This window comes from uncultured Campylobacter sp., assembly GCF_938039245.1.
In the GTDB taxonomy this organism is placed as follows: domain Bacteria; phylum Campylobacterota; class Campylobacteria; order Campylobacterales; family Campylobacteraceae; genus Campylobacter_A.
Genome location: NZ_CALHVN010000060.1, coordinates 1 through 40853, shown reverse-complemented (window position 1 = coordinate 40853; position 40853 = coordinate 1). Strand labels below are relative to the sequence as shown.

Annotated in this window: 35 protein-coding genes, 1 tRNA gene and 2 pseudogenes; 18 read left to right on the top strand and 20 right to left on the bottom strand. The window is 43.6% G+C overall.

Translation table 11 applies throughout. The features are described 5' to 3' along the window. Positions 1–371: 371 nt before the first annotated feature. The gene (locus Q0218_RS10720) at positions 372–2462 is read left to right on the top strand and encodes a TonB-dependent receptor (protein ID WP_297969453.1); all 2091 of its coding nucleotides are present in this window, start codon (positions 372–374) and stop codon (positions 2460–2462) included. A gap of 32 nt (positions 2463–2494) precedes the next feature. Then, positions 2495–3301 (top strand): alpha/beta hydrolase-fold protein, encoded by an 807-nt coding sequence (locus Q0218_RS10715; protein WP_297969451.1) that lies wholly within the window; start codon positions 2495–2497, stop codon positions 3299–3301. A gap of 403 nt (positions 3302–3704) precedes the next feature. Here Q0218_RS10715 and Q0218_RS10710 read toward each other — a convergent pair whose 3' ends face one another. The 4 genes from Q0218_RS10710 to Q0218_RS10695 are packed head-to-tail and all read right to left on the bottom strand — an operon-like array spanning position 3705 to position 10083. Continuing rightward, positions 3705–4463: a hypothetical protein gene (locus Q0218_RS10710; protein ID WP_297969449.1), complete on the bottom strand. Its 759-nt coding sequence runs from the start codon at positions 4461–4463 to the stop codon at positions 3705–3707. A gap of 14 nt (positions 4464–4477) precedes the next feature. Beyond that, positions 4478–6217 carry an ABC transporter ATP-binding protein gene (locus Q0218_RS10705; protein ID WP_297969447.1) on the bottom strand — a complete coding sequence of 580 codons (1740 nt, stop codon included), beginning with the start codon at positions 6215–6217 and terminating at the stop codon, positions 4478–4480. Continuing rightward, positions 6207–7955 carry an ABC transporter ATP-binding protein gene (locus tag Q0218_RS10700; protein WP_297969446.1) on the bottom strand — a complete coding sequence of 583 codons (1749 nt, stop codon included), beginning with the start codon at positions 7953–7955 and terminating at the stop codon, positions 6207–6209. Before Q0218_RS10700 ends, Q0218_RS10705 begins: the two co-directional genes overlap by 11 nt. Before the next feature lie 31 nt (positions 7956–7986). Further along, on the bottom strand, positions 7987–10083 hold the full coding sequence (locus Q0218_RS10695; protein ID WP_297969444.1) for a TonB-dependent receptor: 2097 nt from the start codon (positions 10081–10083) through the stop codon (positions 7987–7989). 114 nt (positions 10084–10197) lie between these two features. Here Q0218_RS10695 and Q0218_RS10690 point away from each other — a divergent pair, with 114 nt between their 5' ends. After that, on the top strand, positions 10198–11145 hold the full coding sequence (locus tag Q0218_RS10690) for an AraC family transcriptional regulator (protein ID WP_297969442.1): 948 nt from the start codon (positions 10198–10200) through the stop codon (positions 11143–11145). Between the two features lie 76 nt (positions 11146–11221). Here Q0218_RS10690 and Q0218_RS10685 read toward each other — a convergent pair whose 3' ends face one another. The 3 genes and pseudogenes from Q0218_RS10685 to Q0218_RS10675 form a co-directional block, all read right to left on the bottom strand. Beyond that, positions 11222–12016, bottom strand: a complete 795-nt coding sequence (locus tag Q0218_RS10685; protein WP_297969440.1) for a class I SAM-dependent methyltransferase — start codon at positions 12014–12016, stop codon at positions 11222–11224. Then, positions 12013–12747, bottom strand: coding sequence for an ABC transporter ATP-binding protein (locus tag Q0218_RS10680; protein WP_297969438.1), 735 nt, complete (start codon positions 12745–12747; stop codon positions 12013–12015). The genes Q0218_RS10685 and Q0218_RS10680 overlap by 4 nt, the downstream gene beginning before the upstream one ends. After that, a pseudogene (locus Q0218_RS10675) lies at positions 12747–13748 on the bottom strand (iron ABC transporter permease). The gene Q0218_RS10680 and the pseudogene Q0218_RS10675 overlap by 1 nt, the downstream one beginning before the upstream one ends. 253 nt (positions 13749–14001) lie before the next feature. On the opposite strand from Q0218_RS10675, the pseudogene Q0218_RS10670 reads away from it, so the two are divergent. The 9 genes and pseudogenes from Q0218_RS10670 to Q0218_RS10630 form a co-directional block, all read left to right on the top strand. After that, positions 14002–14584, top strand: a pseudogene (locus Q0218_RS10670) (transposase); the annotation flags it as partial. Between the two features lie 644 nt (positions 14585–15228). Next, a complete protein-coding gene (locus tag Q0218_RS10665; RefSeq protein ID WP_297969436.1) occupies positions 15229–15360 on the top strand; it encodes a hypothetical protein in 132 nt (43 codons plus the stop codon). Positions 15361–15702: 342 nt separating this feature from the next. Next, on the top strand, positions 15703–15936 hold the full coding sequence (locus Q0218_RS10660) for a hypothetical protein (protein ID WP_297969435.1): 234 nt from the start codon (positions 15703–15705) through the stop codon (positions 15934–15936). Between the two features lie 277 nt (positions 15937–16213). Continuing rightward, entirely contained in the window at positions 16214–16447 is a 234-nt protein-coding gene (locus Q0218_RS10655) for a hypothetical protein (RefSeq protein WP_297969433.1), read from the top strand. Beyond that, positions 16444–16881, top strand: coding sequence for a PIN domain-containing protein (locus tag Q0218_RS10650; RefSeq protein ID WP_297969431.1), 438 nt, complete (start codon positions 16444–16446; stop codon positions 16879–16881). The genes Q0218_RS10655 and Q0218_RS10650 overlap by 4 nt, the downstream gene beginning before the upstream one ends. An 837-nt stretch (positions 16882–17718) precedes the next feature. Then, a complete protein-coding gene (fdhD, locus tag Q0218_RS10645; protein ID WP_297969428.1) occupies positions 17719–18501 on the top strand; it encodes a formate dehydrogenase accessory sulfurtransferase FdhD in 783 nt (260 codons plus the stop codon). Further along, on the top strand, positions 18494–19261 hold the full coding sequence (locus Q0218_RS10640) for a LysR family transcriptional regulator (RefSeq protein ID WP_297969426.1): 768 nt from the start codon (positions 18494–18496) through the stop codon (positions 19259–19261). The genes fdhD and Q0218_RS10640 overlap by 8 nt, the downstream gene beginning before the upstream one ends. A 27-nt stretch (positions 19262–19288) precedes the next feature. Next, positions 19289–19477, top strand: a complete 189-nt coding sequence (locus Q0218_RS10635) for a hypothetical protein (protein WP_004320751.1) — start codon at positions 19289–19291, stop codon at positions 19475–19477. A gap of 175 nt (positions 19478–19652) precedes the next feature. Then, positions 19653–20978, top strand: coding sequence for an aminotransferase class V-fold PLP-dependent enzyme (locus tag Q0218_RS10630; protein ID WP_297969422.1), 1326 nt, complete (start codon positions 19653–19655; stop codon positions 20976–20978). 199 nt (positions 20979–21177) lie between these two features. On the opposite strand, the gene tupA is transcribed toward Q0218_RS10630, so the two are convergent. Continuing rightward, positions 21178–21996 (bottom strand): tungstate ABC transporter substrate-binding protein TupA, encoded by an 819-nt coding sequence (tupA, locus tag Q0218_RS10625; protein ID WP_185897887.1) that lies wholly within the window; start codon positions 21994–21996, stop codon positions 21178–21180. 73 nt (positions 21997–22069) lie between these two features. On the opposite strand from tupA, the gene tupB reads away from it, so the two are divergent. The 6 genes from tupB to fdh3B all read left to right on the top strand — a co-directional run bounded on the left by tupB (position 22070) and on the right by fdh3B (position 28498). After that, positions 22070–22762 carry a tungstate ABC transporter permease TupB gene (gene tupB, locus Q0218_RS10620; protein WP_297969419.1) on the top strand — a complete coding sequence of 231 codons (693 nt, stop codon included), beginning with the start codon at positions 22070–22072 and terminating at the stop codon, positions 22760–22762. A gap of 93 nt (positions 22763–22855) precedes the next feature. Further along, entirely contained in the window at positions 22856–23809 is a 954-nt protein-coding gene (gene tupC, locus Q0218_RS10615) for a tungstate ABC transporter ATP-binding protein TupC (RefSeq protein WP_297969417.1), read from the top strand. A gap of 299 nt (positions 23810–24108) precedes the next feature. Further along, entirely contained in the window at positions 24109–24834 is a 726-nt protein-coding gene (locus tag Q0218_RS10610) for a molecular chaperone TorD family protein (protein ID WP_297969415.1), read from the top strand. Further along, positions 24821–24997 (top strand): twin-arginine translocation signal domain-containing protein, encoded by a 177-nt coding sequence (locus tag Q0218_RS10605; RefSeq protein WP_297969413.1) that lies wholly within the window; start codon positions 24821–24823, stop codon positions 24995–24997. Before Q0218_RS10610 ends, Q0218_RS10605 begins: the two co-directional genes overlap by 14 nt. A gap of 47 nt (positions 24998–25044) precedes the next feature. After that, positions 25045–27855: a molybdopterin-dependent oxidoreductase gene (locus Q0218_RS10600; RefSeq protein WP_297969457.1), complete on the top strand. Its 2811-nt coding sequence runs from the start codon at positions 25045–25047 to the stop codon at positions 27853–27855. Position 27856: 1 nt separating this feature from the next. Beyond that, the gene (gene fdh3B / locus Q0218_RS10595; RefSeq protein ID WP_054196286.1) at positions 27857–28498 is read left to right on the top strand and encodes a formate dehydrogenase FDH3 subunit beta; all 642 of its coding nucleotides are present in this window, start codon (positions 27857–27859) and stop codon (positions 28496–28498) included. 202 nt (positions 28499–28700) lie between these two features. Here fdh3B and Q0218_RS11985 read toward each other — a convergent pair whose 3' ends face one another. The 12 genes from Q0218_RS11985 to Q0218_RS10530 all read right to left on the bottom strand — a co-directional run bounded on the left by Q0218_RS11985 (position 28701) and on the right by Q0218_RS10530 (position 40813). Then, positions 28701–30944, bottom strand: a complete 2244-nt coding sequence (locus Q0218_RS11985; RefSeq protein ID WP_366517447.1) for a molybdopterin-dependent oxidoreductase — start codon at positions 30942–30944, stop codon at positions 28701–28703. A 181-nt stretch (positions 30945–31125) separates the two neighbouring features. Continuing rightward, positions 31126–31407 (bottom strand): hypothetical protein, encoded by a 282-nt coding sequence (locus Q0218_RS10580; protein WP_297969411.1) that lies wholly within the window; start codon positions 31405–31407, stop codon positions 31126–31128. After that, positions 31388–32344 (bottom strand): hypothetical protein, encoded by a 957-nt coding sequence (locus Q0218_RS10575; protein WP_297969409.1) that lies wholly within the window; start codon positions 32342–32344, stop codon positions 31388–31390. Before Q0218_RS10575 ends, Q0218_RS10580 begins: the two co-directional genes overlap by 20 nt. A 41-nt stretch (positions 32345–32385) precedes the next feature. Further along, positions 32386–32598: a hypothetical protein gene (locus tag Q0218_RS10570; RefSeq protein ID WP_297969407.1), complete on the bottom strand. Its 213-nt coding sequence runs from the start codon at positions 32596–32598 to the stop codon at positions 32386–32388. Positions 32599–32918: 320 nt separating this feature from the next. Then, positions 32919–32993, bottom strand: a tRNA-Asn gene (locus Q0218_RS10565). Between the two features lie 363 nt (positions 32994–33356). Then, positions 33357–34262, bottom strand: coding sequence for a radical SAM protein (locus Q0218_RS10560; RefSeq protein WP_297969405.1), 906 nt, complete (start codon positions 34260–34262; stop codon positions 33357–33359). 544 nt (positions 34263–34806) lie between these two features. Continuing rightward, complete coding sequence (locus Q0218_RS10555; RefSeq protein ID WP_297969404.1) at positions 34807–36759, bottom strand: methyl-accepting chemotaxis protein; 1953 nt, start codon at positions 36757–36759, stop codon at positions 34807–34809. Positions 36760–36776: 17 nt separating this feature from the next. Continuing rightward, positions 36777–37799: a uroporphyrinogen decarboxylase gene (gene hemE / locus Q0218_RS10550; RefSeq protein WP_297969402.1), complete on the bottom strand. Its 1023-nt coding sequence runs from the start codon at positions 37797–37799 to the stop codon at positions 36777–36779. A 51-nt stretch (positions 37800–37850) separates the two neighbouring features. Further along, entirely contained in the window at positions 37851–39158 is a 1308-nt protein-coding gene (locus tag Q0218_RS10545) for a dicarboxylate/amino acid:cation symporter (RefSeq protein WP_297969400.1), read from the bottom strand. 85 nt (positions 39159–39243) lie between these two features. Next, a complete protein-coding gene (locus Q0218_RS10540; protein WP_297969398.1) occupies positions 39244–39678 on the bottom strand; it encodes an Rrf2 family transcriptional regulator in 435 nt (144 codons plus the stop codon). An 81-nt stretch (positions 39679–39759) separates the two neighbouring features. Continuing rightward, positions 39760–40395 carry an NAD(P)H-binding protein gene (locus Q0218_RS10535; protein WP_297969396.1) on the bottom strand — a complete coding sequence of 212 codons (636 nt, stop codon included), beginning with the start codon at positions 40393–40395 and terminating at the stop codon, positions 39760–39762. Between the two features lie 43 nt (positions 40396–40438). Further along, positions 40439–40813, bottom strand: a complete 375-nt coding sequence (locus Q0218_RS10530; protein WP_297969455.1) for a cupin domain-containing protein — start codon at positions 40811–40813, stop codon at positions 40439–40441. Positions 40814–40853 lie beyond the last annotated feature (40 nt).

Below are 40853 nucleotides of genomic sequence, written 5' to 3'. Positions count from 1 at the left end.
GCTCGAGGCTAGGCGACGAGAGATCGTTTATGGTGAATTTTCACTATAATTTTTAGTTAAAACGTAAAAACGATAGGTTATCCTATCGTTTTTACTGATTTTAAAACCACTTCACCCATCGCGCCTCAAAAGTTAAAAACTTAGTGTCAATGATTTAGCTTTGACTGCGGGATGGATAAAATTTCAAATTTAACATATCTTACAAGCTTTAATACTTGCCTTAAACCCATCTTATTAATTTGGTACCAGACTTTTAGCGACAAATTCTATCTATGTACGATAATTAATATTAATTTTATTCCATATTAGTTATCATTCGCGAAGAAAGATTGATAACTTAAATCAGTATTAAGTATTCTAAAGGATTTTATATGATTGTTTCAAAAAATAAAGCTTTTGCGCCTATCGTTTCGCTAGTGTGCGCAATAAATTTACAAGCAGTAGATAATATAAATTTAGAAGAGGTCGTAGTCACGGCTAGCGGTTTTTCTCAAAACATTAAAAATGCGCCGGCTAGCATTACCGTTATAAAAGGAGAAGATCTTAAAAAAGACAGCTTTACCTCGTTGCATAGCATCGCCTCAAAAGCTCCGGGAGTTAGCGTTATAGGCGGCGAAGACGGGCCCGCCAGCGGTATCTCGATCCGAGGCATGGAAGGTTCGCAAACGCTAGTTCTCATAGACGGCAAAAGAGTAAATTCAAGCGCGGCCAATCCAAAAGGCGGCGCCGGCGATATGAACTCAAATTTTATCCCGCCGGTTGAGGCGATAGAACGAATCGAAATCATCAGAGGACCGATGAGCTCGCTTTACGGTAGCGATGCGGTGGGCGGAGTCATAAATATCATCACGAAGAAAAATTTCGATAAATTTAGCGGCTCCGCGAGTATATCGGGTATCGCGCAGGCTCATAGCGGCATCGGCGATCAGCGTCAGGCGGACTTTTATCTTAACTTCCCGCTTCTTAACAAATATCTCGGCCTTCAGCTTTGGGGCTACAAAAAATTACGCGACGAGGATAGCTATCCGGGCGGATATCAGGAAAGCGATAAGAAAAACTTTAGCGCCAAACTATGGATCACGCCCGACGAATACAATAAATTTTATCTCCTAGCTTCCCAAGAACGCCACGAATACTCGCGCACCGTCGGCAAGACGGCAACCGTAAGGACAAACAGGCTGCTAAATAGTTACGACTACAAAAAAGATAGCTACGGAGTAGGATACCTGGGAAATTTTGAAAACTTAAATGCCGACGTGAGCTACATTTATGACCAAACGAAGCGAACGAGCCTCTTTGATAGCTTAACGCCGGCCGATGTAAAAAACCACAACTTTAACTCCAAGTTTAGCACCTTCCTAGATTCGCATACGCTAACTTTCGGCTATGATTTCAGCAAACAGACGGTTAAAACCACATTTATCGTATCAAATTCGAGCAGAAGCGTGCTGCGAAACCCGAAAGCCTACTCCATGAAAGAGCATGCGGCATTTTTAGAAGACGAGTGGGAGATTTTAGACGACAAGCTTTATTTGACGCTGGGCGGTCGCTTCACGCATAACGAATTTTTCGACGATCATCTCTCGCCGCGTGCATATCTAGTTTACAATCTAAGCGATAACTGGACGCTAAAAGGCGGCGTAGCGACAGGATACAAGACGCCCGACGTCAATCAAATCTCGCCGAAAGTAGGCACCATACAAGGCGGCTGGAGGATAGTAGATTTCGGTAACGCAGACCTAAAACCCGAAAAGAGCCTAACTTATGAAATCGGCGCTTACTACGATAGCGGCGAGGATTTTAGAGGTTCGGTTACTCTATTTAGAAACGAGTTTAAAGATAAAATCCTAGACACCGACGGTAGCAGCATCAACCGTATTCCGGCATTTGGCTCATGCGCTACGGCTCCGCACGTAAACTGCCCGGGCTGGGGAACTTACTTTAACATCGACGGTGCCGACGTCTGGGGCATCGAGCTTAGCGCAGACTACGATATACTAAAAAATCTAAATTTGCGCGGCAACTACACATACAACAACTCCAAAATCAAAACCGGCGATCCGACGATCAATACCCCAAACGGCCCGGTCAAATTTAGCCAGACCAATCTTAGCCGACTAGACGGCAAATCTCTGACCGCAACGCCCGAGCACGCGGCAAATTTGACGCTTACGTATAAGCCTATCGCAAGCGTTAGTACCTTTGCTGGGGCAAACTACGAGAGCGAGCTAACCAGTGTCAAATTCGGTCCCGGCAATAAAGTAAGCGAAAACGACAAGAAGCTTTTTACCGTCGATTTGGGTGCTAGCTGGGAGGTAAATAAAAATTTAAGCTTAAATTTGACCGCCTACAATATCTTTGATAATATCCGCTACGACGAGGGAATGGCCGATGACGGCAACTACTACTGGTATCCTGAAGAGGGCAGGAGATTTTGGTTTAAGGTAAGCGCGAAGTGGTAAGGATTGTTAAATTATTTTTGGGAGCTTTGATTATGATTGCTGCAGCCAGCGCAAAGCCCATTCAGTACATAGAGCCGATAGATGAAAGCGTTTATCGGCTTTTTGATGTTAAATACTCCATACTAGAAAGTGCAGGCGGAGAAATATATAAAATTTTTCAAGCCGTTCCGAAAAACCGCAACGTTTATCCAAAAGCGATTTTTATGCTCGATGCGAATGCGCAATTTTCCGTGTTGCTTAATTTATTTAAAGATTTTACTTCAAACGACAATGTACCGCTTATCATAGGCGTCGGATACGATACGCCGCTAGCCTACGATACCGCAAGGCGAACAAAGGACTTAACGCCTTTAGCCCAAGGCGCTGAATACGAACAAGGCGGCAATGCGGACAAATTTTATAAATTTATAAAAGAGCGGTTAATGCCGTTTGCAGACAAAGAATACGATATAAAAAATAGCGAAAAAATATTTTACGGCCACTCTTTTGGCGGACTATTTTTAGTTTATTCGCTTTTACAAAATGACGGTATATTTGATGAGTTTTTTATAGCTTCTCCGTCTCTTTGGTGGGGAGATTCAAAAATTATAAAGGAGGCCTTAGATAACGACGGTAAACTAAAAATTAGATTAAAGGCGAGTTTTATAAGACTTAGCGTAGGAGAATTAGAAAAAAGGGCGGGCAAAACAGACAAAGAAAATATACTAAAAGCGGCCGATTTAGCTGAAATTCTAAAAAAGTCGGGCGTCAAATACGAATTTAAAATCTACGAAGGGCAAGGACACGGCGACGTAATACCGCTAGTGCTAAAAGATATCGTAAAGTATGTAAGCAAATAATTTAAAGACATTGTTAGAGGCAATTCTTTTTTTAATATCTAAATTTATGCCAAAATACAGAGCAGAAAAACAAAAGTAAATTTTTCTATTAACTCCAATTTGTTTTAATTTAATAAAAACAACCCCTAATAGGGCAATATGTTAATACTTACTTAGCAAACTCAAACGAGTTTGCCGTAAGGTCTTATCTGGCGGCCTATATTTTTCTTTGGCCGAGCAAAAGAAAAATGTGAAAACTTAGACGAAACTTTATAGACCAAAAATAATTTTCGCAGGTAGAACGTCTAAGTTTTTTAATAGGAAGCTTTTAAAGAATTATAGTCAAAAGCCTATCATACGTTATAGATATAATGGCGGCAAAATACCGCTTCGCAAATACTTCTATTACATTCGGCAATTATTATTAAATCTTTTCTTTAATAATCTCCAAAAACCCCAAAATCGCCTTTTGTCCGCCGCGCGTATTGTTAGAGTCGATCAGCTCGCAGCGCGGCAACATTTTTGAAATTTGCATGGCTGCTTCAAACGGCACTTCTTTGTCTTCTTTGGAGTGCCAAACGATAGAGTTTTGCTCGATTTTACCAATCTCAAATCCCAGAGTACGCGCCTGCATCCACGAGTCAAATCCAATGCCATCCATCTGCGGCTCCACGAGGCGTAGCATCGTAGGACTCGCATTTGCATACATATTTTTAGTAGCCGCTACGGATTCGTCGATACTAGCGTTTCGTAAAAATCCGTAAATTTGCTCCAACTGAGCGCCGTTAGTAAAAAGCGGCAAAAGCTCTTTTAAAGCGACAAAAGGGCTTAATAAAAACAAATTTTGCGCCGCCCTTTCGCATGCGGCTGCCGTAGCAAGCGCATAAATAGCGCCCGTAGATTCGCTAAGGACGCTAAATTTAGCTATTTTTATGCCGCTTAAAAACTCCTTCATCCTAAGCCCGAATTTTAATAACGTATCGTCGTTTTTAAAAAGCGAACTTTTAAAATGTCCGCCGCGATATACTAAAATGAGCCTTATTTGATTTTCCTCGCAAAATTTAGCTACGGCCTTTGGCATCTGTGCGAGCATGCCGTGGTGATAAACCAAAACCCGGCTAAAATTTTCGCCCAAATCCTCATAGCTTAAAATTTCGCCGTTTGCGAATTTGTATTCCTTCATCGTTTCTCCTAAATTTATGGATTTATACGCCAAGATTTGACGTTTTGGCTAGCTTGCCACATTTGACGGTATTTTCCGTCTGCGGCGATCAGCTGCTCGTGAGTTCCGCGCTGGATTATTTCCGCGCCGTCAAAAACTAAAATTTGATCCGCGCTAGCGATAGTAGAGAGCCTATGAGCCGCGACTATAACGGTTTTATTTTTTACGAGCTTAGAGATAGCTTTTTGCACCGCAGCCTCGCTGGACGTGTCCAGAGCCGCCGTAGGCTCGTCTAGGATTATGATCGGCGCGTCTTTTAGCATCGCTCTGGCGATCGATATACGCTGAGCTTCGCCGCCGCTGAGTCGTCCGCTTTTTAAGATAGTATCGTAGCCGTGCGGTAAACGCTCTATAAACTCCTCGCAGTTAGCCGCTTTTGCCGCCGCGCGCACCTCATCTAGGCTCGCGTTTGCGCTCATTTTTATATTGTTTATCACGCTGTCTTCAAAGATATAAACGTCTTGAAATACGACGCTTATGAGTTTTAATAGCTCTTTTTGGCTCATATTTTTTATATTTACGCCGCCTATTTTTATATCGCCCGCATTTGCATCGGCGTAGCGCATGATGAGCCTAGTTATAGTCGTCTTACCGCTACCGCTAGCTCCGACTAAGGCCGTAAGACTGCCGGAGGGCAAATGAAAATTTATATTTTTTAGCGCGGGTTTGCCTGTATTCTCGTAAGCAAAATTTACGTTTTCAAATTTTACGTCAAAGGCGCCGGGTTTGCTCAAAGGCTCGTCAAATTTAAGCTCCTCTAACCGCAAAATTTCTTTTACTTTCGTAAAGCTGTTATCTATCAGGTCAAAAACCCATGCCGCCGAAAGAAAAACGCTAAAAGGCTCGGCTAGGCGCGAGAGGATAACTAACGAAGCGGCAAGAGCGGCGAGCGAAATTTCTTCTAGCAAATACAAATAAACGCCTAAAAACAGACTCAAACAAATCAAAATCGCCGTAAGCGAGCCTAGAACAAGCCCGGGAATATCGGCGGAGCATTTAAGCTGTACATTTCTAACTTCGTCGGTAGCGTTTTTTAAATTTAACGCGTTATCTCCCGTTTGATTAATAGCGCGCAAAACTCCTAAGCCTTGGGCGTATTCTAGTATTTGAGACTCCAAGCGAGCGTTAGCCGCGGCTAGCTCTTTGCTTCTAGCGACTGAGATTTTTCTTTTTAGTTTGTAAAGAAACGCTGCGCAAATAGCGCCCAAAAACATAAGCAAAGCAAGCTGCGGAGCAAAAAATAAGCTCGCGCAAATCGCGATCGCTCCGATGATAATAGGCTCTAAAAATATAAGCGGCAAGACGTTTATGAGTTTTACCGCATCGTCCACGCCGCTTGAAAATACGGCGTTTAGCTCGCCGGTTTTATACCTATGTACGCTTTGAAGCGGCACCGCCGTGAGCTTGCGGGCTAAATTTGAGCGCAAGTCATAAAGCGCGTCGATAAAAGGCTCGCTCCTGTCGTAATGCGTACTCATAAATTTTAATACGCAAAAAACTACGCCAAGCGTGCCCAAAACCGCCAAGCAAACGAGCGAATTTTCGACGTCGTTTTCAAGCAAATTTAAAAACAAAAAATAAAACCAGACGTAGAAAAATCCCTGTAAAAATAGCGCCATAGCGCCGCTAATGAAGCTTTTTAGATACTCTTTTTGGCTATTTGCGGCGATTTGCAAAAACGTTTTAAAAAGCTCAAAGATACTTTTAGGCTTCATTATTTCCTCCGTATCGCCAAATTTGCGCGCTTTCGTCGTCGTCCCATAGCTTTTTATACGCTCCGCCCTTTATAAGTTCGTCGTGCGTGCCGCTTTGGACTATTTCGCCGTCCTCAAAAACCAAAATTTGATCGGCGTTTTTTATGGTAGACAAGCGGTGGGCGACGACTATGAGGGTTTTGTTTTTTATCAAATTCGAAACGGCTTTTATGATCTGCTCCTCGCTTTGAGGATCGATAAACGCCGTCGCTTCGTCGAGGATTATTATGGGCGCGTCTTTTAAAATAGCTCGCGCTATCGTAATGCGCTGTTTTTGCCCTCCGCTTAATTTCGCTCCTTTTTCGCCGGCCGGCGTATCGTATCCTTGCGGCAAACTTTGTATAAATTCGTGAATATTAGCCGCTTTTGCCGCTGCGATAACTTCGTCTTTGAGCGCGCCGGGCTTTGCTTTTGCGATATTTTCGTAGATGCTTTCGTTAAACAAAAACGTATCTTGAAAAACGAAAGATACCAAATTCGCCAAATTTGACGGCGCAATCTCTTTTATATTTACCCCGCCGATCAAAATTTCTCCCTCGCTAACGTCGTAAAAACGAGCCGCCAGCATAGCGACCGTGCTTTTGCCAGCTCCGCTTGCGCCTACTAATGCCGTCACGCTGCCTGCATTTGCTTTAAAATTTACGTTTTTTAGAGTAAATTCGTCTTTGCCTTTATACTTAAAATTTACGTTTCTAAACTCGATATCGTTTGAAACGGGGACTCTGGGCGAAGCGCAAATGGGAAGCGCGGCGATACTCATGACCTCTAAAATTTCGCTTGCGGCGAGCTTAGAAATCTGGGCGAATTTACTAACCAGCATCAAAGGCAGTAAAGAATCTACTACGGCGCAACCAAGCATCAGCACGCCCGCTAAACGGCCGATATCAAGCGAGCCGTCTAAAACCGAATACGACCCTACGGCGCTCAAAGCAAATAGCGTAGGCACGGGCGATAAAAGCGTAACTCCTATGCGCGTCGGCGCCGAAGAGCCCTTTATCCACGTGCGTAAATTTGCGTCAAATTCTTTTAGCGCGTTATCAAATCTGCCAAAACTCCCGCTACCCCCGTCAAAAGTACGTAGTACCGGCATCGCTTGGATAAACTCTATAATGCTTGAACCGACAGCGCTCTGGGCGTTTTCGTATTTTTTTAAATTTTCCGCGCCGCCTCTTAAAGCTAGCCTCATCGCGGCGATACCTAAAAACGGCATAATCAAAACTACGGGCAAAAGTCTGGGCTCAAGGATCAAAACGCAAACCGTGCAAGCAAGCGCAGAAGCGGCGCTCCTGCCGATCATCGGCGTCATATCGGCCGTAAAAGCGTGCAAATTTTTTACATCGTCAAACATTATCTTTTTTATCTTGCCCGCACCCAAATTTAGCGCTTCGCCGTAAGGAACGGCGGCTAAATGGCGAGACAAATTTAGGCGTAAAATTCGCTCCAAATCAAACGCGGCTTTATGCGAGATACCAAAAGCGGCCTTTCGTGCGAAAAATTCGCATAAAATAAGCGCGAGCGCCGCGCCTAAAAGCGTAAAATTTATCTTGCTATTTTGTAAATTTGAAAGCGAAAAAGCAAATGCCGTCAAAGCCGAAGCGTAAAACAAAGCCGAAGCCGCTCCCAAAAAAGTCGCCGCCTTGACGCTTTTTGCTACGGGAGCGATAACTTCTTTAAGTAGATTGGGTTTATCGTTTCTCATTAAAATTTCTTTAAATTTATCTCAAATTCGGTTAAAAACTATACCTTACGCCAAGCCCGAATCTCCTAGGATCGTTTAGCTGCACCAGCCCGTAACCGTTGCCGCCCATATACGCCGTTACGTAGGTTTTATCCGTGACGTTTGTAGCAAAGGCGTAAACATCGAAGTCTTTAAAACGATACCCGAGCCTAAGATCAAGCGTGACCCACGAGCCTTGTTTTAGTAAATTTTGCGCGTCAAAATACGTAGCGCCGGCGGCTAACAGATCCGCGCGGGCGTAAACTCCGCTGGGATGAACGTATGAAACGCCCAAATTTGCGTTAAACGCAGGGGTATTTTCTATCTTTTTGCCTACGGCGTTAGGATACTGTGAATTTTGTTTGTATTTGGTTTTATTTATACCAAGAGCGCCGTTTATCTCAAGCTCGCTACTAGCTTGATAGGTCGCTTCAAGCTCGATGCCGTCCGATTTTGCTTTGCCTCCGTTTGCCGTGACGTATTGCGTGGAGTTTATTATCTTATACATATGGATGTCTTTTATGTCCACATGAAAGAGCGTAGCGGCAAATTTTAGCCTATCCTCAAACGCGTTTCCGCGAAGCCCAAGCTCGTAGTTATCGCTCGTTTGAGGGCCGAATTTGTTTTCGTCTCTCCCTCCAAAGCCGGCGAAGTAGTTATATCCGCCCGCTAAATACCCTTGCGAGTAGTTCGCAAAAACGCTCAAATCGTCGTTTAAGCGGTAAATAAGCCCTATTTTAGGTAAAAATTTAGTCCAGCTCGCACTATCTCTAAACTCGTAATCAACCAGTCCGAACATCGGTAGCTGATGCGAATAAGTAGTCTTTTCGTCGATTTTTTTATTGATTTTTTGATATCTACCGCCAAGGCTAAGCGTAAGGTCTTGAATAAATTCGTAATTAACCTGCCCAAACGCCGCTGCCGTAGTAGCTTTCATATTTGAGGGCGTATCTTTTTTTAGCTTTATCATCGGCGTTAAATACTGCTCCCCGCCAAGGTGCGAATATTTGGTCTTTTCGCGTTCGAAATATACTCCGCCGATCCATTTAAATTTGCCCGCGTCCGAGTTTGAAATTTTAAATTCCTGAGTTAGAGTGTCTATTTTTAGATTTTGAAACTGCACGGCCTCGGTATATCGGGGCAAATTTGCAAAATCAGAGTCCCAAAGACTATCGCTGGTCGATTTTTTATGCGTAGTAATAGAGCTAAATTTTGCCGCGTTAAATTCGTAGTCAAACGCTAAAGCTTGCGAAAACGACTTTTGTTCATTCGTCGTCGGCAGGTCGGAATTTGCTCGCTTTGCTTTTTGTCTGCTCATACCGTAAAATATTTCCGAATCGCTAGCTCCGGCGCCCGAGCCTCCCCTAAAAAAGTCGCTATCATCCTTATCGTGCGCTAGCGTAAGCCTTACCGTTAGCCTATCGGTAGGCTTTGCGGTTAGAGCCGCGCTAAATCTATGCCCTACGCTTTTAGAGGCCTTATCGTCGCCGTTAAATTCGTTTTTGATCCAGCCGTCGTCGCTTTTTATAGCGCCACTCAGGCTTAAAAATAGCTTATCGTCTATGAGCGCGCCGTTTGCGTCGAAATTTGACGAGATGTAGTTATAGCTACCGTACTCCGCGCCTATGCCGCCGTTCCATTTATTTTGCGGCTGCTTTGAGATTACGTTTATGACGCCGCCGATGCTATCTTTGCCGTATAGCGCCGCCTGAGGTCCGCGCAAAATTTCTATCCGCTCGAAGTTGGTTAAAAACGCATCGTATCTGCCGTAGGTGCTACTAGTCGGTACCCCGTCGATATAGACGGTAACGGGGTTTGAGTTGGTAAATTCCGATTGATTTACGCCGCGAAAATTTACGCGAGTTTTATTTACGTAAAGCGATTCGTGCATATTTGGGATCTGCCTGATGGCGTCTTTTACGGACTTGATACGTTTTTGTTCGATCTCGTTTTCGTCCATGACGCTGATGCTTTGAGCCACGTCTTTGATGTTTTCTTCCATTTTATTTGCCGAGACCGTTACCTCTTTTAAGCTAACGTTAGAAGCCGCATTTAGCGCACAAGCTGCCGTAACCGACAACAATACCGTAAACCTAGGGATACTTTTCATTTTTATTCCTCTTTGTAAAAAGTTTATTTTAAAGAGCCATTTTATATAATTCGATAATAATTATCAAGCATTTTTTATCCCGATCGGGATTATTTTTTGCGGTAGAGGAATTTTATGTCAAAGATCGTCGAGATGAACAAATTTATCGCCAAATGGCAAGAGGAGCTAAATCTAAAAAGCGACAAATTTGCAGGCGAATTCGACTTTGAGTGTAGCGATTTTAGAGCTAACGTCGAGCAGTTTAATTTACCCTCCGGATTTAGCTATTGCGGTTCGGGTATCGAATTTAGAGACGATACGGCTATGCATACATTTCACGAAGAGGATTATTGTTTTTTGTGGTTTAATACGGGAGATAACCTAATAAAGCTAAAAGACCTACGAACGGACAAGTGCGTAAATTTTGCTCCAAACACCGTCCTAATCGGCAAAACTATTAAAAATTTCGAAGGTGCTTTGAAATATCAAGGCGGTAAAAAATACGCAAATCAGTGTATCCCGGTAAGCAAAACAGCCGCCTTGGGACTGGATATATTTAGCGGATTTGAGGATGATAAATTTAGCTCCATAAGCGTAACAATAAATTTGCGCCAAAGGCTTGTGCTACGCGAACTGGCCGATTCGCGCTTGTATTGCGGGCGATTAAAGGAAATATTCGTAGAATCTAAAATTTTGGATTTAGTTTGCAAAAGCTCGCCGTCCAAGTCGGATAAAAGCGAATTTGACGAGGCAAATTTGTGCGAACACGACGTAAAATCCATATATAAGGCAAGAGAACGGCTACTTTGCGATCTGCAAAATCCGCCTACCATCAAAGAGCTCGCCCGCGCTTGCGCCATAAATGAATTTAAACTTAAAAAAGGGTTTAAAGAAATTTTCGGCACGACTATTTACGCAGCGCTGCAAAACGAAAGGCTAAAAATCGCCAAAGAGCTACTTTTAAGCGGAGATATTAACGTATCCGAAGCAGCAAATATCGTCGGGTATAAAAGCCTCGGACACTTCGGCCAGGCTTTTAAGAGCTATTACGGGGCGCTACCGACGCAGATCAAAAAGCGATAATTTATGCGGTTTTTAAGTTGCCAAGCTTGCATATTTTATTTTTACCTTATAGACAATAATCCACAGCATGACGGCACTATTTATCTACTCTTATGAAGGCCCAGTTCATATATTCTTGTTTTTGCTCAAAGCGGTTGCCGTTAAAGTACTTATTGAGATTATAAACTTCTGGCTCCGTAAGCTCTCTTGAAAGTCCCCATTGTATTTTTTTAACAAGATCGTCGATAGTTTCAGGTATTACATCACCGCATGAAGTTTGTATATATTCTAGCTTTGGAAGATATCCCATTTGGAATAAAATATTTATTAAATATATAAAGTCTGGCCTTTTTTCAATGTTGCTCCCAAGAGCATTTAAAACGTCTTCATTAATGAAACTACCGACTTTAAAAGTAATATAAAGGGCTTTTTTCGTCTTTGAAAGTAATTTCTCTAGGGCTTGTTTTAAGTCATCTACGTCAAGGCAACGAGATGCAAATGTAATATCACACTCAGGTACGTCGCTAAAGTCGTCTTCGAATGCTTTTTGCGCGAATTCAATATTTTTACAATTAAAATCCCGAGAGTTTTGTTCGGCAAATTCTAGCATTTTCGACGAAAAATCATAACCGTAAATTTTATCTACCTTATTTGCTGCGGCTATGCTTAATGCTCCGGCACCGCATGCGAAATCAAGAAGCGTTCTTACGCCCTCAAAATCAACTCTTGAAATAAAGTCTTTAACATAGCCGCTCTTAAGTACGCTCTCGCTAAAGCTTGCTGCCTTAACGTCCCATTTGGCTACTGATTTCCTAATAAAAGAACTATTTGTTCTTTGCTCCTTATAAAGCTTATTAAAATCCAGCCTATCGTAATTAGAAGGTAATATCATAATTTGTCCTCATATTTTTGATAATCTATTCCGTAAATCTTATCTATATTTGATGGATTTATCAATTCATCGCACTTTCCAAAATCTAGTATCTTGCCGTCTTTTAAAAACAATACTAGATTTGAAACAAATTTAGCGTGACGAGGGTAATGAGTAGTTTGTACGAAAGTATACCCCTCGTCTTTTAGCGTCTTTATCATTTCAAGTAGTTTAATTTGATTGCCAAAGTCAAGCCCGGTCGTAGGTTCGTCCATAAAAATAACTTTGGCGCCTTGCACTAAGGTCCTAGCGATATATGCCAGCTGCCTTTGTCCACCGCTTATTCTAGTATAAAGTTCATCTTTTAGCTCTAAAATACCCATTCTTTCCAATGCATAATCGGAAAGCTTTTTGTCGGCAAGGCTAAAGTTAGAAAATAAAGACGTTCTGCACAATGCGCCCATTAATACTATGTCAAATACGCCATATTCATATGACGGGGCATGTGTTTGAGGAACGTAGGCTATAAGCCTTGCAAGTTCTTTTTTTTCGTAATTCCTTACGCTTTTACCGCATATATTTACCGTGCCCTCGAATTTTAAAAATCCAAGCATAATACGTAGAAGGGTGCTTTTACTGCTACCGTTTGCGCCCAGAATACTAAGCGTATCGCCTTTTTTGATACTAAAACTTATACCGTTTAGTATATTCTTATCTTTGTATCCGAATTTTAGATTTCTGATTTCTATCATTAAAAACTCTTTTTAGCTCTACGAAGCACTAGAATAAATATAGGTATTCCAAACAGTGAAGTTACTATACCTATCGGGACTTCAAAAGTAAACATAAGTCTAGAAAAGTTATCGCAAAAGAGTAAAAATATAGCACCTATCATAGCTGAACTAGACAATACGGCGCGATTATCCGCTCCGAATATAAAACGAGCCATATGTGGAACTATGAGGCCTATCCATCCGATAATGCCGGCTATCGTTACGCTTAGGGCGCTAATAAAAGTAGCAACCAAAATAACGAAAATTTTAACCCTAGCAACATTTATGCCCAGACTTTTAGCCTCTTCTTCCCCCAAACTCAGCGCATTTAAATATTTGCCGCTAAAGGCCAACAATAGTATTCCTATAAACATCGGTAGAATCGAAATTTGAATAAAATTCTTCGAAGCAAACCCTAGGCTACCCATTAAAAAATAAGTAATAGCCGGCAATGAGTCATTTGGATCGGCTGTGTATTTTAATGCTGATAGTAAGGATGTGAAAAGAGAGCCGCTAATAACGCCACCAAGAACCAATACTATAATACTGCCTGAGCGCGAGTAAAAAGCCGATATGCTTAAGGCCGTCAGTACCGCTATAAAACCAAACGCAAAGGTACTAAGCTGAATGAGATATTCGTTTAATCCGAAAAACATTCCTATGGCGGCGCCGAATCCGGCACCGCTTAAAACCCCAAGTATTGATGGACTTACTAGAGGATTTACAAACATGGCTTGGTATGCTGAGCCAGAAATAGCCAAACTAGCGCCTATTATAATGCAGGCCATTATTCTAGGAAGGCGAATTTCCGTTATCAAAGTATGCATAACTTGATAATTTTTTAAGTCTTCGCCTTTTATAACGGCTTTAAAATACGTTAGATAATCTTCCGCATTAAAGCCGTATTTTCATATTAGTATAGAAAGTAACATAAACCCCAGCAATAGGATGCTTAAAAATACAAAGGCTTTTTTACTCACCTATAAGCTCTTTTACTTGGTTATCGCTTACGTCAACCTCTAGGAATAATTTATAAAAGTCCTTAACTTCCTTATTCATATTGAATTTAAATACATCAGGGTGAGTTAAATTTATAAGCCATTTAAGCCCTATGAATCTCATAAATGAAGGCGGACGATCAAACCAAGAAAATGGTTCGCTATGTCTAAAGAGTGTGAAAAAATAAGCAAGTTTATCGGTGAGATTTCCAGGTTTACCCAGAAGATTTATTTTGAGATAGACAAAAGCTACTTCGGGTCTAAAAGAGTAAGAGGCAAGAGAGGTAGAGGCGTAGCAATAAAACACCGGTATTTCTATTTCGCTACGCTTATAGCTGTAAACAGACGGAATGCTAAAGCGTGACGGTAAGGTCTATACTCAAATGGTTAAAAACTGCTCTGCTAATGAACTGATACCGATATTACCCAAATTTAGTGAGCTTGATAGCTCTACTATTTATTCTGATTGCTGGAAAGCTTATGACGGATTGGTTGATTACGGAGCCAAAGCACACTACAGGGTAAAGCATTCAAAGAATGAATTTTAGCTACGCTGCGCTTGCTACTTTACAAGAGGCAAATGGTAAAAATCATATAAACGGTATAGAAAACTTTTAGCTACGACTTTGTCTTGCTACTGCTTCCTGAAAGGCCACGAGTGTAGCGAAGTGGAGCAGAAGGGAATATGCTAAACATAGATTGGCTAAATTTAAAGGCATTAGGAAAGAGAATTTTTGCTTCATCTTAAAGAGTGTGCTCTGCTCTACTTCGCTACGCTTATAGCTTTTCAAGACGCAGCTACGAATGTAGTGAAGTAGAGTTTAGATATAATATTAAAACTACATAGGAAAACCTATATCAGAAACTATTGAAATTGATAAGAGAAAATCCGCTTAAGTTTAATTTAGCCATTTTAAATTTCTAGAACAATACATATTAAAACACCTTAAAGCGATCCAGAAAAATATATAATACAAAAATAAACTGAGGGGAAATAAAGGGGAAAAATACAAAAACTAAGAAAGCTTAAAGCTCTTGAAACATTGATGAAATCGTAGTTTGAAAGGAATTTTTTAGTATATATGGCTCCGGATGCTGAATTCAAAAATATATAATTCTTAAACGCTCTAAAATACCCTATAAAGCCCTATAATACGCTATTTAATAGTTTAAGCATATTCTAAGTTGCACTAGAATGTTATGCATTTTTACAAATTTTGGGAATAAATTTAGGGGGTATTATGGCAGGAAAACTTAAAAATTACAACTCTGCTTTTGGAGTCAATAAATATTCGGGAATTTTCTTTAATAATCTAACCAACGGCGACGTGGTTTTTTATATGAGAGTTACGCTTGAAGGCAAAAGGCCAACGTAAAAATCGGATCAAAATCCGAAGGCGTAAATATAACCTACGCATATAATAAAAAGAAAGAATTCGACGCCAAACAAAGAAACGGCGAATTGCCAGATAGCATAACCAAGAAAATAGCCGCCAAGAATAACAAAAGCTCGATTAAATTTGACGAGATCGCAGACGCCTTTTTCAGCTATAAACTAGAAAAAGGACCGGACAATGCCGTCAATATAAAATAGCAAAGGCGAAATTATGAAATTTACCATAAGGATAAGTTAGGGGGTCTAACTACGACGCAGATAACGCCCGAGATGATAAATGAGCATCATAAGATATTTCTCAAATAATCTCGCCTAAAACCAAACGAAAGATGTCGCAACCCAGGATCAACGCCACCATGGGTATAGTTAGGACGATTTTTAATCACGCTATAAAAATGATCTTATTAATCATATTAGCCCATATAAGATAGAACTAAAAAAGCCGAACAACAAGCGAGAAAGATTTTTAGAGCTTATAGAGATAGAGCTTTTGCGAAATGAAGTAGCCGACAAAGAAGACTTTGCGTTATAGAGCTATTCGTGGAGTTAGCTTTATGCATGGGAGCTAGGCTGGAGGGGATTTTAAACATCAAGAAAAAAGATTTGTCACTATCTACTAAGTCTGCTACTATAAGCGACTTTAAGACAAAGAGTACGTATACGGGATTTTTAAGTAAAAGGGCTTTAAGAATGATAAATCAAATTTATACTGCCCTGCCCCCGAACGGCTTTTTGGTAAATAAACCAAAAGCCACTATTCAAAACGTCTTGTAGCCGCTACTTAATAAGCTTTTTAATCAAAATTTGGATATAAGCGATGCTACTATAATAGAGTAGTTATCCATACGCTTAGACATGATTCGCTTCGCATCTTGCTATAAAGGGTACTCCGATACTAACGATAAAAAAGCTGATGAATCACTCGGATATCAACTATACCCTAAGATACGCTAAGCTAATGCCTGACAGCGGAAGAGAGATGGTGGAGAGGTTGTATGAGTAGGCTTTTGTACATATTATGCTATAATGATAAAAAGCAAAAAGGATAAAAATGGCTACGCAAGTTTTTCATCTAGAGATCCCGGGCGACAGAGCTGATCTTATAGATATGGCGAAATTTATCTCCCAAAAAATAGCATCGCTTTCCCAAGTAAATTCCGTAAAAAAAACCAACGAAGCGGATAAAGGATTGGAAACAATCATGAGCTTTGCCGGTTCTCAAAGCGGAGCTTTTAAGGATATGAGTGTAGAAGATATGAGAAAAAACAAGGCTCTTAGATCGTGAAAGTATTTTTAGATACAAATATCGTTATATCGTATTTGGACTCCCAAAGAGCAGATCATGAAGATGCCGTCAAGCTTATTGCGGATTTTTATAAAATGGACATTTTAATGATCCTTAGTCAAGATATTATGACAAATGTCATATATAATTGCACAAACAAAAAACAAGCTGTTGAGTTCTTTCAAACCATTAATGCCGATAGTCATTTTAAAATCGTCTCTTTTAGCTCCGATATGATAGATTCGGCCTGCAAAAAATACCTAGAAAGTAACAATTTTTCTAAAAAGTCTGATTTTGAGGATATGTTACAATATTTTTGTGCCCTAGAAAATGGGTGTGAAAGAATCTATACGAACGACAAATCAACATTTCCAAAGTTAAATATTTCTCTCTACAATAGCTCTCAAAAACCGTTTTACCTAGCAAAATCATAGAAACTTGATATTCTTTAAGCCAAACAGAAAACAATGAATATCTTATTTTTTAAATTTATACTAAAATGTCAAATAAAAAAGTAAAAGTAAATTTCCCCATAAACTTAAATTTAGTTTAATCAAATAAAAGATGGTTCATTTTTAGTTCCATCATACTGCCCTAGGACTATGGTACCATCTATCAAAACATCAAGAATAAACAACCCCCACATAGGACAATATATTAATACTTACTTAGCAAATTCAAATGAGTTTGCCGTAAGGTCTTATCTGGCGGCATATATTTTTCTTTGGCCGAGCAAAAGAAAAATATGAAAACTTAGACGAAACTTTATCGCTCGTAAATGATTTCTCTCCGATAAAATGTCTAAGTTTTCATATAAAAAGCCCTTAATAAATATATTTAAGGGCTTTTTATATACTGTCGGTACGTTTGAGTTATGCACGGGCTATGTAACAGTAAAATACAGCTTGACAAAAATTAGTTTTTTAACTTAACTCTATAATATAAATTTCCTTCTAGGCCCTACATCAGACTGCAAATTATATTTATAATTTTTCAACACTTAACCTACATATGTGGCAAGTTATGCGTGATCTAATTCTAGCCTTATACTATTTTTTATTTCTTATACGAATGATGAATAATGATAAAATCTTAGCCTAAAAAACATCTTAAGATATATGCTAAATTCGCATATATAAATCATCATCTGATACCGATAAAAACGCGCTAAAAAGCGTTTAAGTTTTTGCTTGATTTAAGCAAGATTTCACTACAATCAAATCATAAATTTAGATTTTCAAGCTATCATTTCGCAAAAATTAAGGAAAATCATGCAACCTATTTTTACGACCCAAATCACCAAATTTAAAGGCGCGCAAAAAAGCGTCGTGGACGATATTTTGGTGCGCGAGATCAAGCTTGAGATCTACATAAACGGCAAGCGTTTCGGCGCGCTCATGGCGACTCCGACCGATCAAGAGGCGCTAGCTGCGGGCTATCTCATCAGCGAAAATTTGATCGCAAGTCCTGAGGATATCGAGAGTATAGAGCTCTCAAGCGACGCTTTAAGCGTGCGGGTAAAGGCTAAAATAAACGAAAAACGCCTCGAGCAGTTTGATGAGGAAAAGGTGATAATCAGCGGCTGCGGGCGCAGCTCGACGGCAAACATCGACCCTGAGGCTATGGCGGCGCGCTCTATAAAGGCCGACGTTAAATTTAATAAAGACGAAATTTTACGCCAGATGGGGCAGTTTTACACGCAGTGCGAGCTTTACGAGATGACGGGCTGCGTGCATACGGCCAAGCTTTTCGTGAGCGGCGAGCAGTTTTACATCGGCGAGGATATCGCTCAGCACAACACCATAGACAAAGCCGTCGGCAAAGCTATACTAGCCGGCGCGCAGCTACAAAATTCGTTTTTGATGGTGAGCGGCAGGCTCAGCTCCGAAATGGTCGCAAAAGCCGTCATGCACGGCATCCCCGTACTCGTCTCGCGCACGGCTCCGACTAGCCTTGGCGTCGTGATAGCGCGTAAATTTAACCTCACGCTGTGCGGCTTTGCGCGCGGCGAAAACATAAACGTATATAGCGGCGCGGAGAGAATCTATGAGTGAGCAAATCCGAGAACTGATAACAAAACTGCTAAATCCAAAGGGTAGGCTAGACTGCGGCGCGGCGTTTAAGATCGCCTCAAAGCTAGGCGTTCCGGTCGGCGAGGTTAGCGACGAGGCCGAAAAAATGGGCGTAAAGATAGATAACTGCGAGCTAGGGCAGTTTGGCGGACTGGAAAACGGGCGCGGCAAATACACCGTGATGACGCAGCTAAAACAGATGACCGACGAAAAGGGCAGGATACTGTGCAAAGACGCTAGAGACGCGGCTGCGGGCGTGGGGCTAAAGACGATCCGCTCGACGCTAAAAGACTATAAAATCGACGTAAAATACTGCCAGCTGGGGTGTTTTAAGGAGAAGAAAGGAAAAAAGATGAGAGTAAAAACCAAAACTTGGATAGAAAACGACGAGGGCGAGCTGATCTTCGGTAAGGGCAAAACTGAAGTCCTAGACGTCATTGCCGAGGTCGGCTCGATCTCAAAGGCCGCCGAAATCCTAGGCATGAACTATAAAAAATGCTGGAATCATCTGCAAATTTTGCAAAAAAATCTAAAAGAAGAGCTCTTTACCACCAAACAAGGCGGCGGCGAAAACGCCGGTACGACGCTAAACGAGCGCGCGCACGAGCTCATAAACGCCTATAGGCAGCTACAAAACGACATCGAGGACTTTGCGGACAAGCGCTTTAAGGAGCTGTTTTTGAAAAAAGACGGCGAGAAAAAGGACTCGACCAAAGACGACGCAAACGATAAAAAGAAATAAAACCACATCAAATTTAAGGGAGAAAAAATGTACGTAAAACTAAACGATAGAGTCTATCTAAACAAAGACAAGATCACTAGGATAAAGGTAGATAGCGTCCAAGACGGTATCAGGATTCGCTTCTACGAGGGGCAAAATCAGGTCGCTAAAAGCGGACGCTTCGAGAGCGAAGCAAAAGCTATCGAGTGGCTAGAGAAAAATTTTATAAATAAATAAAAGTTTCTACCTCTCGCAAAGGGTCGCGAGCCTCTGCGGCTAGCGTCTCTTTGCCTTAAAAACTAGCAACGAACAGCTAAATTTAATCTCCAAATTTTCTAATCATTTCCATCGCAAAAGCCCTAAATTTGCGAAAATTTAATATAATTACTGCATCAAATTTAAAGAGTAAAAAATGGCAAATTTAGATGAAATTCGAAAAAATATCATCCTAAAACAAGGCGTGCATTATTTTGATTTCGCGGCTTCGGGGCTTGCCTACGAGCCCGTAGAACGCGAGATAGCGGAGACTCTCAAAACCTACGCCAACACCCACTCCGACAGTAGCTCCAGCGCCATCATCACGCAGCGGCGCTACGAGGGCGCGAGAGATAGCCTAAAAAAGCTGCTGGGGCTTGATGAGCAGTTTTGTCTCTTCGCCTGCGGACAGGGCGCGACGGCCGCGATCAAGAAATTTCAGGAGCTGCTAGGCATCTACCTGCCGCCTGCGACCAGAGGCGCGATCGGCGAGGCGAATTTACGCGCTGCGCAGCTTCCGCTCGTGCTCGTTTCACCATACGAGCACCATTCAAACGAGCTTAGCTTCCGCGAGGGGCTTTGCGACTACCTGCGCGTGCCGCTTAGCGAGGGCGGCGAGATCGATCTGATTGCGCTTGAGCGCATCCTAGAGCTTAACGCAGCACGCCGCATCATCGGCTCGTTTAGCGCCGCCTCAAACGTCACGGGCGTCGTTAGCGACTATAAAAAGATCAGCGAGCTAATCAGAGCCGCGGGCGGCATCATCGCCTTTGACTGCGCGGCGCTGAGCTCGCACGCAAATTTAGACTGCGATTATTTCGACGCAATTTTCCTCTCGCCGCATAAGCTACTCGGCGGAGTCGCAAGCTGTGGGCTTTTGGCGATCAAAAAGGAGCTGCTTAACAGCGACGTGCCGACGTTTGCCGCGGGCGGGACGGTCGCCTACGCCAGCCGCGAAGGGCATGTGTTTTTGAAAAATCCCGAGCAGCTAGAGGAAGGCGGTACGCCGCCCATCATCGGGCTAATGCGAGCAAATTTAGCCTACGCGCTGCGAAACGAGGTGGGCTTCGAACAAATAAAAAGCGCCGAGGACGAGCTCGCGCGGCTTTTTGAGAGCGAGCTTGATAGTATAGACGAGGTCATAAACTACGCTCCAAAGGGCGCTCCGCGACTGCCGATAATTTCCTTTAACGTGCGCGGCGTCTCGGCGTACGATTTCGCCGCGAGCCTTAGCAACGACTTCGGTATCCAGACGCGCGCGGGCGTGATGTGCGCGGGGCCGTACGCTCACGATCTGCTGGGTATCAAGGAGGGTCGCATGCCTGAGAGCAAACCAGGCTTCGTGCGCGTGAGCCTGCACTACACGCACACCGAGCAAGACGTGCTATATCTAGTTGGCGCGATAAAATCTTGCATCAAAAAGCACCGCGAGCTTTGGGGCGAGGAAAAGGCGATGTATGAGATGTTCGGCGGGAAAATTTAAATTTTAGCGGGTTAAATTCGGCTCGCGAAAAGGTCAAATTTGAAATTTAACGCCGTAAAGATACGGGTTTTGGCGGTCAAATTTGATTAAATTTAAAAACTGAAAAGAGTAAATTTAAGTAAAGGAAAAGGGCGCAAATCGCGCCCGAATCACGCAAATTTAAGCCACAAATTCGACCCAAATTTGCGCGTAAAAAAAGTTAGTTCTTGCGAGTATTCGCATCAGGCGTGAAAAGCGGCTTATCTAGCAGCTTGAAGTCGCCGATAAATTTCTGACCCTCTTCGCTGGTTGCCCACTCGATAAATTTATTTGCATTTTCGATGTCGGCCTTAGCGCAGTGCTTCGGATTTACCGCGATTAACGAGTAGAAGTTCTTTAGGTCGTTGTCGCCCTCGTTGATGATAACCATCTCAGGCGCGCCTTTTTTGGTGTCCTCGTACTTGATGTAGGTGCCGCGGTCGGTGAAAGTAACGCCCTTTTGCTCGGCTGCTGCGTTGATAGTAGCTAGCATGCCTTGGCCTGTTTGCATGTACCAGCCGTCTTTTTCAGGCACTTCGCCGACGATTTTTTTCCAGATACCTTTTTCTTTGTTATCGGTGCCTGATTTATCGCCGCGAGAGAAAAATTTGATATTCTCTTTTTTGATTAGCTCAAAGCTCTCTTTTATGTCTTTGCCTTTAAATTTATCGGCGATAGATTTGTCCGCGATGACGACGAAGTCATTGTACATTACGGCTTTTCTCTCGACGCCAAAGCCCTTTTCTACAAATTCTTTCTCAACTTTTGGCGAATGCACGAAAAGTATGTCCGCATCGCAGTTTTCGCCTAGTTTTAGAGCCGCTCCGGTGCCTACCGCCGTCCATTTGATATCGACACCGGTTTTTGCCTTATACGCAGGATAGATTGCGTCTAGTAGTCCCGTATTATCGGTGCTGGTTGTGGTTGCCATGATGAGTTCGCTATCGCCCGCGAACGCCAAAACGCTCGCAACTAGCGAGCCTAATATTACTTTTTTCATTTTTCTCCTTTTTTAAAAAGTATGCTATTATAGCACATTAAATTAACCTTAGAAATATGCGGAGAAAGAATATTTGGATTTTTTACTAAACGGATTTTTGGAGGCCTTTAGGCTGCTCTTTAGCGGCGACGAGGAGACGTATTCGGCGATCAGGGCGACGCTTTACACTTCGAGCGTTTCGATATTTTTTGCGATTTTAGTCGGCTTTCCGCTTGGATTTACGCTGGGATTTTACGATTTTCGCGGACGGCGAGTATTACGATTGCTTAGCGATACGGCGCTTGCGATGCCCACCGTTGCGATCGGGCTTATTTTATACGCGTTTATCACGCGAAACGGCCCGTTTGGCGAGTTTGGACTGCTTTTTACGCTAAAGGCCGTTATGCTAGGCCAGTTCGTGCTGGCTCTGCCTATCATCGTCTCGCTAAGCGCTAGCGTCGTGGAAAATATGGACAAAAAGCATTATCTAACCATACTAAATTTACGCCTAAGCCCGCCAAGGCTCGTTGCCTGCGTGCTTTACGAGCTAAGATATGCTTTGATGGTGGTCGTAGCGACGGCGTACGGGCGCATAGTAGCCGAGGTCGGCGTGGCGATGATGATCGGCGGAAATATCAAATACTTCACCCGCACGATCACGACCGCCGTGTCGCTGGAGACGAATAAGGGCGAGTTTGCGATGGGTATAGCGCTGGCTTTGGTGCTTATCTTTATCGCGTTTGCCGTAAATTTGACGATACACGCGCTAAAAAGGCTTGATAAATGAAATTTGATAAATTTGGAAAATTTACACTCGCAAAATACGGTATAGGCGCGTCAAATTTGAGCTTTTTTGTAAATTTAACGAGAAAGGCGCAAAGTGATAAACGTTAGAAATTTACGCCTAAACTACGGCGCGAGCGAGATTTTAAACATCCCGCACCTTGATATCGACGTTAGTAAAATCACCGCGCTAACGGGCAGCAACGGCAGCGGCAAAAGCACGCTGATGCGAGTGATGTCGTTTTTACAAAAGCCCACTAGCGGCGAAGTGCGGCTGTGGGGAAGCAGCGCGCCGAGTCTAAATTTACTGCGCGACGTTAGCGTTTTGTTGCCAGAACCCGCACTTTTAAAACGCTCCGTGAGGGAAAATTTTAGAGCCGTTTTAAAAAGCCGCGGAGTGCTGGCGGAATTTGAGCAAAGGGCGAGCGAGGCGTTAAATTTGGTCGGGCTTGACGAGAGCTTTTTAAACAAGCGCCACTTTGAGCTTAGCTCGGGGCAGACGCAGCGCGTTAGCTTTGCGTTAAATTTGGCGCTTAGATCGCGGCTTTATCTACTCGACGAGCCGACAAATAGCGTGGACGTGGGCACTTCAAAGCTTTTTGGCAAAGCGGTGCTTTATATGCGGCAAAGATACGGCTGCGGCTTTGTGATCGCTAGCCACGACGACAAATGGCTAAGCGCGGTCGCCGAAGAAAATGTCTTTTTGCACAAGGGTCGCGTGTGCGAATTCGAGTACAAAAATATTTTCGACGCGCAGGGCGGAGTTTTAAAATTTGACGAAAACGCGAGCGTAAATTTGCCGCAAAATTTACGTAACGCCGTAAAGATCGCCGTAAATCCAAGCAAAATAACGCTAAGCAAAACGCCGATAGAAGGCTATCTGGATGGTATCTTGCACTCGGTTTCGCTCTATCTTGGCAAAGATCTTTTGGTAAAAATCAAAATCGGCGACTTTTTGATAAAAACTCTGGTGCCTAATTCGCAAAATTTTAACGTCGGCGAGAGGATTTATTTTAAATTTGACGAAGGAGCGTTTTTGGGGCTTGAATGAGCCTCAAATTTTGCAAATTTCGCTCCCGGTTTTAAATTTAGGCTCATTTAATGCCCGTTAAAATAGCCTAGTTAAAAGTAAATATCAAAATGAAGCGTAAATGCAAGATATATGCGCAAATTTCATATTTCTTTTATCCCCTAAAATTCGCTACAAGCAATATGCAACTAAGGCATATTTAAGCGTATATTAATTTTTTTGATTTAATTTTTTTTAAGTATAAGAAATAAGCCAAAAAGTAGTATAGTTTCACAATCGAAAAAAATCTCAAAAAATAGATAAAATGATAAAGGAAGGCGATGACTAGTAAGGGCGAATTTGCGGCGGGACGCGGGCTTTACTACTCGCTATTTTCGCGTTTTTTCGTTTTTAGCCAAGGCGATGATAGATTTAGCGGCGCAAACGCGATGCTAGGCCTTGCCTCGGCGCACGCTCTAAACGAAGAATCGGCCGCCGCGACAATGCGCATTCAGGCAAAATTCGACGAAAAAAATCCGCAAAATTTAGTGGATGAATTCGATGAAATTTTCCACGCTCCGCCAAGTCCGCTTAGAAACTCGCTATCGTACTACGACGAGGGCTACGAGGTCGGGCATGCCTGCGCGAAAGTGCGTAAAATTTTAGCCTGCACCGACCTTAGGCGCGACGAGGCTAAATTTAAAGAAAGCGAAGACAACGTGGGCTTCGTGTTTGCGCTAATGAGCGAATTTATCGCGCGCGAGAGCGAGCAGGAGCTATACGGCGAGCTTGAGGAGCAGCTTTTTAAAGAGGTCATAAATCCAAACATCGACGAGTTTATAGAGAGTCTTTTTAACCACGAAAGCAGCGAAATTTACAAAGACGTCGCAGTGCTTTTGCAAGGATTTATAGAGTTTGAGCGCGTAGTTTTAAGTGCGCCGCGCCCTATAAATCAAGGCGAAAACAAAAAGACTTTGAACGGAGTTTCAAGATCCGAAGCCATAAGAAGACAAAAAAACCGAGTGAGAAAGCTAAAAGCTATGGAGGAAGAAAATGCAAAAAAATAGGCGAGAATTTTTAAAAAAGGTGGGGCTAGTCGGCGCAGTAGCGGCTACGGCCGGAGTAGCGACGGCAGCGGCGTCAAACCTAAAATACGGTAAAAGCAAAAAGACCGAAGTGCTTTACAAAAGAAGCAAAAACTGGGATCTATACTACGAACAAGCGAAATAATAAAAATTTAAGAAAGGATAAATATGTCTGAGGCAAATTTACGTCTTATGCCCCACTCAAACGCAGTCGGGCGAAGATCGTTTTTAAAAATGGCCGCGCTAGCTGGCGTAGCGGGCGGTATGAGCGGGCTGGCTGCTAGCGGCGTAACTAGAAGCGCCACAAAAGAAGAGATGGCAAATCCGTTTCCAAACTCTAAAATCGTAAAAACTATTTGCACGGTTTGCTCCGTTGGATGCGGAGTGCTAGCCGAGGTAGAAAACGGCGTATGGGTGCGCCAAGAGGTAGCCCAAGATCACCCGGTAAGCGCGGGCGGTCACTGCTGTAAAGGCAGCGACGTCATCGATATGGTGCGCTCTCACTGCCGCGTAAAATACCCGATGAAAAAAGTAGACGGCAAATGGAAACGCATCAGCTATAAAGACGCGCTTGACGAGATCGGCGCCAAGCTAAAAGCATATCGCGAGAAAAACCCTGAACAAGTGATGTTTCTAGGCTCTGCAAAAGATAGCAACGAGCAAAGCTACTACATCAGCAAATTTTCCGCGATGTTTGGGACGAACAACCTAGATCACCAAGCTAGAATTTGACATAGCGCAACAGTCGCCGGTGTGGCGAATACGTGGGGTTATGGAGCTATGACTAATCACCTTGGAGATATCCAAAACGCGAAGTCTATCTTTATAATCGGCGCAAATCCGGCGGTAAACCACCCGGTAGGATTTAGGCATTTTCTAAAAGCGAAGGAAAATAACGGCGCAAAGCTGATCGTTGTCGATCCAAGATACACGAGAACTGCTGCAAAGGCTGATTATTTCGCTCAAATTCGCCCGGGCACGGACATACCTTTCATGTATGGCATGATGAATCTCATCTTTGAAAACGGCTGGGAAGATAAGAAATTTATAGATGATCGCACGTACGGCATCGACGAGATCCGCAAAGAGGCCGCAAAATGGACGCCTGAAGTGGTCGAGGACGTGACCGGCGTACCGGCTGCGACGCTAAAAGAGATAACCGAAATTTACGCTAAAAACCGCCCTGGATCGGTTGTTTGGGCGATGGGTCTAACTCAGCACACCATAGGCAGCTCAAACACTCGTATCGCTCCGATCTTGCAACTAGTGCTTGGCAACATGGGCGTAAGTGGTGGTGGCTGCAACATCCTGCGCGGTCACGACAACGTCCAAGGCGCTAGCGATATGGCAAACGCGCCAGATAGCTTGCCCGGATACTACGCTAAAAACGAAGCCACGTGGAAATACTTCGCTAAGATGTGGAAAGTAGACTACGAGTGGTTGCAAGGTAACTTTATAAAACCTGAATGGATGTTTAAACCGGGATTTACCCTAGCTCGCTGGTGGGCGGGCGTACTTGACGGCAAAAACGGCAATGACCCGGTTGAAAACGCAGGCGATAGCCTAAAAGCACTAATCGTCATCGGTAACGGTATAACTTCAACAGCGCAACAAGTAAAAGTGCAAGAGGGCCTTGACGGCCTTGAGCTTTTGGTGCTGCTCGATCCTTTCGTAAATGACGCCGGCGTTATAACAAATAAAAAAGACGGCGTCTATCTACTGCCTGCAGCGACGCAGTTTGAAACTAGCGGTACGGTCGTAGCCACAAACCGCAGCGGTCAGTGGAGAAGCCAGGTCGTAGAGCCTTTGTTTGAGAGTATGCCCGATCAAGAAATTTTATTTGAGCTTGCCAAAAGACTAGGCTACTACGACGAGCTAACGCGTACGATCAGAGACTCCGAGGGCAAGATCGAATGGCCGGAAGCTGCTACTCGCGAGATCGCTAGCATCGTAAAAAGCATCGGTCTAACCGGCTGGACGCCGGAGCGTCTAAAACGCCATCAGGCTAACTGGGGTAAATTTGACGAAAAAACGCTAATGGGCAAAGAGGGCACCGAGGTAGAGGGCGAATACTACGGCTTGCCGTGGCCTTGCTGGACGGAAAAACACCCTGGCAGTCCAAATTTATACGATATAAATAGACCGGTAATGCAAGGCGGCATGGGCTTTAGAAACCGCTTCGGCCTAGAGCATAACGGCGTAAATCAGCTAGCCGCCGACGGTAGCGCGCCTGTAGGCGGAGCGCAAAGCGGCGGATATCCGGAGATCAAAAAAGATAACATCGAAAAGATACTAGGCATCACGCTAACTGATGAAGAGCGCGAAAAAATGGGCGCTACTTGGGCCACGGACGGTAGCGGTATAATCGCAGAAAAATGTATGGAAAAGGGCATTGCACCGTACGGCAATGCAAGAGCCAGAGCGGTAGTTTGGACCTTCGTCGATCAGATACCGCAGCACAGAGAGCCGCTACATACTCCTCGCCAAGACCTTGCGCAGAAGTATCCGAGCTTTGAGGATAAGCCGAATCACTACCGCGTATTTACGAAATACAAGAGCTTGCAGCTAAGTAAGGACTTCTCGAAAGAATTCCCGATAAATTTGACTACGGGACGCCTTGTAAACTTTAGCGGCGCGGGCATGGAGACGCGCGCTAGTATGTATCTATCGCGTATCACGCCTGAGATGTTTGCGGATATCCACCCTGAGCTTGCGGCTAAACACGGCATTAAAAACTGGGATTTCGTATGGATTCATTCGCCTGAAGGCACGAAAATCAAAGTACGAGCTAGAGTCGTACCATCGGTTAAACCAGATACTATATTCTTGCCGTTTCACTGGGCTGGATACATGCAAGGCGTCGATATGACGGGTAATTTCCCTGACGGCACCAAGCCTTATGCGGTAGGCGAGAGCGCAAATACCGTCGCTAACTACGGCTACGATATAGTCACTCAAATTCCTGAAACCAAAAGCGGTCTATGCCGCATAGAAAAGGCGTAAAATGAGCGAATTTAACGATAATAATAGACTTAAATTTTACTGCGACGACGATAGATGTATCGACTGTAATGGCTGTGCGGTAGCTTGCGACGAGGCTCACGAGCTACCTCTTGGCATCCGCCGCCGCCGCGTCATCACGCTAAACGAAGGCGTGCCCGGTAAGGAAATATCAACCTCGATAGCCTGCATGCACTGCGAGGACGCGCCGTGCTCGCTGGTTTGCCCGGTTGATTGTTTTTACATCAGAGCCGACGGCGTCGTGCTACACGACAAAGATATCTGCATCGGCTGCGGATACTGCCTGTACGCGTGTCCATTCGGCGCGCCTCAGTTCCCGCGCGAGGGAGTGTTTGGCGCCAAAGGCTCGATGGATAAGTGCACGATGTGCGCAGGCGGTCCGCTACCGACGAATAGCGAAGCCGAGCGCGAAGAGTACGGCCAGGATAGAATTTCCGAAGGCAAAGTGCCGGTTTGTGCGGCGATGTGCTCGACAAAGGCACTGCTAGTAGGCGAATCGGCTATGATAGAAAAAATCTACGGCGACAGAGTCAAGGCTCGCGGCTACGGCTTTAAAGACCTAAAACAAACTCCGACCTGGAAGCTCGCCTACTATGCTGGCGACAGGCTTAAAATAAAATCTTAAAATTTAGCTCGCTCTTGCCGAGATTGCGGGGGGGGGCGAGTAATCTCATCAAATTTGACGCGGTTAGGCTGCGCCAAATTTGACTCACGCTTCTTTGGCTTAATTAAATTTTACGCGGTAGTTCGTCAAATCTGAATGCGGGTAAATTTAAAATAAAAATGGATAAATTTAAGTAGAAAAAGGGCGGTCTCCCGCCCTAAATTTACGCTCTAACAGGCGATAAATACGGATTTGCCGAGTGCATCGACATCTCGTTTTGCTCTCTAAATTTGATAAATTCCTCTTCGCTTAGACGCCTGATGTTTGCTATCGTCATCTTTAGCGGCGTGATGCCCGAGAGCGGATCGGGATCGCCCGCGTTGGCTAGCTCGTTGCCGTCGGCCTCGCTGTAGTGGAAGGTCGTAAATATCGTGCCTTCTTTTAGATCCGGATTTACGCGCAGTTTTGCCGCGATCTGACCGCGTTTGTTTTGTACGAGCGCGTAGCAGCCTTCCTCTAGCTCCCTCTCGCGAGCGATATCGGGACTCACCTCGATGAGCGCGCCCTCGATACCCGCACCGTATTCAAGGGCCGGACACTCTCTCGTCATCGTGCCGGTGTGGTAGTGATAGACCTTGCGTCCGGTCGTAAATAGGCACGGATATACCTCGTCTGGCACCTCGCTAAGCGCGCCGCTACCGACTGGGTAACCGTCCGGGATATTCATCTTGGCTCTAAATTCGGCCTCGGCCTTTGCGCGCTCCTCTTTATCGTCTACGTAAAGCACCGGCGCGAAGCGGAATTTGCCGCCAGGCAGCATGGACTTGTGATCTGCGTAAAGCACCGGCGTACCCGGATGCTCCTCGTCTGGGCACGGCCAGCTGATACCGCCTAGCTTGCTTAGTCTATAGTAGCTGATACCGCCGAAAAATTTAGGCATAAGCTCTCTTAGCTCGTTCCAAATTTGCTCAGGGCTCGCAAAATCAAACCCCTCTAGTCCCATGCGGTTTGCGATGTTGCAAACGACCTTCCAATCAGGCTCCACGCCGCTAACGGGTTCGCTAGCCTTGCGCGTACGTTGGACGCGGCGAGAGGTGTTGATAAACGTTCCGTCCTTTTCGCCCCAACCTGCGGCAGGTAGCACCACGTCGGCCTTGTGCGCGCTCTCGGTAAAGAAAAGATCCTGCACGATAAAGCAGTCTAGGTGGTGTACGGCGTGGACGAAGTGCTCGGTCCAAGGATCGCTCATTACGGGGTTTTCGCCGTAGACGTAGAGGACTTTTAGCTCGCCGCTATCCATTTTATCGGGTGCTTGCGTTAGCTTAAAGCCAGGAACCGGATTTAGCTCAAAGTGCCATACTTTGCGCGCTTGCTCCTGCGCGTAAGGGCTGTTTACCGCGCCTGCCGGGATTACGTTAGGCAGCGCGCCCATGTCGCATGCGCCTTGGACGTTGTTTTGACCGCGCAGAGGATTTACGCCCGCGCCCTTTTTGCCTAAATTTCCCGTTAAAACGGCTAAATTTGATAGAGAAAAGACGTTTGACGTGCCGTCGCTAAACTGCGTGATACCCATCGTGTAGCAAATCGCTGCCGCGCCTGCTTTAGCATACATCCTAGCTGCTTCTATGATGAGCTCTTTTTTTATACCGGTTTCGCGCTCGAAACGCTCAGGCGTAAAGTCCTTAACCGCTTCTTTTAGATATTCAAATCCCTCGGAGTACTTCTCGATAAATTCGCTATCTTGCAAATTTTCGGCGATGATTACGTGCATCATCGTATTTAGCGTTTTGATATTCGCTCCGATCGGGATTTGCAAGAAAATATCGGCTTTTTTGGCCATATCGGTACGCTTTGGATCTACGACGATCATCTTGGCGCCGCGCTGAAGTCCGCGCTGCATCTGCATAGCGATGATCGGGTGGCACTCGCTCGTGTTGGTGCCGATGAGTAAAAATACGTCCGTATCGGTCGCAAATTCAACCAAATCATTAGTCATCGTTCCGTTTCCTAGCGTGCTGGCAAGACCTGCCACTGTAGGAGCGTGTCAAAGACGGGCGCAGTGATCGACGTTGTTACTGCCCTGGGCGCGGAAAAATTTCTGGAAAACGTAGTTATCTTCGTTATTTGAGCGCGCAGAGCTAAAGCCCATGATTGAGCTTGGACCGTATTTTGCGACGGTGGATTTAAATTTATCCGCGAGGAAATCATAAACCTCCTCAAAACTCACTTCTTCAAGCTCGCCGTGCTTGTCGTAGACGCCGTTTAGCTTTCTCATCATCGGTCGGCTTAATCGTTTAGGAGAGTTTACGAACTCCCATCCGAACATTCCTTTTAAGCAAAGCTCGCCGTCGTTTACGTGGTGGTCTTTGCTAGGTTTGGCATCTACGATTCTACCGTTTCGCACGATAAGATCGATGCCGCAGCCCGTACCGCAATATGGACAGGTGGTCTTTACGATCTCTTCCATTTTTGCTCCTTTCTGTATTACTGAAATTTATGAGATTATTATACAACGGCAAATATAAATTTAGTTTTAAAATTAGTATATTTTTTTAAGAATTATTTAAGTAATATGCAAATTTAGCATATTACTCTTTTGGCAAAATTTGTCTTTAAAATCGTATTTTGAAAGTAAAATCACATATTGGTTATTTTGATAGTCTATCGGCGTGAGGATTTAGATGCCCGTTTTTAAACAATCTATCGGTACCAAAAAAATTTTCTAAATGTTGCTGTTTGGAAAAATTTAAATTTATATTTTTATCGCCATATTTTCTATTGGCGTAATACTCATTAACTATTTTATCGCCTTCGGGTCTTTTATTTCGCCCCCATATATAATAACTTAATACTTCTAGCGGATAGTCGCCGTTTAAATTAATTATTTCTATGCCGCTTTCCTTAGACAAATCATTTGCTTTGGGTTCCATTATCTTCTCCTTGCGAGTTAAAATTTATCTTATTCTTTTGATTTTTTAAATTTTGGTATTGATTGAAAAGTATGTCCGTCTCATGTTTATCATCGTATAAATTTTTATTATAAAATATCGTTTTATAATCGAGATTGTTTCCCTTGTCGTATATTGAAATGAAAGAAAATATATATTCTCTATTGCAATCCGTATTTTCATCAATTATTTTTTTATAGTTATAGCAAAACGGGTATATGCTCTTTTTTTGTTGATAAACTACATCCCTAAATATAGAGTTTAAAAGCCTTCTATAACATCTGTTTTTTGGAGTAATTATGTCAAATTTTTTAGTTTTTGTTTCGTGCATAATTGGTAATTGTATGTCATTTTTACTTATAAATACAAAATCAGTAAATAGGTCGAATGAGTGGAAAGCGCCATCCCCAAACCTCATATATATAAAATTCTCTATAAAATTTCCATCTTCGTCAATCAAATGCTCTTGCTCCCAAGGATAAAAGAGCCGTAGCTTTAAAACCTCGTCGTTTTCTACAATCTCTTCGGCGTTTTGTATAGGTTCGCCGTCTTTGCAAATTTTAGAGCCCAGATTCATTAGATAATCAAAATTTAGTCTTTTATCCAGCTTCCAAAATTCGCATCTATCATCGGGATATTTATCGCCGTTACACCATGAAAATCGTACTCTCTCATAGCCGTTTTCGTCTAAGTGAATATCAGCCATCTTGCCGAAATCTGTTCGCGGATAATTATCTAAGTAGTGAAGTTTTTTTAGGTAATCTTTTAAATTTAACTCTACGATCTCTCTTTGCGTCAGGTTTTTATCGCTAAAATCAATCGCTTCTAAGATCGCTGAAATTTTATGTGCGGGTAGCAAGGCGATAAATATGCAAAGCCAGATTAGAAAAACTATTATATAAAAGTATTTTAGACGCAAATTTGCTCCTATGCGGCATATTTATTTTGGCTTAATTAAACTTAAGCGGATTCTTTCTTATCATTTTTGATAAAATATGATAGAAATTTTATATCTTTACTGTTATTATATCTAAACTCTACTTCGCTACGCTTGTAGCTGCATCCTGAAAAGCTACAGGCGTAGCGAGTTTTCATCAATATCAAAGCGACGCTTCTATATGGGTTTGGAAATCTCACCGCAAATTTGCTTATTTTTTCACACTCTTTAGACATAAGAATTCTTATTTTTCTTTTGATATCTTTGATACTTCTATATCTTCTGTGAAGTGCTTAAAATTTCTCTAAAATTAGCTTCAGAAATTCCTAAATGGACTATATACTTATTTTTTAACTTCGCTACGCTCGTTACTTTTCAAGACCATAGCTCTCATCGTAACTTACTGCTTCTTATATTTGCATTAAGTTCCGTTGAGCTATTTATAATACAAAAATAAACTGATAGAAAATAAAGGGGAAAAATACAAAAACCAAGAAAACTTAAAGCTCTTAAAAGATCGATAAAATAGGGGTTTAAAAGGGATTTTTAGTATGGGTGGCTCCGGATGCTGGATTCGAACCAGCGACCAATCGGTTAACAGCCGACTACTCTACCGCTGAGCTAATCCGGAATATCTTAAATAAAAGAAGTCGTATTATATATAAAAGCGCCAAGTTTGTCAATAAATTTTAGCTTAAATTTTCAAAAAAATAAAACAAGTCCAGCGGCGCAAAACCAAGTCCGTAAAAATCAAGCATGTCAAAAGCGATACGAACCGCATTTGCGAGCTATTTTAAAACCAAAATAGGTATTTTCGTGCCTTAAAATCTATCGTGAGCATGTCGTACCCGCTGACTGCAAACCCCCTCTAGCCTACTTTATATAAAGCCCGTCCAGCCCCTATCGCGCAAGACCGTGTTCGTATATATCGGCGCAAGTGCAAAGGCTGATCCGATGCGTTGCTCGGGGCTAAAATTAGCGACAGAGCATAAATCTATGCAAGCTTATAAAACCAAACCCCTGCGACATTTATTTTTTTTACCTTTTTTTGCGCTAAAAGTTCGTCTAAATTTCGCTTTGATCCCTCAGAAAAGCTGCTCGCCGCGTCATTTTCGCTTTGAGGACGGCGTTTTATTAGTTCCAGCAGTTCATCTTTGCTAAGCTCAAATTTTTCGCCGCTATATTTTGCCGACGCAATGACGCAAGGCGTACCCGTTATTAGCGAGGCCAACTCCTTTAAAACCTCGGTACTAACGCCTTTTACGGGGTATGCGGGCGGACGGTCTATCGTGCTAATGTCCACGCGGTTTGGCAAAATTTTATTAACCGCATCATTTAGTGCCATAAATTCTGCCACCGTATCGTTTAACCCAGCCACTACTAAAATTTCAAGCACCAACTCGCCTTTAAACTCTCGCCTAAATTTCGCCATCGCATCAATAAGCTCGTTTATATCGGTCTTTACCCCGGCTCGGTCTATCCTTGTAAATATCTTTTGCACCGCGCTATCAAGGCTAAATTTGACGATATCAAGCTCCTTTAGAGCTTCGCAAATTTGCGGATTTAACGCGCCCGAGCCGTTTGAGAGGATGAGGGTTTTAGCGGAGCCTTTTATCAAATTTAGCTCTCTTACGAGCCGCGCGAGATCCGGATAAAGCGTCGGTTCGCCGTTTGCCGTGAGCGTGATGACATCTATGTGCGGATGCGCGGCTAGAGCGATTTTTACTTCGGCCGTCACCTGCTCTACACTTGGCGGATTGATAGCGGCAAAGACGGGCTTGGCGGCGGTTAGCTCGCAGTAAACACAGTCGAAGTTACAGCATTTTTGCGCAGGCGATAGATCTATGCCCAAAGATGTACCAAAGCGACGCGAGCTAACGGGACCAAAGACAATTTTCATTGATTTTCCTAAATTTAAGATGCGCGATTATACCCAAGACGAAATAAATTTTAGACCCATTACGACGTTTAGGGACATCTCGTAAATTTAATCGCTAAAGATTTGCCTGCCCGGCTTTGCGGCTTTGACAAATTTAGTTTAGCGGTTTAAATAGCTAAGTACCGAAGCCAAGAAGCGTCCAAAAAATAGAGTCAATACATTTTATACTTTGGCGCTCGCCGTTTAATGTCAAAAATATAAACGATAATTCGGTTTAAATTTATGCGTTAATCGCCAAAAACAGCAAGTTGGGAAAATAAGCTAAAAAAGCGTTAAATTTAATTTTATACGGGCTTAGGCGCAAACAAATACGGGCGCTATCAATGTCGGTGCGCTAAATTTAAGCTCGGTAAACAAAAAAGATTTAAGAAAAAGCTCGGTAAACGGCGGCCGAATTTCACAAATAAGTATAGCCTAAAGGCGACAATCAAACATAAATTTAATGCTATTTAGCAAGTAAAAGTACGAAGCGGGCTTAAATTTGCAAAAAGCCCGCTTCCTTAAGCTAAAATTTCTTTTTCCTCACGTCCTCGACGATTGCCTTAGCCATACTATCGACCTCGGCGGTTACGACGCTCGTATCGTTTGCAACCCTGACGTTTTGTTTAGTTAGCTCATCAACCTCGGCTACGCCTTGATTTATCATATTGATAGCTTCGCTTTGCTCTCTGATGCTCTCGCTCATCTCGTTGATGCTTTGGGCTAGTACGTTTGCGTTAGCTTCGATCTCGCCTAGGCTCTTTTGAGTACGTTCGGCTAGTTTGCGAACCTCGTCGGCAACGACGGCAAAGCCACGTCCATGTTCGCCTGCTCTTGCTGCTTCGATAGCGGCGTTTAGAGCGAGTAAATTCGTCTGATCGGCTATGTCGCGGATTATGACGATGATATTTTTAATCTCCTCGCTTTGTCGAGTTACGTCCTGCGCCTTTTGGCTAATAGCGCTCATAGAACTAGACATCTGCTCGACTGCGGCGGCGCTTTCTTGTAGCGAACTAGCCTGCGAATTAGCGCCTTGCGTGACTTGCTGCATCGAACGAGCCAAAAACTCCGCCTTTTCTTCAAGCGTATGCGCCTGCTCTAAATTTGCCCTTAGCATCCCGGCTATCTCTTCGCCCAGAGCATTGATACCGGCAGCTACTTTGCCTTCATCGTCGAGTCTTTTAGTAAAGTCTTGCTTTTTAAAGCTCTCGAGTAAATTTAACACGTCGTCGCCGTTTGCCGCTATAGCGTTTTTGAGTGCGATTTGTAAGTCTTTAAACGTCTGTTTTAGCTGACTAAGCGCCGGATTTGAGGTATTTGCGTTTAGCTGAACCGCATAGTTGCCCTTACCGATTTGATTTACGAATGCGTTTGCCTCGGCGATGAATCCGTTTTGCTCCGCCAAATTCGCCTCTATTTGCTTGATATTCTCGTTTATCAGCGCGCACATCTGTCCGATCTCGTCGCTTCCGCCGCGATTTAGAAGCTGAGCTTTATCCGTTTTGTTATTTAAAAACTCGAAAAATCTAACCAACCCGTTTTTAGTCGAGTCGATGCCGGAGATTAAATTTTTGCCGATTAAGATAGATACAAACAGCATTAGCGCGATACAAACCGCGATAACCGATATGCTAACGATCATCTGAGTATTTGCGTCGCTTTTTATTTGCTTCGCGTCCTTTTGCATGCCTTCTAGCAGCTTTAGCTCAAGTTCTCTCATCGCGTCTATAGAGATGCTTATTTTTGAAAACCATTTAGGCGCATCGTAAGAGGCATCCTCGGTAGATACGACATTTTTTATGATATTCATCGCATCGTTAAAGTCTTCCTTTTTTCTAGCGATATTATCAAATTCGTCGCTAAATTCTTTGGGATTGTATTCGTCAAAGTCTTGCATAAATTTATTTATGACGCTATTTAGCGCAACTACCTTGTTATAATCCTCTTTACTTATGCTTTTTTTAGTAAAGACTCCGTTTAGTGTAGCGCGCAAGATACCAAAAGACTCCTTTATCTCGCCTACAATAATGATGCGCTTTAGATCGTCTACGAGGCTTGGCTCAAGCTTGTCGCTATAACCGTTTATAGAGATAACCTCTTTTCTTAAAATATTCGTTATACGGCCGATTGGATTATCGCTGCCTTTTTGATCGACCTCGGAGCGGATTTTAGCTAGCTCGGGAGCTATTTCGCTTTTTTCGGCTAGCTTTTCAAGCACTGCGTCTACATTTTTTCGTTGCGCCAGTAGCTTAGCGTTATCTCCGCCTGCTAGCACTCCCGAGCTAAATCCTCGCTCCTTTTGTAGCTCGTGAATAAAGCTGTTTTGATTCGTGATCGTATCCACGATTTGTTCGCTATACTCGGCTTTTGCGCGAGTTTTTGCGATACTGTTTAGCATATAGGCGCTCATTATGCCAAGCCCTAAAAGACCCACGATAGCTATCGTCATGATCTTAAATTTGATACCCAGATTGTTCATTTTTCCTCCTTTTTACGCTATCTTGCGCTTTTTTCTTGTACTAGCTTAATGAAGTATTTCGCGTTTTCTACCGGGACGTCGGGCAATATGCCGTGTCCGAGATTAAATATATGAGGCGCGCCCTTCATCGTCTGCAAAATTCGTTCCACACCCGTTTCAATCGCCTTTTTATCATAAAGGCGCGTAGGCTCCATATTACCCTGAAGGACGTATTTTGGGCTTAGTTTTTCTTTAGCAAGCTCGATCGGCGTACTCCAATCAACGCCCAAAACCTCGAAATTTCCGGAAATTTGATCCAAATATCCGCTAACTCCCTTTGGAAATATGATAAGCGGAATATCTGGGAACTCGGCCTTGACGCTATCTACGATACGCATGATATACCTCCAGCCAAACTCCATATATGCGCTATCTTCCAGCGCGGCTGCCCAGCTGTCAAAAATTTGCACCGCATTTACTCCGGCTCTGATTTGACGCTTGACGTAGAGCGTAAGCGCGTCTGCGACCTTAGCTAAAATTCGGTGTAAAAATTCCGGGTTTGTATAAAGCAGCTTCTTGCAGACGGCGTAAGTTTTCGTTCCGCCACCTTCTATCATATAAGTAGCTATCGTCCACGGCGCTCCGCAAAATCCGATGAGCGCCTTGTCCGCGCTTAAATTTTGCCTCGTAAGCCCGATCGTATCATAAACGTAAGATAAATTTTCTACCGCCTTTTCTACGTCTAAAGCGTCCAAATCCTCGGCGGTTTTTATAGGATTTGAAAAAACGGGCCCCTCGCCCTTTTCAAAGCGCAGATCCATACCCATCTCAAGCGGCACGACTAGGATATCGCTAAAAAGTATCGCCGCATCTACGCCTAAAATTTCAACCGGCTGGATCGTGACTTCGCTTGCTTTTTTATAGTCTTTGCAAAGCGATAGAAAATCCCCCGCCGCAGAGCGAACTCGCATATACTCGGGCAGATACCGACCCGCCTGGCGCATCATCCAAACGGGCGTATAAGGCGTGGACTTTTTTAAACAAGCATCGATAAAAATCATATAAATCCTTTTTAAATTTTTATCTGATTATAGCCAAATTCTAGCCGCAAACTACTCCCATTTGCTCATATCAAGACTATTTTCGTTTTTAGCGACGAAAACCGCGCCTAACATATCTCCGCCGACGTTTAGCGACGTGCGCCCCATATCAAGGATCGCGTCTATTCCCAAAATCAGCGCATACGCTGCGGCTACGGCGCTTCCGCTCTCTACTTTTAGACCGACTGATTCAAGCACCATCAAAAGCATTATAGCGCCCGCTCCCGGTACTCCCGCGGTTCCGACGGCGGCAAGGACGGCTGTTAGAATGATAGTTAGCTTTGCTCCCATGTCAAGCTGCACTCCGACTGCGTTTGCGATAAATATCGCGCAAATGCCAAGATATATGATCGTGCCGTTCATATTGACGGTTGCTCCGACAGGTAGAGCAAAGCCGTAAATTTGCTTAGGTACCCCCATATCTTCATCCGCGGTTTTCATCGATATAGGAAGCGTTCCGCCCGAGCTTCTGGTAACAAATGCCGTTATCATCGGAGATTTTACCTTATTTAGAAATTTCAAAGGGCTGATTTTTATAGCTAGGCAAGCCAAAGTAAAAATCAACGCTACGTGAGCGATAAAGCCGATATAAGTACTAATCGTGACGCCTAGAAGCGGGCCGAAAGCCTTGACGCCTTGCTTTGAAAATACGATAAAAATCAGCGCAAAAACGCCGATAGGAGCGTACTGCATTATCCAACTAACGATTTTAAACATTATGTGGTTTATCCCGTCAAATACGTCGTAAATGAGATGGCCCAGTTTGCTTAGCCTCTCGTCCTTGCTGTCTTTTACAAACGAAAGCGCGACGCCGAAAAATAGACTAAAGGTGATAATTTGCAAGATTTCGCCCTTCGCCATCGCTTCTATTGGGTTAGTCGGGAAAAGATTTACTAAAATTTGCGACATAGAAGGCGCATTAGCCGCTTTAGCCTGCGCAGACGCCGCACCCGTGATACCAAGGCCGGCTCCGGGCTCTAAAAATATCCCCACGCCAAGGCCTATAAGTATCGCAAAAAACGAGGTCGCAAGGTAAAATAGCAGCACCTTCGCCCCTACCCTGCCTAGATCAGACGGCGCGATCGAGCTACAGCCCACTATGAGCGAAGCTGTAACGATAGGCACGATGATCATCTTAAGCAGTCTTATAAATATATCTCCAAACGGCTCTAGTACCGCGATAGCGCCGGTTGCGTTTTGAAATATGGCGCCAAATACCGCTCCTAAAATCAGCCCGACTAAAATTTTATAGAGCAAATTTATCTCAAAATACCTTCTGATTAAGCTTTTTGATTTGACGGTTTTTACGTCTGCTTCCACTTTGAAACTCCTTTGATTAAATTTACGAATTATATTTCAAAATATATAAATTTATTAGAAAACAAAGAAAAAGTTTGACGTAAATTTAAATTTCAGCGACGCTTTTTACGCTAAGCTCGTCTAGTAAATTTTGCAAATTTACGCCCGCCAAGCTATCAAACATCGCTTGCTGCGCGGAGCCAAATTTAGGCGTCAAAAGCGCCTCGATCCTACCTCCTAGCGGACAAGGCGGCGGCGAGTTTTTGTGGATTTTAAAGATGTCGTTTTCTCCCTCGTTTACCGCCGAAAATATATCAAAAAGCGTGATTTGATCAGGCTTTTTGGCTAGGCGCGCACCGCCCGTACCCGCGCTTACGTTTATCAAATTTGCCGATTTTAAAAGCCTAATGATATTTCGCACGATGACGGGGTTCGTGCCGATCGTGCCTGCCAAAAACTCGCTCGTGTTTTTCTCGTCTTTAAAAAACTCGCAACTAAGCAGGATGTGGATAGCGATGGAAAATTTTTGTCCTATTTGCATAACAGGCCTTGGTTTAAATTTAAAAGCCGCGCGTCCTTTTTGCGCGGCCTTATTTTAGCTAAATTACGCAAAATTTTAAGCTCAAGCTCTCTCGCCTACTGCGGTAAAGCGCTTTTGCACGAAAGTGCCGTTTTTTAGCTCGTCTATGACCGCGAGCGCGAGGTCTGCGTAGCTGATGTAGCTCTCGTTTTTGGAGTTTAGGATTAGATTATCGCCGCCAAGAACGTATTTGCCCGTGCGAGCACCGTTTGCGTCGTAGTCTCCGGCAGGCGAGACGTATGTCCAGAGCACATCACTTCTGCCTTTTAGCTCGGAAAACGACTCCGCCGTAGCCTTTGCGACGCCCATGTACTCGGCGGGGAAGCTTGGCGTATCCATAACCATCGTCTGCTTATCGTCCACGTATAGCGTACCTGCGCCGCCGATCGCTAGTAGCCTTGTTTTCGTACCGCTAAGCGCGTCTGCAAGGTGTTTTGCTACCTTTTTATGAAGCCCAAACGTTTCGGGCGTCCATGCCGCAAATGCGCTGATAACGGCGTCAAATCCCTCCAAATCGGCTTTGCTAAGCTCAAAAACGTCTTTATAAACGACTTTCACGTCGCCGTTTTTATACTCTTTGTTTCGCACGATCGCCGTAACGTCGTAGCCTTGTTTTAGGGCCTCTTTTACTAAATTTACGCCTGTTTTGCCGTTTGCTCCGATGATTGCTACTTTCATTGTTTCTCCTTTAAATTTGATTTGTTTTTATTGCCGCGTAAATTTACAGCCAGCTTGGCTTTACATCGTCGTTTATCACGCCGTCGCCGTTAGTGTACTGCTCCAGGCTTCCGCGTTTAGTCTGGATACAGATAAATTTTATCCCCTGTGCGCCCGCCTTGAAGCATCTTTTGCCAGCCGGATCGATACGGATCGCGTCGCCCTCTTTGACCGTCTTCTCTTCGCCATCTATAAAGAGCGTACCGCCGCCTTTTAGCACCAAATAAAGCTCCTCGTTTTGCTTATGCGAATGCACGAAAGGTACGCTCGCGTTTGCGGGAAGCTCGTTGATAGAGAGCTCACAGCCGCTTAAATTTAGAACGTCTTTCAGCTCGACTCTCGGTTCGTTTTTTGTTGAAACGATCTTGTAGTTTGACATCTTTTTCTCCTTGTAATTTTTTTGTTGTAATACTATAACT

Coding starts and splice junctions, on each gene's coding strand:
- Q0218_RS10710 (WP_297969449.1), bottom strand. CDS start 4,463: ATGAAGGAATACAAATTCGCAAACGGCGAAATTTTAAGCTATGAGGAT.
- tupA (WP_185897887.1), bottom strand. CDS start 21,996: ATGAAAAAAGTAATATTAGGCTCGCTAGTTGCGAGCGTTTTGGCGTTC.
- Q0218_RS10530 (WP_297969455.1), bottom strand. CDS start 40,813: ATGTCAAACTACAAGATCGTTTCAACAAAAAACGAACCGAGAGTCGAG.
- Q0218_RS10720 (WP_297969453.1), top strand. CDS start 372: ATGATTGTTTCAAAAAATAAAGCTTTTGCGCCTATCGTTTCGCTAGTG.
- Q0218_RS10690 (WP_297969442.1), top strand. CDS start 10,198: ATGTCAAAGATCGTCGAGATGAACAAATTTATCGCCAAATGGCAAGAG.
- Q0218_RS10640 (WP_297969426.1), top strand. CDS start 18,494: ATGAGTGAGCAAATCCGAGAACTGATAACAAAACTGCTAAATCCAAAG.
- Q0218_RS10635 (WP_004320751.1), top strand. CDS start 19,289: ATGTACGTAAAACTAAACGATAGAGTCTATCTAAACAAAGACAAGATC.
- Q0218_RS10695 (WP_297969444.1), bottom strand. CDS start 10,083: ATGAAAAGTATCCCTAGGTTTACGGTATTGTTGTCGGTTACGGCAGCT.
- hemE (WP_297969402.1), bottom strand. CDS start 37,799: ATGATTTTTATCGATGCTTGTTTAAAAAAGTCCACGCCTTATACGCCC.
- Q0218_RS10655 (WP_297969433.1), top strand. CDS start 16,214: ATGGCTACGCAAGTTTTTCATCTAGAGATCCCGGGCGACAGAGCTGAT.
- Q0218_RS10715 (WP_297969451.1), top strand. CDS start 2,495: ATGATTGCTGCAGCCAGCGCAAAGCCCATTCAGTACATAGAGCCGATA.
- Q0218_RS10610 (WP_297969415.1), top strand. CDS start 24,109: ATGACTAGTAAGGGCGAATTTGCGGCGGGACGCGGGCTTTACTACTCG.
- Q0218_RS10560 (WP_297969405.1), bottom strand. CDS start 34,262: ATGAAAATTGTCTTTGGTCCCGTTAGCTCGCGTCGCTTTGGTACATCT.
- Q0218_RS10580 (WP_297969411.1), bottom strand. CDS start 31,407: ATGGAACCCAAAGCAAATGATTTGTCTAAGGAAAGCGGCATAGAAATA.
- Q0218_RS10535 (WP_297969396.1), bottom strand. CDS start 40,395: ATGAAAGTAGCAATCATCGGAGCAAACGGCAAAACAGGCGTAAATTTA.
- Q0218_RS10680 (WP_297969438.1), bottom strand. CDS start 12,747: ATGATAGAAATCAGAAATCTAAAATTCGGATACAAAGATAAGAATATA.
- fdh3B (WP_054196286.1), top strand. CDS start 27,857: ATGAGCGAATTTAACGATAATAATAGACTTAAATTTTACTGCGACGAC.
- Q0218_RS10685 (WP_297969440.1), bottom strand. CDS start 12,016: ATGATATTACCTTCTAATTACGATAGGCTGGATTTTAATAAGCTTTAT.
- Q0218_RS10605 (WP_297969413.1), top strand. CDS start 24,821: ATGCAAAAAAATAGGCGAGAATTTTTAAAAAAGGTGGGGCTAGTCGGC.
- Q0218_RS10540 (WP_297969398.1), bottom strand. CDS start 39,678: ATGCAAATAGGACAAAAATTTTCCATCGCTATCCACATCCTGCTTAGT.
- Q0218_RS10555 (WP_297969404.1), bottom strand. CDS start 36,759: ATGAACAATCTGGGTATCAAATTTAAGATCATGACGATAGCTATCGTG.
- Q0218_RS10570 (WP_297969407.1), bottom strand. CDS start 32,598: ATGTCTAAAGAGTGTGAAAAAATAAGCAAATTTGCGGTGAGATTTCCA.
- Q0218_RS10630 (WP_297969422.1), top strand. CDS start 19,653: ATGGCAAATTTAGATGAAATTCGAAAAAATATCATCCTAAAACAAGGC.
- Q0218_RS10705 (WP_297969447.1), bottom strand. CDS start 6,217: ATGAAGCCTAAAAGTATCTTTGAGCTTTTTAAAACGTTTTTGCAAATC.
- fdhD (WP_297969428.1), top strand. CDS start 17,719: ATGCAACCTATTTTTACGACCCAAATCACCAAATTTAAAGGCGCGCAA.
- Q0218_RS10700 (WP_297969446.1), bottom strand. CDS start 7,955: ATGAGAAACGATAAACCCAATCTACTTAAAGAAGTTATCGCTCCCGTA.